A 57439-nucleotide genomic window follows, 5' to 3' on the forward strand; every position below is an offset into this window, starting at 1 on the left:
TTGCTTGAGCTTGTCGCTCTTCATGGCGGCGGCCAGCACCGCTCTGGCGCCCAGCACCAGCAGGCTGCGCAGGTAGGCGTCGCCCGCCTTGGTGATGCGCCCCAATCTCTGCTTGCCACCGGAGCTGTATTGCCCGGGCACCAGGCCCAGCCAGGCGCTGAAGCTGCGCCCGCAGGCGAAGTCGTGGCCATTGCCCACGGTGCTGACGAGAGCCATGGCGGTGGTCTGACCGATGCCGCCCAGGTGCATCAACCGTTGCGCCTGCGTGCTGTGGCGGGCCATGAGGGCGATGTGGCGGTCGTACTCGGCAGTTCATCGAGCCGGGTGACGTCACTCAGGAGGTCGCCGATGACGGTGTTGGCCCAGCCGGGCAGGTCTTCGAGGTGTGCCAGTGCTTCACGGCGCACGGTGGCAGCTTTGAGGGGCAGCACGATGCCCAGCTCTGAGAGCAGGCCACGGATGCGGTTGAGGGTGGCGGTGCGTTGCTCGACGAACCCTTGGCGAGCGCGGTGCACCATCAACTGGCCTTGCTGGTCGATGCTCTTGAGCGGCACGAAGCGCATCTGGGGTCGGCTGACGGCCTCGCAGATCGCTGCGGCATCGGCCGCATCGTTCTTGCCGCGCTTGCCCGAGAGGCGGTAGGGAGCGACGAACTTGGGGGCCATCAGGCGTACGGTGTGGCCGAGCTTTTCAAACTCCCGAGCCCAGTGGTGGGCGCCAGAGCAGGCTTCCATGCCGATGAGGCACGGGGGCAAGGCGGCGATGAGCTTCAGCAGTTTGTCTCGGGCTACGCTTGGGCGCACCAGTACTGGCTTGCCTGCGCCATCCACGCCGTGAACGGCGAAGACGTTCTTTGCAAGGTCGATGCCTACGGTTACGATGGTCATGGACTTCCCCTTTCGAGCGAGTTGATGAGGTTTCACACTTCCCATCGTGGCACTCGGTTGCCGTCTCCCGCAAGCGCGCGGGCCGCTCGGGACGGGGAAGTCCCTTTCATTCGTTAGGCGTCATGGGCGAGCGTGAGCACACCACCGCACAACAGCCCCAGGGCCATGATGAAGACGCCAAAAATCTGGAGAACCATGGTGCGTGTCTCCTGCGCGGTTTGACCGGGTGTGTGCGAATCGGGCGATTGTGCACTCCTTCGGGGGGGCCGGCCGATACCTGCTGGGCCGGCGTCCGCGGTGGGGTGTTACCGGCGCTCGTACCCTGGTGCGGCGGGATGGTCCGCCAGCGTGAGGGTCTCGACAATGATCTGGCGCGGGTGACGCCGCACCGGGGTGTCACGCGATTGGCTGGATTTTTTGTTCAGCGTTTGCGCTGGTGCGCCGTTGTTGGCACCGTTGTAGTAGCGCGAGAACGGCAGCACCAAGTTGTCCCAGTCGTTGAAATCGGTCAACAGCCTGGACGTCGGGCAGTCCGAGGGCGTGCGGTAATTGGCCGGGTTCAGGCACAGCGCGTAGGGCTGCAGGTCCTGGTAGCCGTTGTGGTTCCAGTCGGCGTAGGCCCCCCGGTCGCTGCCGCGGCCCATGTTCAGGCCTTCGTCCACCTCGGCCGGGTTCAGCGGCAGGCTGATGCCGTTCGAAAAATCAATCTTGAACTCGGCCGTGCAGGGCGAGTTGCTCATGGTGATGACGCCGGGCGGATTGCCGCCCGGGCGCTCGCACACGGCCACCTGTTGCGCCGAGCTGGCATCCTGGGTTTCGTGCAGATATCTGTCGTTGGCCCGCGTGTCGGTGAACGACGCACCCAGACCCTCCATCTGGTAGAGGTAGTTCATGATGCTCAGGTAATTGGGCTTGTAGTTGGTGAACAGGTCATCCCCGCCGTGGCCCAGCCCCAGGTTGTGGCCGAACTCGTGCATCAGGGTCGAGGCCTGGACGTTGACCAGGCGCTGGTATTCATGCGGCTCGTCGATGTTCGTGTTGGTGGTGCCGCCGTCCGTGCTCAGGCGGCCCAGCGTGACGACGAAATCATTGCCGTACAGCTCCGCGATGCCCGAGGAGCTGGGGCTGCCGTCCGGATGCTGGGAATTGGCGAAGATGGCGTAATGAAACACCAGGCGGCGGCGCTGATCGAAGCCCGCGCTTTTGTATTCCTGCAACGTGGCGCAGTTCTCCTGCTGCGGCCCCCATTGCCCGAAGAGGCGGGACGGCACGCCGATGCAGGGGTGAAACGCCACCTCCCGGCCGCCACCCAGGTTGAAATCCCTGGGACTGAAGTTGGCGGAATACAGAGGGCCGACGTCGATGTGCAGCGCGTAGGGTTTGCCGCTGGTGGAGCTGTTGGCGAACGCATCGACCACCTTTTGCAGCGCCTCCTTGCGCGGTTGCAGCCAGGGTTCGCTGCGGCCGTCGTCGGGGTCGGTCATGTGGTCGATCTGCAAGAAGATGTCGCGCTGACCGGCGCGCGCGCCCATGGCGTACAGATCAAGCCCGCCGTAGCTGCCACCGGGCTGCTTGGCGCTGTCGGGGATGCCGTCGCCGTCGGAATCCACCACGCCCGCGGCGATGTCGTTGGGGCCGGCGGGCGTGGCGAAGTTGACCTGCGCCCAGGCCTTGGCAGCGCGATCGAGCGCAGGCGCGCTGCCCTTGGGCATGGGCCGCACGATGGATTTGCCGTAAGCCGCGTCGCCCTCGGGCAGGGCGGGCAGATTGGGGCCGGACCAGGCATCGGGGCTCAGCGGCGCTGCAGTGCTGCTGCCAAAGCGCACGAAGTCCACGCTTTGATTGCCCGAGAGCAGCTCGACAAAGCCGCTGCTGCCCCAATAGGGACTGGTTGCGCCATCACGCACATAGACGATCTGCGCGTTGTTGCTGGACCAGCTCGTGATCTTCACCGCGGCGGCCACCACCAGCACGCCCCGCGGCGGCACCGTGGCCTCGGGCAGCGCAAAGACCTTGGGTTGCGCGGGATCGCCTGCCGCGCTGCCGTCGGTCGTGCCGGTGCGCAACTGGTAATCGGCCAGGTTGATGGGGTGCTCGTTGGGGTTGTATACCTCGACCCAGGCCGAGTCATCGGCCGCCGCGTTGGCCGACACCTCGGAGAGCATCAGCGGTGCGTCGTCGCTGCCGCCGCACGCCGCAAGCGCCAGCACGGCGGCCAAGAGCAGGGCAGGCCAGTGTGAAAAGCCGGATCGCGGATGGGACAGGGTGTTGGAGGGCATGCGTTGGTGTTCTTCAAAGTGCAATGAACGGCGCAGTCTGCCACAAGATGCCAATGAATGCGCTTTTTTCCATGGCAAAAAAGCACTGCAGCGCCCATGTGGCGTGCGCTATCAGCTTCTGTTTTTGGAGTGTCACCGATATCGACCACACTTGGGCCGTCGAAGGTGTTGGCACTCGCCGCGGTGCTCTGTCTGCGCGCGGGCTCTGCCCAGCAGACTCGGGCGGAAATCCCTACACTGCGAATGCCCTGTCGCCAGCGTGGACATTGTGGCGGGGATCAACCCATTCCAAAGGACCTATTCATGCCTGTCAACAACACTTCATCTCCCGATCTGCGTGCTTATGCGCTGATGGTGCTGCGCATCACGGCAGCCTACATGTTCCTGCTGCACGGCATCATGAAATTTCAGGGCGGCGTGCCGCTGGGATCGCTGCCGGGCGTGGCGATGGTGCTGGAGCTGGTGGGCGGGGTGTTGCTGATTCTTGGCTTGTTCGTGCGCCCCGTGGCCTTCATTTTGTCGGGTGAAATGGCGGTTGCCTATTTTCTGGCGCATGCCTCGATGGGGGACTTCTGGCTGCCGCTGAAGAACAAGGGCGAATCGGCGGCGCTGTTCTGCTTCATCTTTTTGTACCTCTCGACCGCCGGTGGCGGGGCCTGGGCGCTGGATCGCAAGCGGTCAGGGTCGGGTAGCTGACGATTTTTCCGCATCGCGCCGCCGCAGGCGGCTGCAGCATGCCTTGGGCTGCTAGCGAATGCCGCTGTCTGCCCGCAGCCCGGTGCCGGCCAGGCCTGGGTCGGCGACCCGGCGTGCGCCGTTGAAGCGCAAGCGCCAGTAGCGGCTTCCCATGTCTTCCACACGCACTCGCTGGCCGCTGCGTGGTGAATGGATGAATTTTCCATCGCCGATGTAAATGCCCACGTGGCTGAAGGCGTGGCGCATGGTGTTGAAGAACACCAGATCGCCCGGCTGCAGGTCTTTCTTGTCGATCCGGGTCGTGTGCGCGGCTTGTTCGACAGCGCGGCGCGGCAGCAGCAGGCCGCGCGTCTGCTCGAACATGCTGCGCACAAACCCGCTGCAGTCAAAGCCCGTCTCGGCGCTGTTGCCGCCACGGCGGTAGGGCACGCCAAGGAAACCCATGGCGGTGGCGACGAGGTCGGTGGTGTGGTCTGCCACTTCCTGCGCTTGACCTGCCATGCCCTGGCTCATGCTTGCCCAGTGGTCACGCAGTTGCGCGGTCCACGCGGCGGATTCCTGAGGTGTGGCGGAGACGGGGTCGGGGGCAGCGTAAGCGGCGGTGCTGCATGCCAGCACCAGGATTGCGAACCATCGGGACATGGGGCGCGAGGATAACGGATTTTCCGCGGCCGCCAGAGCGCAAAGATGTTTCAGGATGGGTTTTCATTAAAAAACGGCGCAAGTGCGCCGTTTGCAGCTATCAAAATAATGGGTGATGCAGCATCAAAAATCACCGCCGTCCGGCGGATTGCGCCGCATAGCCCGGGTGGGGCAAGCCTCCCCAACGCTTCTGGAGGACTTTGTCTCGCATTCGCACAACGTTAAAGCTAAACGGCCGTCTGCTTGCGGCCCCTGGGGCTGGCGCCCTTGCAGGCGGGGCCTGTGCCGTGGGCACTGTTTCCCCTGCTGTGCATCACCGGCTTCGTGTTGCTTGCAATGGTGGGCAAGGAGTCCAAGGTGCATGCCGTGACCTTCATCGTCTCCTGCCTCCTGTTGCTGCTGGCGCTCGCCGCGATCACGGGCATCGTGATGGGTATCGCCGGCACCGCCAGCGGGAGGCCAAAACGCGCCAACCCCGGGGCGTTTCAGTAAAAGCCTCCCGCCAGAGCGCAGGGCTTATCGCGTTCGGTCCTGCCCGGCGCCACTTGCGTGCAGGCAGATGGCAGCAGCGGCGGCGACGTTGAGTGACTCTTCCCCGCCCGGCTGCGCGATGCGGATGTGCCGCGCGGCACGTGCTTGAAGCGTGGGCGAGACGCCCTGTCCCTCATGCCCCAGCAGCCAGCCGCAGGGCCAGGGCAGCTCAGCACGGTGCAGCCAGTCGCCCTGGTGCGAGCTGGTGGCGAGCAAGGGCGGCTTGAGGGCATCGAGCGCCGCTTCATCCAGCCCTTCCACCAGCCGCAACGCGAAGTGCGCGCCCATGCCCGCACGCAGCACCTTGGGCGACCACAGCAGCGCCGTGCCCTTGATGGCGGCGATCTGCGTGAAGCCGAAGGCGGAGGCACTTCTGAGGATGGAGCCGACGTTGCCGGCATCCTGCACGCGGTCGAGTACCACCGTGGGGGCGTTGGGCTTCAGGCCTGGGGCCTCAGGCAGGATGAGGATGCAGCCCACGCCTTCGGGTGATTCGAGCGCGGTGAATTCGCGCCAAAGAGCATCGGCGATAACCACTGTTTTGATAGCAGCTTGCGCTTGGTGGGCGGGCGCTGGATGCCTATTTTGCTTGTGATATTTGTTTTGCATGCCCAGCGGCGGGCCCTCACCCCTGCCCTCTCCCAGAGGGAGAGGGAGAAAAACCGGGAGGCGCTCTCGACTCGGCAAGGCAGCGTCCGAAATCAGCGCGACCGATCGCCCTCGCCCCTTTGGGGAGAGGGAGGGGTGAGGGGCCTGCGCGCACCAAACCGACTCCGCGTAGACCACCACCTCGGGCTGCCAGCCGCGCAGCCGTGCCGCGCTGCACAAATGCTCGCCCTCAACCCACACCCGGCCCTGCTTGCGGTACGCACCGCTTTCCTGCGCCAGGCGCTTGAGCTGCTTGACCAGCGGGTTCTCGCGCGACTGGATCAGCGCCGGTTCATGCGTGTTCATCGCCCCTCCAGAACGCGGGCCACGGGCGCAAACGAGCGCCGGTGCTCGGCGCAGGCACCGTGCTCAGCCAGCGCAGCCAGGTGCTCCGCCGTGCCATAGCCCTTGTGCCGCTCGAACCCGTACTGCGGAAAGCGCGAGTGCAACTGCGCGCACCAGCGGTCGCGCGTGACCTTGGCCAGGATGGAGGCGGCGGAAATCGCCGCCACCTTGGCGTCGCCCTTTACGATCGCCTCGGAAGGGATGGCAAGCACCGGCAGGCGATTGCCATCGACCAGCACGCGCGCTGGCGTAGTAGTCAGGCCTTGCACCGCGCGCTGCATCGCCAGCAGCGTGGCCTGCAGGATGTTGAGGCGATCGATCTCCTCGCGGTTCGCTTGGGCAATGCAAAAGCACAGGGCCTGTGCCTGAATCTGCGCAAACAACACTTCACGCCTTGCAGCGGTCAGCGCCTTGGAATCCGCCAGCCCCGCGATGGGTCGGGCGGGGTCGAGGATGACCGCCGCCGCCACCACCGGGCCGGCCAGCGGCCCGCGGCCAGCCTCGTCCACGCCGGCGATCAGGCCTGGCACATGGTTCCAGTCGAACACGGCTTGTTCAGCCAAGCAGCGCTCCCACGGCATCGGCCGCCAGCCGCGCGGTATCGCGCTGCAGGCTCTGATGCAGGGTTTCAAAGCGTTGCGCCAGGGCGCGCGTGCGCCCGGGGTCATCCAGCCACTGCAGCACCGCATCGGCCAGCGTGCGCGGGGTGGCGGCGTCCTGCAGCAGTTCCGGCACGACAAAATCCTCGCAAAGAATGTTGGGCAAGCCCACCCAAGGTTGCAATTGCTTGCGCCGCATCAGGTGCCAGCTCCAGGGGTGCATGCGGTAGGCGATGACCATGGGCCGCTTGAACAGCGCCGCCTCCAGCGTGGCGGTACCGCTGGCGATCAGCGTCACGTCGCACGCCGCCAGCACCTCGTGCGAGCGGCCGGTCACGATGATGAGTTGCTCCGCCATGCCGCACGCCTGCACAAGCTGTTCCAGCTGCTGGCGCAACGCGGGCACCGCGGGAATCACTATTTTGATAGCTGTTCGCGCTTGTTTGACAAGCGCTGCCGCCTGAATGAATACCGAAGCAAGGTAGGCCACTTCGCTGCGGCGGCTACCGGGCAACAGCGCCAGCACCGGCACCTCCAGCGGCAGGCCCAGCGCCTCACGTGCCGCCGCCCGGTCGGGCTGCATCGGTATGACATTGGCCAGCGGGTGGCCCACGTAGGTGGCGGCAATGCGGTGTTCGGCCAACAGCGCAGGCTCAAAGGGAAAGAGGCAGAGCACGTGATCGGCCGCGGCACGTATCTTGTGCACGCGTTCGGGTCGCCAGGCCCAGATCGAGGGGCAGACGAAATGCACGGTTTTGATGCCTGCGCTGCGCAAGCCCAGCTCCAGGCCCAGGTTGAAATCCGGTGCATCGATACCGATGAACACATTCGGGCGCTGCACCAGCAGGCGCGAGCGCAGTTGCTGGCGTATGCGCCAGATACCCGCCAGGCGCCGCACGACCTCCAGGCTGTAGCCATGCACCGCCAGGTGCTCACTGTCCCACCAGGCGTCAAAACCCTGCTGCGCCATGCGCATGCCGCCGATACCCATGCTGGCAACGCCCGGCCAGCGTGTTTTGAGCCCGCCCAGCAGCAGGCTGGCCAGCAGATCGCCGGACGTCTCGCCCGCCACCATCGCCACACGCGGCGCCGACGCCATGGCCAGGGCTGCGGTCAACGCACGATGCCGCGCTGCGCGCGGCGCAGGAAGCCACCCAGCAACACGAGGTCTTCCTCCGAGTCCGGATGGCTTTCGGCCAGCTCATCGATCTGCGTGATGGCGGCCGCCAGCGTCAAGCCCTCGCGGTAGAGCACGCGGTAGGCCTGCTTGAGCGTGGCGATGCGCTCGGCGGAAAACCCGCGGCGGCGCAGGCCTTCGACGTTCAGGCCGTGCACCGCCAGCGGGTGACCATCGACCATCATGAAGGGCGGCACATCCTGCGCAATATGGCTGCCAAACCCGGCCATCGCATGCGCGCCGACATGCGTGAACTGGTGCACGCCGGTCAGCCCGCCGACGATCGCCCAGTCGCCCACATGCACATGCCCCGCGAGCGTGGCGTTGTTGGCCAGAATGGTCTGGTTGCCGACCACGCAGTCGTGCGCGATGTGCACATAGGCCATGATCCAGTTGTCGTCGCCCACGGTGGTTTCGCCACGGTCCTGCGCGGTGCCCAGATTGAAGGTGCAGAACTCGCGGATGGTGTTGCGATGGCCGATGCGCAGGCGCGTCGGCTCGCCGGCGTATTTCTTGTCCTGCGGCACCGCTCCGAGCGATGCAAACTGAAAGATGGCGCAGTCTTCGCCTATGCTGGTGTGGCCCTCGATCACGCAATGCGCGCCCACGCGGGTGCGTGCACCGATGGCAACCGTTGGCCCGATGACGGCATACGGCCCGACGCAGACGCCGGCACCCAGCTGCGCCTGCGGATCGATGATCGCCGTAGGGTGGATGAGGCTCACGCGCGTCCCACGCTCACTCGCCGACGTGGCGCATGGTGCACATGAGTTGCGCCTCCGCCGCCACGTTCTCGCCCACGCGACCAACGCCATTGAAGCGCCAGATGCCCCCGCGCACCCGGTCGATCGTGATATCGAGAATCAGCTGATCGCCGGGCACCACCGGATGCTTGAAGCGTGCACCGTCGATGCCGACAAAGTAGTAAATATTGTTCTCGTCCGGCACCTGGCCCATCGCATCAAACGCCAGCAGCCCGGCCGCCTGCGCCAGCGCTTCCAGGATCAGCACGCCAGGCATCACCGGCCGGCCCGGGAAGTGGCCGGTGAAAAACGGCTCGTTGAAGGTCACGTTCTTGATAGCACGGATGCGCTGGTTGCGCTCCAGTTCAAGCACCTTGTCCACCAGCAAGAAAGGATAGCGGTGGGGCAGCTGATTGAGGATGTATTGGATGTCCATCATGGTTTTGGGGCTCTGGCGGCGTCCTGCAATTGTTGTTCGAGAGCCTTCACGCGCTCGCGCAGCCGATACAGCTGGCGCAGCGTGGCAGCGTTCTTTTCCCAGTGCGCATTGTCGTCCATGGGAAAGACGCCGGTGTAATGCCCACCCGGCTGGGTGATAGAGCGCATGACGACGGTGTTGGTGGAAATGTGCGTTCGGTCCGCGATGCTGAGATGCCCGATGATGGACGCAGCGCCGGCAATCGTACAGTGCGCGCCGATGCGCGTGCTGCCGGCCACCGCCGTGCAGCCCGCCATGGCCGTGTGCTGCCCGATGTGCACGTTGTGCGCGATCTGGATCAGGTTGTCGAGCTTGACCCCGTCCTCGATCACCGTGTCGTCCAGCGCGCCGCGGTCAATGCAGGTATTGGCACCGATCTCCACATCGTCGCCGATGCGCACCGCGCCCAATTGCTCGATCTTGATCCACGCGCCACCCTCGGGCGCAAAGCCGAAGCCATCGGCCCCGATCACCACGCCCGGATGCAGGATGCAGCGTGCGCCGATGCGGCAGCGCGCGCCGACGCACACGCGCGACTTGAGCACCGTGTCCGCGCCGATCACCGCGCCGCGCTCGACCACGCACAGCGGACCTATGCTGGCCCTTGGGTCAACCCGTGCCTCGGGGTGAACCACGGCGCTCGGATGCACGCCGGCCACCGCACCCAGGCCAAGCTGGCGCACCCACAGCTGCGTTGCGCGTGCGAAGTAGGCATAGGGATCGTCGGTGACGATGCATGCGCCGCGCTCAAGCGCCTGTTCGCGCAGCGCTGGTGCGACGATCACGCACGCCGCGCGACTCGCAGCCAGCTGGGCTGCATAGCGCCGATTGTTCAGGAAGGAAAGATCGCCGCTGGTTGCCGTGTCCAGCGGCGCGATGCGCTCAATCGTCAGATCTCTGTCGCCACCCTCAAGGCTCCCGCCCAAGGCATCGACAATGGAACCCAGGCGCAAGCCCACGTCCCGTCCTCAGCAGCGCAGGGCGTTACTTGCCCGCAGCACCATTCATGGCCTTGATCACCTTGTCGGTGATGTCCAGCTTGGGATTCACGTAGACGGCCTCCTGCAGGATGACATCGTAGTTCTCCGTCTCGGCCATGGTCTTGATGATGCGGTTGGCCTTGTCCAGCACCTGCGCCAGCTCTTCGTTCTTGCGCGCGTTCAGGTCTTCCTGGAACTCACGGTTCTTGCGCTGCAGATCGCGGTCCTGGTCGGCCAGCTGGCGCTGGCGTGCCTGGCGCTGGCTCTCGGACATGGTCGGCGCATCGCGCTCGAACTTGTCGGACGCTGCCTTGAGGGCCTTGGAGAGGTCCTGCATTTCCTTGTCGCGCTTGGAAAACTCCTGTTCCAGTTTGGCCTGCGCCGCCTTGGCGGCATCGGCTTCGCGGAAGATCCGATCGGTGTTGACAAACCCGGCTTTCAAACTTTGCGCCTGGGCTGCTGCAGGCACAGCGGCTGCCATGCTTCCCACCAGGGCAATGACGGAAAGGCTGCGAAAAAAACGGTTCATGGAAAACATCAGAATGAAGTACCGATCTGGAATTGAAGGCGCTGGATTTTATCGCCAGCGAATTTGCGAATGGGCTGGCCCCAAGCCAGTCGCAGCGGCCCGAGCGGGGAAATCCAGCTCAGACCCAAACCTGCCGAGGCGCGCAGCTCCTTGAGTGACCACGGGTCATTGTCGCCGTAGACGTTGCCCACATCGACAAACACGAACCAGCGCAGGGTACGGTCATTGCCGGCGCCCGGGAACGGCGCCATGAATTCGGTGTTGAGCGTGATCTTCTTGGTGCCGCCCAGGATGGCTCCGGTGACATCGCGCGGGCCCAGCGTGCCCTGGTCAAAACCGCGCACCGAACCCAGGCCGCCCGAGTAGTAATTCTTGAACACCGGGAAGGGCCGTCCACCCAGCCCCTTTCCATAACCGACTTCACCATTGAAGGCCAGCGTGTAGCGCTTGGTCAATGGGATGTACTGCTGGTACTGATAGCCAAATTTGGCGTAGCGTGCATCGCCCGCCAAAGACAACTCGGTAGTGAATTTCTGCAAGCGCCCGGAATTGGGCGCCAGCGCGCTGTCACGGTTATCGCGCGACCAGCCTATAGTGAGCGGTATCGCAACGCTGGAAGCGCCGTATTTGTCGGCATAGGCCAGATACGCCGCCGGAATGTTGGTGCCCGACTTGATGCGCGTACGCTCCACACCAGCGCCGAAATAAACCGTGTCGAGCTCGCTGAACGGAATGCCAAAACGCACGCTGCCACCTTCGGTGACTAGCTTGTAGTCGCCGCCCTGGTACTGGTAGGGCCGTTGGGTGCGATAGAAGACGTCCAGCGTGCGCGAAATGCCGTCCTTGGTGAAATACGGGTCGGTCGTGGAGAGCACGATCGTGCGGTTGAACTTGCCCGTGTTGACGTCGATGCCCAGGGTATTGCCGGAACCGAAGACGTTTTCCTGCTTGATGCCGAAGGTGAGCGAAATCTTTTCCGCCGTCGAATAGCCGGCGCCGATCTGGATCATGCCCGTGGGCTTTTCCGTCACGTGCACCAGCAGATCCACCTGATCGGGCGCGCCTGGCACCTCTTGCGTCTCGACGCCCACTTCAGTGAAAAAACCCAGTCGATCGACGCGGTCGCGCGAGAGCCTGATCTTTTCGCCGTTGTACCAGGAGGCCTCGTACTGCCGGAACTCGCGACGCACGACTTCATCGCGCGTACGGTTGTTGCCGTCGATGTTGATGCGCCGCACATAGGCGCGCCGCGACGGGTCGGCACGCAGCTCCAGTTGCACGCGGTTGTTCTCGCGGTCTACCTCGGGTACCGCCTCGACCTTGGCAAAGGCATAGCCGAAATTGCCGAAATAGTCGGTCATCGCCTTGACAGTGTCGGTCACCGCATTGGCGTTGTAGGGCTCGCCCGGCTTGATCGTGATGAGCGATTTGAACTCATCGTCGCGATCCAGATAGTTGCCCGCCAGCGTCACGCCAGACACCACGTAGCGCGGGCCTTCGGTGATGTTGACGATGATGGAGATGGACTGCTTGTCCGGCGCGATCGCCACTTGCGTGGAATCGATGCGAAACTCCATGTAGCCGCGCGTCAGGTAATAAGAGCGCAGGGTTTCCAGATCGGCGTTGAGCTTGGGGCGCGAGTAGCGATCGCTCTTGGTGTACCAGCTCATCCAGCCGCCGGTATCGAGGTCGAACAGGTCGGTCAGCGTCGATTCGCTGAACGCCTTGGCGCCGACGATGCTGATGTCCTTGATCTTGGCCGGTTCGCCCTCGGTCACCGTGAAGGTCAGGTTCACGCGATTGCGATCCACCGGCGTGACGGTGGTGACCACCTCGGCCCCGTACAGGCTCTTGTTGATGTACTGGCGCTTGAGCTCCTGCTCGGCGCGATCGGCCAGCGCCTTGTCAAACGGACGGCCCTCGACGACACCGACATCGCGCATCGCCTTCTTGAGCTGGTCCTTGTCGAATTCCTTGATGCCGGCAAACTCGACTTCAGCCACCGTCGGCCGCTCTTCGACGACCACCACCAGCACATTGCCCTGCGCTTCCAGCTTCACGTCCTTGAACAGGCCCAGGGCAAACAGCGCCCGAATCGCGGCGGCGCCCTTTTCGTCAGTGTACTCATCGCCCACGCGCATGGGCAGCGATGCGAAGATGGTGCCCGGCTCCACGCGCTGCAGGCCTTCGACGCGGATGTCCTGCACCTTGAACGGTTGCAGGGCCCACGCGGCCTGCGCCGCCAATACCAGGGAAGCAGCAGCCAATGCGTGGCGCGCTCCCAGAGCAGGAAAGAAATTTTTCATGAATGAAGCGCCAGCCGTCGCACGATGGCGCCAGCATTGATCGTCAGCCAAACAACCGGGTGAAATCGTTGAACACGGCGATGGACATCATCACCAGGAGTAGCGCGACGCCACCGCGTTGCAATCGCTCCATCCACGCGTCAGACACGCCATGGCCGGTCACTCCCTCCCATAAATAATACATCAGGTGCCCACCGTCGAGGACGGGCAGCGGCAGCAGATTGAGCACGCCCAGACTCACGCTGATGAGCGCCAGGAACACCAGGTAGGCGGTCAAGCCCATATGCGCCGATTTGCCCGCGTAATCGGCGATCGTGAGCGGGCCGCTCAGGTTCTTCACCGAGGCCTCGCCAATCACCATGCGGCCGATCATGCGCAGCGTCAGCGCCGAAATCTCCCAGGTGCGCTGGGCGCCCCTCCAGAGGCCGTCCACGGGGCCGTAGCGCACCATCAGCATCTCGGGCGCGGCGCCGACATAGGCACCGACGCGCCCGATGGCGGCGCCCTCCTCCTCACGCAGCTGTGGCGTCACGGGAATTTCCAGCCGTCGGCCCGCGCGCTCCACCTGCCAGACTTGCGTGAGCGCTTTCCCGTCCTTGACGCTGGCACGAATCAGCGCCCGCAGCTGCTGGCCATCACCCACGGCCTGCGGGCCGATCGCCAGCACCACGTCTCCTTCATGCAGACCGGCGCGCTCGGCGGCACCGCCCGCCATCACCTCGCCCATCACGGGCCGCGTCCACGGGCCGGTGATGCCGATCTTGCGCAGCAGCTCGGCATCGGGCTCGCGCGTATTCAGCTGGTCCAGCCGCAGGGTGATCGAGCGCGGCGCGACATCCGTGCTGCCTTGCACGCGCAAGCGCACGTTTTCGCCATCCAGGGCGCTGCGCGCCAGCAGCCAGCGCAGGTCGTCGAAGGAGCGCAAGGGCTCGGGCTGCGCATCACCCATCGCGGCGGCCAGCACGCGATCACCGCCTTGCACCCCGGCCTGCGCGGCAATGGTGTCCGCCGCAGGCGTGGCCAGATAGGGCGCGGGTTCCATCACCCCCATCCAGTTCACCAGCGCATACAGCAGCACCGCCAACACCAGATTGGCGAGTGGACCGGCCGCAACGATGGCCGCGCGCTTGGCCAGGCGCTGGTTGTTGAACGCCAGGTGGCGTTCCGCGGGCGCCACCGGCGCCTCGCGCTCATCCAGCATGCGCACATAGCCACCCAACGGGAACATGCCGATCACGTATTCGGTGGGCGAGCCCTTGGGCTGCCAGCGCACCAGCGGCTTGCCAAAACCGACGGAAAAGCGCAGCACCTTGACACCGCAGGCCACCGCGACGCGGTAGTGGCCGTACTCGTGCACCGCGATCAGGAGGGCAAGTGCGACGATGAAGGCAACAACGGTAAGCACCATGGGAGTCCCCGAAAAAGTGAGCTGCTCGCGCGCTTCACAAGCCTGTTTCAGAGATATTAATATCTGAAACCCAATGTATATGGGCGTGCAACGCTCCGCTATTGAAAGCGTTTGACCTGCCGCGCCGCCGCGGCACGGCTTTGCTCATCGAGCGCCAGCAGCGCCTGCAGCGAATCCGGGTTGGAGGTCGTCACCGTATCCAAAGTTGCACGGTTGACCGCGTGGATCTGGTCGAAACGGATCTGGCGCGCCAGAAAGGCCGCGACCGCCACCTCGTTGGCGGCGTTGAGCACCGCCGTCGTCCCGGGCGCGGCGGCCAGCGCCTGCCACGACAGGTGCAGACCGGGGAAACGCCGCGCGTCGGCTTCCTCGAAGGTGAGCGCGGCCATCTGGCTGAAATCCAGCGGCGCGGCGCCACTGGCGATGCGTTCGGGCCAGGCAAGGCCCACGGCAATCGGCACGCGCATGTCGGGCGTGCCCAGTTGCGCGATGATGGAGGCATCCACGTACTGCACCATCGAATGGATGATCTGCTGCGGGTGGATCACCACCTTGATTTGCTCCGGGCGCAGATCAAACAGCCAGCGCGCCTCGATCACCTCCAGCGCCTTGTTCATCATCGTCGCCGAATCGACCGAAATCTTGCGGCCCATCACGAAGTTGGGATGCGCGCAGGCCTCCTCGGGCGTGACGTCGCGCAAGCTGGCCGGATCGCGCGTGCGAAACGGCCCGCCCGAGGCGGTGAGCAGCACGTGGTCGACCCGCCGCCCCCAGGTACTGCGGTCTTCGGGCAGGCTCTGAAAAATCGCCGAGTGCTCGCTGTCGATCGGCAGCAGCGTCGCCCCGCCCGCTTTCACCGCACGCAAAAACACCTCGCCGCCGACGACCAGCGCCTCCTTGTTGGCCAGCAGCAATCGCTTGCCCGCGTGTGCCGCGGCAATGCAGGGCGCCAGGCCTGCGGCGCCGACGATGGCCGCCATCACCGCATCCACCTCGGGGTGAGATGCTATTTGTTCAAGAGCATCTGGCGCTTGCAGCACCTGCGTTGGAAGTCCGTTCGCCTTGATTTTTTCAGCGAGCTGGGCGGCATGCGCCGGGCTGGCCATCACCGCGTAGCGCGGCCGGAATTGCGCACACTGCGCCAGCAGTTCATCGACCCGCGTGGCGGCGCTGAGCGCAAAGACTTCGACCTGGTCCGGATGGCGGGCCACGACGTCCAGGGTATTGGTGCCGATCGAACCGGTCGACCCCAGAATCGTGAGGCGTTGTTTCATGGGCGTGCGAAATTCGAAATCATGAGCGCCAGCGGCAGCGTGGGCAGCAGCGCATCCACACGGTCGAGCACACCGCCATGCCCGGGCAGCAGATTGCTGCTGTCCTTCATGCCGCTGCTGCGCTTGACCAGCGATTCGGTGAGGTCTCCGACCACACTCATCGCCGTCAGGAACAGCAGCGCCGGCAGCCACCAGAGCAGCCCCATGCCCAGCAAACGTGCATACAGGCTGGGCACCGCCGCCTGCCAATGCCCGTCGGCCCAGGCCCAGACCAGCGCCAGCAGCAGCACACCCGCCATGCCGCCCCAGACACCTTCCCAGCTCTTGCCCGGGCTGATCGCCGGTGCGAGTTTGCGTCTGCCCAGCGCCCGGCCCGCGAAATAGGCACAGATATCCGCCACCCAGACGAGGCAGAGGATGGAGAGCAGAAAATTGATGCCGATGGCCCGTGCCCGTGCCATCGCCAGCCACGCCAGCCACAGCGCCAGCACGCCGCCCGCCAGGCGCAACCAGCGCGCGGTCTGCGGCCAGCCCGCGACGCCGCGCGCCAGCAGCCAGCCGCCCAGCAGCACCCAGGCCGCACCCGCCACCTGCCACAGCCAGGGCAGCGGCAGTGCGATCCAGCCGACCCACCAGCTCGCCAGACACAGCACGCTGCCCACCGCCGCCAGCCCGAGGGACGCGGCCTGCGCCAGGCCGTTCAGCCGGCCCCATTCCCAGCAGCCGGTGGCAATCAGGATCAGCGTGACGACCGCCAGGGGCACAAACGAGGGATAGGCCAGCGCCGGCAGCAAAATCGCCAGCAGCACCAGCGCGGTAAGGATGCGCTGCTTCAGCATGCGGGTGGCTCCGCGCCCACCACCTGCTCGGAGGTGCGGCCAAAGCGGCGCTCGCGTGCGTTGAAGTCGGCAATCGCGGCGTCCAGCGCCGCCTCGTCAAAGTCCGGCCAGAGTGCGTCGGTGAAGTACAGCTCGGCATAGGCCGCCTGCCAGAGCAAAAAATTGCTGATGCGCAGCTCGCCGCCGGTGCGAATGAGCAGGTCAGGGTCAGGCACATGCCCCATGGCCATCGCACCGTGCAGGCTCTCCTCGGTGATCGCCTCGCCGCGGGCGGCCAGGCTCGCCGCCGCTTGGGCAATGTCCCAACGCCCGCCGTAGTTGAAGCAGACGTTGAGCAGCATGCGCGCGCCCTGTGCCGTCGCGGCCTCGGCCTGTGCGAGGGCCTCGCGCATGCCCGCGGAAAGGCCGCCGCGCTCGCCGACAAAGCGCAGGCGCACGCCGTCGTGCACCAGCTGCGGCACCTCGCGCAGCAGCGCCTTGCCCATGAGCTCCATCAGGCCGGAGACTTCATCGTGCGGCCGGTTCCAGTTTTCGGAGGAGAACGCAAACACCGTCAGCACCGCCACGCCGCGCGCGGCGCAGGCCTTGAGGCAGCGGCGCAGCGATTCGACGCCCTGTTTGTGCCCCGCCAGGCGCGGCAAGAATCGGCGCTTGGCCCAGCGGCCATTGCCGTCCATCACGATCGCGATGTGGCGCGGCGCCGGGGCGTTGAGCGTGGAGCGTTGGGGGTTGAGCGTCATCGTGGCTGGCAGGGCCGCTGAACGTCAAACGCTCAACGCCCAACCGGGCTTCAGACCGCCATGATGTCCTGTTCCTTGGCGGCCACCAAGGCGTCGATCTCGGCAATCTGCTTGTCGGTGAGCTTCTGCACTTCGGCTTCGGCGCGCTTGAGCTCGTCCTCGGACGCTTCCTTGTCCTTGACCATTTTCTTGGCGGCTTCATTGGCATCGCGGCGCAGGTTGCGGATCACCACCTTGGCGCTCTCGCCCTCGGCGCGCACGATCTTGGTCATCTCCTTGCGCCGCTCCTCGCTCATCGGCGGCATCGGCACGCGAATCAAATCGCCCATGGAGGCTGGATTCAGGCCGAGATCGCTCTCGCGGATGGCCTTCTCGACCTTGGCCGCCATGTTCTTTTCCCAGGGCTGAACGCTGATGGTGCGCGCATCGATCAGCGAGACATTGGCCACCTGCGACAGCGGCACCATGGAGCCGTAATACTCGACATGGATGGTATCGAGCAGCGCGGTGCTGGCGCGCCCGGTGCGGATCTTGGTGAGGTTGTGCTTGAACGCCTCGACGGAATGCTCCATCTTCGTTTTCGCGTTCTTCTGGATGTCGGCAATCGCCATGACGGACTCCTGTGCGGCCATCGATGCCGCAAACATTCAAGCGTATACCAGAGTGCCCTCGTCCTCGCCAAGGATGACGCGCTTGAACGCCCCCGGCTTGAAGATCGAGAACACGCGAATCGGCAGTTTCTGGTCGCGGCACAGCGCAAACGCGGTGGCGTCCATGATGCCCAGGTTCTTCACCATCGCCTCGTCGAACGTGAGGCTGGTGTAGCGCACCGCGTCGGGGTCCTTCTTCGGGTCGGCGGTATAGACGCCATCGACCTTGGTCGCCTTGAGCACCAGATCCGCACCAATCTCCGCCCCGCGCAATGCGGCCGCCGTATCGGTGGTGAAGAAGGGGTTGCCCGTGCCCGCAGCAAACACCACCACCTTGCCCTCTTCCAGGTACTGCAGCGCCTTGGGGCGCACATAGGGCTCGACCACCTCCTGGATGCCTATCGCAGACATCACGCGCGCTGTCAGGCCCTGCTTGTTCATCGTGTCGGCCAGCGCCAGCGCGTTCATCACCGTGGCCAGCATGCCCATGTAGTCGGCGGTGGCGCGGTCCATGCCCTCGGCGCCACCAGCCACGCCACGGAAGATGTTGCCACCGCCAATCACCACCGCCACCTCGACGCCGAGCTGCGTCACCTCGGCGATCTCCTGCACCATGCGCACGATGGTCGCGCGGTTGATGCCGAAGGCGTCGTCGCCCATCAGCGCCTCGCCCGACAGCTTGAGCAATACACGTTGGTGCGCGGCTTTTTCGGTCATGGCGGGCTCTCGGGCGGTGGTGGATGGAGTGAGCGATGGATCAATCAGGCAGCCGACTTGGCAGCGGCAACCTGCGCCGCCACTTCGGCCGCAAAGTCGTCTTGCTTCTTCTCGATGCCCTCGCCAACGATGTACAGCGTGAAGCCCTTCACCGCAGTCTTGTGGTCTTTGAGCATCTGCGCCACGGTCTGCTTGCCATCGGCCGCCTTGACGAAGACCTGATCGGCCAGCGAGACCTCCTTGAGGTACTTCTGGATGGAACCTTCGACCATCTTGGTAACGATCTCGGCCGGCTTGCCCGATTCGGCCGCCTTGGCAGCGGCAACGGAACGCTCGCGTTCGACGAACTCGGCCGGCACATCAGCGCCGGTCAGCGCCACCGGCTTCATGGCCGCCACGTGCATCGCCACATCCTTGGCCGCCGCCGCATCGCCGTCGTACTCGACCACGACGCCAATGCGCGTGCCGTGCAGGTAATGCGCCAGCGCGCCGCCGCCAAAGCGCTTGAAGCGGCGAAACGACATGTTCTCGCCGATCTTGCCGATCAGGCCCTTGCGCACGTCTTCCAGTGTCGGGCCGTAGCCGTCCTGCTCATAGGCCAGCGCCCCCAGCGCCTCAATGTCGGTCGGGTTTTTCTCGGCCACCAGTCTGGCTGCGGCGTTGGCCATGGCGATGAAGCTGTCGTTCTTGGAGACGAAATCGGTCTCGCTGTTGACCTCGACGATCGCACCCACGTCGCCCTGAATCCAGGCCGTGATCACGCCCTCGGCCGTCACGCGCGAAGCTGCCTTGCCGGCCTTGGTGCCCAGCTTGACGCGCAGGATTTCCTCGGCCTTGACCATGTCGCCGTCGGCCTCGGTGAGCGCACGCTTGCACTCCATCATCGGTGCATCGGTCTTGGCGCGCAGTTCGCCCACCATGCTTGCAGTAATAGCTGCCATCGTTCTTTCTCCAATTCAATGCGTACAAAAATGGGGCACCAGGCCCCACTTGCGTGTGTGTTGCCTCAGTCGGGCATGGCCTGGGTTCAGGCGGCCGACTCCTGCACTTCCACGAACTCGTCCGCGCCATCGTCCCCGGCGGCCGCCTTGGCGACTTCCTCCACCGCGCTGGCCTTGCCTTCCAGAATGGCATCGGCCATGCCGCGCGCATACAGCGCCACCGCCTTGGCCGAGTCATCGTTGCCCGGGATCACATAATCGATGCCTTCAGGGTTGTGGTTGGTATCGACCACGCCGATCAGCGGAATACCGAGCTTTTTCGCTTCGGCAATCGCGATCTTGTGGTAGCCGACGTCGATCACGAAGATCGCATCGGGCAGCGCCGTCATGTCCTGGATGCCGCCGATGTCCTTTTCGAGCTTGGCGAGTTCGCGCGTGAACATGAGCTGCTCCTTCTTGCTCATGCTCTCAAGGCCCGCCTCCTGCTGCGCCTTCATGTCCTTGAGGCGCTTGATCGAAGTCTTCACCGTCTTGAAGTTGGTCAGCATGCCACCCAGCCAGCGCTGATCTACCCAGGGCATGCCGGCGCGCTGCGCCTGCTCGGCAATGACTTCGCGCGCCTGGCGCTTGGTGCCCACCAGCAGGATGGTGCCGCGGTTGGACGCGAGCTGCTTGGCGAATTTCTGCGCTTCCTGAAACATCGGAAGCGTCTTTTCAAGATTGACGATATGAATCTTGTTGCGATGGCCGAAAATGAACGGGGCCATCTTGGGATTCCAGAAGCGCGTCTGGTGACCAAAGTGGACACCGGCTTCCAGCATTTCACGCATGGTGACGGACATTGAGATACTCCAAAGGTTGGGTCTTAAATCCGGCTCCACAATTGCGCTTGCACCAAACGGCAGGCGCAACACCTGGATGGGCCGGTTTGCGATTTGTCTTTTGCCACCGTGAACGCGGGTAAACCCTAGGTCTTCGATGACGAAAAAACCTGTGAATTATAGCGTGCATCCCCCCCCCCACGGCGCTTTCTCTTTCTACTCGGCACAAGGCGCCGTCCAGTCCGCGCCATGACGCAGCCGCCGGACGCGATGCGCATCGACAAATGGCTCTGGTGTGCCCGCTTTTACAAGACGCGCAGCCTGGCGGTTCAGGAGATCGACAAAGGCCGGGTGAAGGTCAACGGCGCCACGGTCAAGCCGGCGCGCGAGATCCATGCGGGCGACAGCATCGCTCTGCTGCAGGCCGGCACGGCGCGCACCGTGGTGGTACGAGCGCTGAGCAGCATGCGCGGCCCGGCGCCGGTGGCGCAACTGCTCTACGAAGAAACCGCCGAAAGCCTGCTCGCGCGTACCCAGGCGGCCGAAGCGCGGCGCCTGGCCCCCGAGCCCGCCGACGCGCTGCGCCAGGGCCGCCCCACCAAGCGCGACCGCCGCACATTGGACGACGCGCGCAAGCAGGGCTGGGGCGACCGCTGGAGTGCCTCGCTGCTCGATGAGTGAGCCTGCGGATCAAGGCGTCACCCAGCGCGGCGGCCCGTGCAGGCATAGACTCACCGGCTTCGCCCTGACGCAAGCGACGCAGGCAGTTGCCACCCGGCGCCTCGTCCATCCTGGACTCTCTTGATTTCCTCCCCCGCACCCGAGCACAACGAGCGCCCCGCCCCGCTGCTGCTGCTGACGATCGCGCTGGTCGGCGTGTTTGCCTTCCTGCAGGTGTATTCGGTGCAATCCATCCTGCCCGAGCTGCAACGCGACCTCAGCGCCAGCGTGGTCGAGATCGGCCGCGCGGTGGGCGCCACGGTGCTGGCCGTGGCGCTGGTCTCGCCGCTGATGGGCATGGTGTCGGACGCGCTCGGACGCAAGGCACTGATCGCGGCATCGGTGCTGGCGCTGGCCTTGCCCACCGCCGCCATGATTACCGTCGAGACAGTGCAAGGATTGACGCTGTGGCGCTTTGCACAAGGCTTGGCGGTGCCGGGCGTGACGGTGGTGGCAATCGCCTACATCGGCGAAGAGTTTCGCGGCGCTGCGATGGTGCGGATGATGACGCTGTACGTCACGGGCAGCGTGCTGGGGGGCTTTCTCGGGCGCTTCCTGCTGGGGCATCTGACGGAGCTGATGTCCTGGCGCTCGGCCTTTGGCGTGATGGCGCTGCTCAACGCCGCCGGCGCCGCTCTGGTCTGGCGCGTGCTGCCGCGCTCGCGCCACTTCGTCGCCGACCGCAACCTGGGCAGCGCCCTGTCCACCCTGGGCCATCTGCTGCGCCACCCCGCGCTGCAAGCCGCCGGGTTGCTGGGTTTCACCGCGCTGTTCGCGCAGGTGGGCATGTTCACCTTTATCAACCTGCACCTGGCGGCAGCGCCGTACCACTTCAGCCCGGCGGACCTGGCCAACGTGTTTGCCGTCTATCTGCTGGGCGTGGTGGTCACGCCACTGGCCGGTCGCTGGATCCCGCGAATCGGCGCGCGGCGCACCGTCTTGCTGTCGGTCGGTTTGTCGGCGCTGGGCGTGCTGCTGACGCTGTTGCCTTCGGTACCCGGTATCGTCACTGCGCTGGCGCTGGCATCCTGCGGCACCTTCATCACGCAATCGGCCACGATCAGCTTCATCGCCTATCGCATAGATCACGGGCGCTCGCTGGCCAGCGGGCTCTACTACACCGCCTACTACACCGGGGGCTTTTGCGGCGCCTGGCTGGGCGCCTTCGCCTACGCCTGGGGCGGCTGGCCAGGTACGGTGGCGCTGCTGGTGGCCACGCAGGCACTGGGCTGGTGGGTGGCCTGGCGCTTCATGGCGGGGCCGACGCGGACGTGACGCTGCTTGCAAAAGCCGCAAGAGACGATCAAGCCGCACATCACCCGAAGCTGCCCTCTCACGGGTTGCGGGGAGTCATGCACGATGCTCTTGGCCCAGGAAATCCTGCACCCAGCGGTACTGCTCAGGCACGTTGAGCGCCGGCGCATGGCCGCAATCGGGCACCTCGATCACCTGCAACAGGCCGCGCGTACCGGGGCCGCAGTGCTTCATCCGGGCTACGGTGGCGGGCAGGACGAGGTCGGACTCGACGCCGTGCAGGCACAGCACGGGAATCTCCAGGCGCTCGTACACCGGCCACAGGTCGTAGTCGTGCGGGTGCACGATGAACTGGCGCACCATCGCCGGATCGTAGTGCGGCGTCACGCGCCCGTCGGGCAGGCGGCGCGTGCTGCTTTCGGCCAGGCGCCGCCACTGCGCGTCCGACAGCCAGCCATACGGCGCATAGACCCGCCTGAAGAATGCCTCCAGCTCGGTCACGGTGTCGAAAGCAGGCGGGGCCCCAGCATAGGCGCAGATGCGCGCGATGGCGGCGGGGTTGAGCGCCGGCGCCATGTCGTTGAGTGCCAGATGCGTGATGCGCCCCGCCAGGCGAGTACCCGCCGCCGCCATGCCGATCGCGCCGCCCATCGAGGTGCCGATCCAGCGCACTTTTTCAAGGCCCAAATGGTCGAGCAACTCCTCGGCCAAGCGGGTGTAGACCGCCAGGCAGTACTCCTCATCCGGCGCACGGCTCCATTGACTGAGACCTCGGCCCAGCGTGTCCGGGCAGAGCACGCGAAAGCCGCGCTGGGCCAGATGAGCAGCCAGGTCGTCCATGTCGCGCCCGGTGCGCGCCAGGCCATGCCAGGCGATCACCGTCGGCGCGTCTTCGGCGCCCCAATCCATGTAATGAATTTCGTAGCCCGCCAGCCGGGCGTAGCGTGAAGCGGGAGTGATCATCGGTTTGCCTTGGCCAAAGAATGGGCCGAGCGCAAGCGCCCAACCACTCCGGTGGGAAAGTAATAGACGGACAGCACGAACAGCAGGCCCAGCCACAGCAGCCAGCGATCGGGCGAGAGCAGCGCGGCCAGCCACGGCAGGCCGCTCACCGCCTCGTTGCCCAGGCGCAGCAGATCCTGCAAATAGCTTTGCGCCACCATGAAGAGGACTGCGCCTATGGCCGAGCCGTAGATCGTGCCCATGCCGCCGATCACGACGATGAGCAGCACGTCCATCATGATTTCGAACGACAGCGACGTGTCCGGCCCGTTGTAGCGCAGCCAGAGCGCCAGCATGCAGCCCGCCAGCGTCGCGAACAACGCCGAGATGACGCTGGAGAGCGTGCGGTAGACCACCACGCGATAGCCTATGGCCTCTGCGCGGAATTCGTTCTCGCGGATCGCCTGCAGCACGCGCCCGAAGGGCGAATTGACCACCCGCAGCATCGCCAGGATCAGCCCTACCGCGCAGATGAAGAGCAGGTAGTAGCAGAAAATCTTGCCGTCGATGTCCACGCCCAAGAAAGGGTTGTCAAACGGCTCGAAGCTGGGCGAGAGCACTTCGGGAATCTTGAAGGTGAGGCCATCCTCGCCACCCGTCCACTCCGAAAGCTGCGAGGCCAGCGTCTGGAACGCCGCCGCCACCGCGAGCGTGATCATCGCGAAGAAGATCGCCCGCACGCGCAGCGAAAACAACCCGACGACGAGCGAGAGCACCAGCGAAACCGCCAGCGCGCCGAGCACGCCCACGGCCAGCGCGCTCCAGGTCGCGCCCATGCGCGTGGTGGCGATCGCGATGCCATAGGCACCGATGCCGAAGAACATGGTGTGCGCAAAGCTGACGATGCCGGTGTAGCCCAGCAGCAGGTCAAAACTCGCCACCAGCACGGCGAAGATCAGCACCTTGGCGGCGACGTTCAGGGCCTTGACACCCGGAAAGATGAAGGGCGCAAACAGGCAGCCCAGCAGCACCACGATGAGCACCACGGCGAGCACGCGGCTGCGCGGCAAATCCTTGGAAAGGAGGCGTTTGAACATGGCGTCGTCCCTTCAGCGGCCGGAGACTGCATACACGCCGCTCGGGCGCCACAGCAGGATCGCGACCATCAGCGCGATGTTGGAAAACAGCGCCACCTTGGGCACGAGAAAACCGGTGTAATTGGCCATCAGCCCCACCAGCAACGAGCCGATCAGCGCCCCGCCCGTGCTGCCCAGCCCGCCGATGATGATCACGATGAAGATCAGGATGTTGACCTGCGCGCCCATCTGCGGCACCACGCTTTGCTGGTACAGCCCCCACATCACGCCGCCCAGGCCGGCCAGCGCGCTGCCCGCGACGAACACGCCGACGAACAGGCGCCGGATGCGGTAGCCCAGGCTCTCGACCATCTCGCGGTCCTGCACCCCGGCGCGGATCAAGAGGCCCACCTTGGTGCGCGCCAGTACCCAGATCAGCGCGGCAAAGACGATCAGCCCCACGACCACGGCGATCAGGCGGTACTTCTCGATCGCCGCATCGCCCAGCAGGATGGAGCCACGCATCGCCACCGGCAGCGGCAGCGGGATTTGCGCCGGGCCCCAGATCACCTTGATCATCTCCTCGCCGATGATCATCCCGCCCATCGTGATGAGAATCTGCTTGAGGTGGTTGCCATACACCGGGCGCACCAGAAAGCGCTCGAAGGCGATGCCCACGGCCCCCGCCACCAGCATGGCCACGACCATTGCGGGCAGCACCGCCAGCAGGTTGCGCCAGAGCTCGCCCGAGCCGGTCCAGTCGCCCATCAGCCCGAGCACGCTGGTGGCCACGAAGGCCCCGAGCGCGATGAACACGCCGTGGCCGAAGTTGAGCACGTCCATCAGGCCGAAGATCAGCGTCAGGCCGGAGGCGATGATGAAGATGATCATCCCCATGGCCAGGCCCGCCACCGTGAGCGTCAGCCAGGTGGAAGGCGAGGCTATCAGCGGCAGCACCCCGAGCGCCAGCAGCGGCACCAGCGCGAGCGGCTTCCAGTCCAGGTCGCCCAGCTTCATGCGCGCACTCCTGTATTGATAGCTGTCAGCGCTTGCTGCACAAAGGCTGGAGCCGATTTTGGCTCATATTTCATAGCGACAGCCCCAGCAGTGAACGCTGCAGCGCCTCGTCCTGCGCGAGCTGGGCCATCGGCCCCGCATGCACCACGCGGCCGTTGTCCATCACCGCCACGCCGTCGCCCAGCCGCTGCGCGAAGCGGATGTTTTGCTCCACCAGCAGGATGGTCACGCCGCCGCGCTTGAGCTGCTCGAAGGCGGCGATCATGTTGTTGACGATGGCCGGCGCCAGACCCTTGCTGGGCTCGTCCACGATGAGCAGGTCGCGCGGCTCGACGATGGCGCGCGCCACCGCCACCATCTGCTTTTGCCCGCCCGAGAGCTTGCCCGCGGCCTGGTTCCAGAACTTTTGCACCGCAGGGAACAGGCCGAAGATCCACTGCAGGCGCTCGCCGTCCATCTGCGCCGCGTTCGCCGCGCCGCGCGCGGCCAGCAGCAGGTTTTCCTTCACCGTCAGGTCGGCGAAGATGCCCATGTTCTCGGGCACGTAGGCAATGTTCAATTGCGCGATCCGGGGCGTGTCCAGGGCCGTGATGTCGCACTCGCCAAAGCGGATGCTGCCTTGCGAGGCATGCCACAGACCCATGATGGTGCGCAAGCAGGTCGTCTTGCCCGCGCCATTGCGCCCCAGCAGCAGCGTGACCTGGCCCCTGGGCACGACCAGATCGACGCCGTGCAGGATGTGGTACGCCCCGATGTGCGTGTGCACGCCCGCCAGTTCCAGCAGGTTGTCGCTCATGGCCTTTGCTCCTCCCTCCCCCGCTGGGGGAGGGTTGGGGTGGGGGCCAGCGGCACCAGCATTGATGAGTGTGTGCTCCACCAAAAGCAAGCCCCCATCCCAGCCTTCCCCCAGCGGTGGAAGGAGTGCAATACCGCGCTCATGCCGCGGCCTCCTCGGTGCCCACGCCCAAGTAAGCTTGTTGCACCACGGGCGAGGCGATCACCTCTGCGGGTTCGCCATCGGCCACCAGCGTGCCGTTGGTCAGCACGATGATGCGATCGGCCAGCTCGCGCACCACATCCATCTTGTGCTCCACCAGCAGGATGACCTTGGTCTTGTCCTTCTTGAGCTCGCGGATCAGATCCAGGATCACCGGCGCCTCATCGTGGCTCATGCCGGCCGTGGGCTCATCGAACATGTAGACCTGCGGCTCCAGCGCCATCAAGAGCGCCACCTCCAGCTTGCGCTGGTCGCCATGCGGCAGGCTGGAGACCGCAGCATCGCGCCGCTCCCAGAGCGCGACGGTGCGCAAAATGTCCTCGGCGCGCTGGGTCAACTCGCCGTAGTCGCTCCAGATGCTCCACAGATTCAGGCCGCGGCGATGATGCCCGCCGCGCGTGGCCTGCACCGCCAGGCGCACGTTCTCCAGCACCGGCAGATTCGGGAACAGGTTGGTAAGCTGAAACGCCCGGCCCAACCCGGCGCGCGCGCGCTGCGAGGGCGCAAGCGCACTCAAATCGCGCCCATCCAGATGCACGTTGCCGCTGCTGGCCTTGAGTTGCCCCGAGATCAGGTTGAAGTAAGTCGTCTTGCCCGCGCCATTGGGCCCGACGATGGCCGTGAGCGTACCGGGCGCAAACGCGCAGCTCACCGCATTGACGGCCACGTGGCCGCCAAAGCGGATGGTGAGATCGCGGGTTTCGAGCATGAAGGTGCAGGGCAGTTTGACTCCTTCCCCCGCTGGGGGAAGGTTGGGATGGGGGCATCCGGTTTGTCGGCGCGCGGTGGCGTGGCTCCAGGGTGATGGCGCGGCTGCCCTCACCCCAGCCCTCTCCCAGAGGGAGAGGGAGAAAAACCGGCGTCAGCGCTTGTTGCGGATCAGCACCTGCATCTCTTCAGGCTTGATCTCGCGCACCAGCTCGGGCACGCCCCAGGCAAACGCCGGGTCGTCCTTGATGCGGAAGTGGTACATGCTCTGCATCGCCTGGTGGTCTTCGCGCCTGAAGGTCATCACCCCCTTGGGCGTGTCAAAACTCATGCCTTCCATGGTCTTGATGAGCTTGTTGGTGTTGGTGTCGCCACCGGTCTTCTTGAGCGCCGTGATAATGGCCATCGCGGCCGAGAAGCCGCCGGCGGTGAAGAAGTCCGGCGGCGTCTTGAATTCCTTGTAGTGCATGGCGACCAGCGCATCGTTCACCGGGTTCTTCGGGATGCCGAAGTAGTAGTAGGTGGCACCCTCCATGCCCGGAAAGTTCTTGTAGCTGGCCATGGCCGGCAGGATGTTGCCGCCGGTGAACACCTCGATGCCAAAGCGCTTCTTCAGATCCGCAGCCGCCAGCGCGTTGAAGGGCGGCGTGCCGCCGGCCCAGATCACCTCGATCGCCTTGCGCCCCGGCTTGTCCTTGAGCGCATCCACCAGGCGCTGGATGCCGGCGGTGAAATCCGTCGTGGTCTGCGGCAGGTATTCCTCGTGCACTATTTTTGCGTGCTTGAGCGCCACCTTGAAGGCCTTCACGCCATCACGGCCAAAGGCATAGTCCTGCGCCAGCGTGGCCACAGCCACGCCGTCCTTGTCCATCGCCACCGCGTTGGCGATCGCATCCTGGCTGGAGTTGCGGCCGGTACGGAAAATGTACTTGTTCCACTTGTCACCGGTGATCGCGTCGGCCACCGCCGGCTCGACCAGCAAAATCTTCTTGTATTCCTCGGCCACCGGCAGCATGGCCAGCGCCACGCCCGAGCTCGTCGGCCCCACGGCCAGATCAGCCTTGTCGTCGGCGTAGGCCGCCGCCAGCAGGCTCTTGCCCAGGTCTGGCTTGCCCTGGTCGTCTTTCTCGATCACGACGATCTTCTTGCCGTCCAGCACCATGGTGCCGCCCGTGGCATAGGCCAGGCCCATCAGCAGGCCGGTTTGCGTCTGTTTGCCATAGGCCTCCAGCAGCCCCGTCTTGCTGTAGACGTGGGCGATGCGGATTTCCTTGGACTGGCTGAATACCGGCAGACTGACGGCGGTGGCAAGTGCGGCCAGGGCGACCAGGGTACGACGTTGCATGAGGGAGCCTCCTGTATGGAATGCCCATGTGCATGCACAAGCCATGCCAATGCCCGAAGCGCCGCAATGACGACAGCTTCAGCACAGAATGTCCAAAAATCAGGCGTTTTATTGACCAATAATGAGACAATTGTCTACAAAATGTCGGCCCTCCGTATCCAACCCCGGCATGACAAGACCATCATCCCGCCTCCCTGTTTTCAAGTGTGTGGCGCATGCTTTTGCCCGGCCCATTGCAATGGGGACGAGGTGCCGGGACGTCATGAACACAGTCGGGACGCTGCGCCAAAAGAGCGGCCAGACGCAAGCGCTACCCTGCCTATACTGATCGGCGTACCATAAGAAAGAACCGGCGTACCACAAGAACAGGAGCTTCCCATGGGCACCAACGCACTACCCCACCTGCTGGAGCGCCGCCAGCTGCTGAAATACGGCGCGGCGGCACTGGGCACCCATTTGCTGGCTGGCTGCGGCGGTGGCGACGACCCTTTGCCCGATTGCCAGCCCATTTACGACGAGGCCGGCCAATGGATCACCGATACCTGCTCGCACGGCAGTGGCGAACCGACACAAGGGTATTTTTCGGTGGATGGTCGGCAAATCCTCAAGGATGGCGTGCCCTTCTTCGCGCAGGGCGTGTGCTACGCACCGCAACCGGTGGGTGCGAGTTTCGATTTCGAGCCCTGGGGCGATTTTTTTACCGATTTCTGGGACAAGGTCTTCATGCGCGACCTGCCCATGATGAAAAAAATGGGCATCAACACCATCAGGCTCTATTCGACGCTGCCATTCCGCGGCATCGAAGCTGTGGCGGGCGCGGCGCAAAGCCACAAGAAATTTCTCGACGCCTGCCTGGACAACGGAATTTTCGCCTGGGTTGGCTACCCCATCGATGGCGGGGTTTTTCTCAACCCGAAGACCAAGGCCAGAGTGGAAACAGGGGTGAAGGAGATTGCGCGGCAGATTGGGTCGCACCCCGCGGTGATGGGGTTCATCATGGGCAACGAGGCCAATTTGTCCAGCGGCTTTTCAGCCGCCGAGAACCGGCAAGTTCCCATCAAGAGCGCACCCGATTTCTGGGCATGGATAGACAAGCTTGGAGAAGTGACGAAACAACAGGCGCCCATGAAGTTGACCATGACCTGCCTGATTGACGATTCCATGGAAAGCGTGGACTACGCGATGCAATTCGGCGGGCTTCCCAACATCGACGTCATCGGCATCAATTCTTACCGCGGCAATGTCACCAATGGGTTCGACAACCTGTTTTCCCGCTTCGAAGAATTGACCCGCGCCCACCCGCATGCCTTGCTGATCACCGAATTCGGATGCCCCGCTTCCACGCGCAGTGGCACGGCCGCGACAGAGCTGCCAAACAATGCCAAGGAGCAGGCAGATTACATCAGCGTGCACTGGCAGGACATCGTGAAGAACAAGGCAGTGGCATCGGGCGGTTATGTTTTTGCATGGTCCGATGAATGGTGGAAGGCCGGGGATCCGCCAGTGCACAACGTCAAGCCCGAAACGAGCAGAATAGATCAATTCCCAGGGCATTATTGGGATGAGGAATGGTTCGGCATTTACTCCATCCAGCCAGACCCGCGCCGCAAACCTTCGGATCCGGTCAACTCGGACGGGAGCTATTACCCGGACATCCTGACGCCTCGCGCCGCCGTGGCGGAATTGACCAAGCTGTGGACGGCGGCGCAGTAGGGACCAAGGGCGCGAAGTCGCCCGATTTCGCCCCAACCCGAAGGGCAGTGCTGTTTTCAGGCGAACCGCGAGACACAAAGCGCAGACATGGCGAGCCTTTGCAACGACGCTGTCCGCCCAAGCCAGGAATGCGCCGCGCGCGGGATTTGCTTGGCGTCGCCCTAAGTGGCGCCCTCGCTCATCCGCTTTTCCAGCTCGTGGCGCATGATCTTGCCGGTGGTGCTGCGCGGCAGGAATTCATCCGGCACGAAGTGCACTTCCTTGGGCACCTTGTAGCCCGCGATGTGGGCGCGGCACAGCTCGATGAGGGTCTGTTCCGTCAGCGACGCATCCTTGCGCACCACCCAGGCCACCGGCACCTCGCCCCACTTGGCATCGGGGCGGCGCGTCACCACCGCGTCGGCCACGCGCGGCTCGGCCAGCAGCACGCGCTCGATCTCGGCCGGGTAGATGTTCTCGCCGCCGGACTTGATCAGGTACTTGCGCCGGTCGACGAAGGAGAGCGTGCCGTCCGGGTTGCGCACGAACACGTCGCCCATGTGAAACCAGCCGCCGCGAAAATCCTCGGCATTGGCTTCAGGGTTGTTCCAATAGCCTGAAAACAGCGTCGGCCCGCGCATCGCCAGCTCACCCGGCTCGCCATCGGCCACCTCGTGGTCGTCGGCGTCCACCAGCTTGATGCGGCAAAAGCTGCTCTGGATCTTGTTCAGGCTGGCGGGCACCTGGCCTACCGTGATGGTGTGGCGCGTGGCCGGCGGCAGCCCGGTTTCGGTCGAGCCAAAGGTGTTCAGATAAGGCGCGCCCACGAGACGCGTGACCTCGGCAATCTGCTCACGCGGCACCAGATCGGCCATCACGCCCACCCAGCGCATGCCGGCCACGGGTTTGCCAGTGGCGCGCAGGGCGTCCAGAAAGGGCGTGATCATGCCGGGCATGAGCGTGAAGCGCGCCAGGCGCTCGCGCACCGCGATCCGCGCCAGCGCGGGCGCGTCAAAACCGTCGGTGACGATCACCTTCGCGCCCTGGATCAGCGTCATGAACACCGTGTCGGTCGAGACCATGTGAAACAGCGGCGCCCAGGCAACAAAGTGCTCCTCCTGCGTACTGGGCAGATCGATCATCTGGTTCTGCGCCCGCGCGATTTCGGCGCGCTGGCTGATCAGCGCCCCCTTGGGCATGCCGGTGGTGCCGCTGGTGTAGAGGATGACCACGCCATCCTCGGGCTCGCACGCATCGGGCACCGCGGCGGCGCTCTGCCCGGCCAGCGCGGCCTCGTAGTCAGCGCCGAAGCTCAAGCCGGGCGCCAGCCCGGCGTAGCGCGCGGCAATGTCGGCGTGGCGCGCCGAGGCGTGGATCAATTTGGGCGTCACCAGGCTCAGGCAGTGGTGCAGCTCGCGCTCGGCCAGGCGCCAGTTCTGGCAGGCGGCAATCACCCCGAGCTTGGCCGCCGCCACCAGCACCTCCACGTACTCCATGCCGTTTTCCGCCAGCACCGCCACGCGGTCGCCCCGCCCTATGCCGCGCGACATCCAGTAGCGGCACAGGCGGTTGCTGCGCTCGTCCAGCTCGGCATAGCTCAGCTGGCGATCACCCTGCTGCAGCGCGATGCGCCCGGGGCCCATGCGCACGCTCAGGGCAAAGAGCGCACCCAGGGTCAGGCCCGAGGCCTGGCGCGCAAGTTCAAAATCCACTGCTGCTGCGGCGTGCTCGCTGTGCATGTCTTCCTCGTGCAAAAAGTCTCGACGCCCCGCATCATGCGGCAAAAGCGTCGCGCACCTTGCACGGCATGCAGACCCCGTCAGCTTTCGCGCCTATCGGCCATGCGGTCATAGAGCGTGGCGCGCGAGATGCCCAAGAGGCGTGCGACTGCCACCTTGTTGCCGCGCTCGGTCTTGATCGCCGCGGCAATCGCGCGCTGCTCCAGCTCGGCCACCTGCTCGGCCAATGGTCGCAGCAGGCCGGCATCGTGCTCGCGCGCTCCCTGGAGGGCTACCAAGGAGCCGGGCGCTTGCGGCTCCATCCCCGATTCGCGCAACACGGCCGCCAGCTGCGCGGCATCGATGGTCGGCGAATCGCTGCGCAAAACGGCCTGCTCCAGCACGTTGCGCAGCTCCCGGATATTGCCGCGCCAGGTCTGGGCGGCCAGCAGCGCCATCGCGTCGGCCAGCAGTTCCGGCTGCACCGTGCCGCTGCGTTGCGCCAGGTCTTCACCCAATACCTCGACCAGCGCGGCGATATCGTCGCGCCGCTCGCGCAGCGGCGGCACGCGGATGGGCAGCACGTTGAGGCGGTAGTACAGGTCCTCGCGAAACTGCCCCTCGCGCACCAGCGCCGCCAGGTCGCGGCTGGTGGCCGCGATGATGCGCACGTTCACCGGGATCAGCCGGTTGCTGCCCAGCGGCTCGATCTCGCCCTCCTGCAGCACGCGCAGCAGCTTGGATTGCAGCGCCAGCGGCATGTCGCCGATTTCGTCGAGAAACAGCGTGCCGCCATCGGCCAGCTTGAACTTCCCCTCACGGCCCTTGCGATCGGCGCCGGTGAAGGCACCGGGCGCAAAGCCGAAGAACTCCGCCTCCAGCAGCGTATCGGGCACGGCAGCGATGTTCACGCTGACCAGGGCCTCACCGGCACGCGGCGAGGCGGCATGGATGCCGTGCGCCAGCAACTCCTTGCCCGTGCCCGTCTCGCCCAGCAGCAGCACCGGGCTGCTGGAGAGCGCCGCCCGGCGCGCGCGGCGCTTGACCTCCACCGCCGCGGCGCTGCTGCCGACAAAGCTGGCTAAGGTGTACTTGGCGCGCCGCCCGCCGCCCACCTGCGCGCTGCGCTGCGCCGCCAATTCACGCTGCGCGTCCGCCAGGTCCTGCTGCATCCGGGCGAACTTGGCAATCAAGGGCTGCAAGGTGGTCTCGGGCTGGTCGAACAGCACCATGCCGATGGCGCCTATCACCGCGCCGCCCTCATCGAGCAAGGGCAGCCGGCTCACCACGAAAGTGCCCGCCCGGTTGGTGAGCAGGTCGATCAGCACCGGCTTGCCGGTCTCCAGTACGCGGCGCATCTGGGTGTTGGGAATCACGTCCTCGACCTTGTGGCCGACAAAATCCTCCACGGATTCGAGCCCCAGCGCCGGCAGAAAGCGCCGATAGCCCTCGTTCACCCAGACGATGGTGCCGCGCTCGTCCATGATGAACATGCCCTGGCTCAGGCTGGAAAACAGCTGGAACATCGAGCGCACCGCCAAGTCCAGAATGCCCTGGGGGTCCTGCGGCAGCGCGGTGGCGTCGGGTGCAATGGTCGGCATGGCGCAATGGTAGTGGCTGCAAGTCGCACAATGGCTGCACCTTCACTCTGCCTTGTCGCCCGTGCTCTACCCCGCCCTCAAGCTCGCCCACCTGCTCTCCATCATCGCCTGGGTCGGTGGCATGGCCTTCGCCCATTTCTTCCTGCGCCCCGCGGTGCAGGCGCTGGAGCCACCGCAGCGCCTGACCCTGATGCGCGATGTGCTGCAGCGCTTCCTGGCCGCGATGGCGCTGGCTGTCACCGTCGTGCTGCTCAGTGGCCTGGCGCTGATCGGCCTGGCGCACATGGCTGGCGCGCAAGCGCTGGCCATGCCGCCGGCGTGGACCTTCATGGCCATCCTCGGGCTGGTGATGGTGGCGATCTTTGTTGGCATCTGGCTGCGTCTGCTCCCACGCCTGAACCAGGCGGTGAACGCGCGCCAATGGCCGCAAGCCGCAGCGGCGCTGGCGCCGATACGCCACTGGGTAGGCGTGAACCTCACGCTCGGCGTGGTGATCGTGGCGGTGGTGATGCTCTGGTAGCGCCAGCGGCTCACGCGCGCTGCGTGCCGGCGAAATTCAGGGCCGCCAGCGCCGCCGCAATCAACCCGATACCCAACCACTCGACGTCGGAGGGGCTCTCGCCCAGCAGCGCCCAGGCAAACAGCACGCCGCCGACAGGCACCGCCAGGCTGGTCAGCCCCGCCACGCTGGCGGCCACGCGCTGCACCACCACGGCCCAGGCCACCCAGGCGATGCTGGAGGCCAGAAAGCCCGCATACAGCAGCGCGCCGACATAGCTGGCCGTCCAGTGGATGCCGCGCTCGGGCACCAGAGCGGCCACGACGACCAGCGCCAGCGTGCCATACAGCATCTGCCAGGCGGTGAGCCTGAGTGGCGTGACATCCGGGTAGCGCTGGAACATGCGTTTGGCGAGCACCGCCGAGACCGCCCATGTCAGACCCGAGGCCAGCGCCAGCGCGACGCTGTGCGCCTCGCCCATGGCCTGCCATGGCTGCACCACCAGCACAAAACCGACGGCCGCCGCTGCAATGCACAGCCAGCGCGCACGGCCCGGGCGCTCGCCCAGCCACCACCAGGCCAGCGGCACGATCCAGAACGGCATCGAATACGCCAGGATCGCCATCTTTCCGGCACCGCCAGACACCAGCGACAACTGCACCAGCAGCTGGAACCCCGCGGTCTGCGTCAGCCCCACGCCCAGCGTCGGCAGCCACGGCGTCGGGCGCAGCGGCCGGCGCAGCAGCGCCAGCAAGGCAAACAGACCGGCCGTGCCCAGCAAATAACGCAACGCGCTGAAGGCAAACGGCCCGCCGTCGCGCAGGGCCAGCTTCATCACCACCCAGTTAAGGCTCCAGATGGCGGTGAGCACGAAAATGCCCAGCAGGGCAATTTTGTCGGTCGATGGTTTTTGCATGGCAGGGCCAATGTAGAACTTTCGCCACCTGCCTGCCGGCCTGCATTTTCTATGCTATTGATAGCTATCAGCGCTTGCTGGAAAAGCGCTAAAGCCCTAAATGGCTTCAAATTCTGGCAGCAGTGCTCGCCAGCGCTGCACATCCTCCAGCGTGCGAAAGCGGCCGAACGCGCGCTCGTCCTGCTCGCGCACGATGGGGAAGGTGGAAAGCACGTAGTCCACGTCCGCGGCATCCAGGCCATAGAGCCAGAAGAACAGCGCATCCAGAGCGGCCAGGCGCTCGCGGCGCTCTTCGTCGTTCCACACGATGGGCGGCAGTACGGCGCCCTGCGAATCCACATAGCCCAGATCACGCGCCAACGGCGCCAGGTCGTGCGCGGTGTAGGACAGCGCCAGCACCTGCGGGATGACGAAGTCGGCCACCGACGGCTGGGCGTGGTGGCCGTTCATCAGCTGCGCCTTGCGCGCGGCTGCGGTGAAGGCGGCGGGCAGGGGTTGGTTGAAGTGCGCCGGGGGGATGACGGGGAGTTGTTCGAGGATGAACAGGTTGATCGTCTGTCCTTGCAGCTTCTGGCGCAGTACGAAATCCAGCGCAAAGGCGTTGAGGTTGGCCGACAGCAGGCTGACGATACGCGCCGCTTCCGCACATGTCTCGGTTTGCGGCAAGAGCAGGGGCACCTTGTTTCCGAAACCCACACCTGGCAGCAGGGCTGCAATCATCGTCCGGACGTTGGTGGGGGCGGTGATTTCCTTGTAGCCCAGCGCCCACGGATATGGATTGGCTACGGCATCTGATGCCCGAACATAAAACTGCGGGGCGGGGAGACGTTCAGCACTCTCTTTTTCAGAGCTGGCAACGCTTACCTGCTGGGCGGCGCGCTTCAAATTGGCTGCATTCACCACCACATCCGCCGCGCGGTGGTCAAACATCTGCACCATCTTGCCCTCGTACAGCGGCAGCGCCTCTTCCTTCCCCTTGCGCCAGCGGTTCAGCGGCGCGCGTTGCCAGCCGCCCTGCTCCAGCTCCTCAGGCTTGAGGAACTTGCAACATGGTGGCGTACTTCACCGGCCACACGCGCTCATCGCCCTGCGGCGCGTGGCGCACCAGCACCGGGTGGCTGCGGTAGATGCGGGTGGTGATCTGCGCGTCGCGCCGGGTGCGGAAGATGGGCGCGGCGCCGGTGTTGGGGTTCACCAGCGCAAAGTCATCGGCGCCCAGCACCAGCACCTCGCCCGCCGCCTCGCGCGCTTCCAGCTCATCGAGGCTGTGCAGAAAGAAGGCGCACAGGGTCTGGTCAAAGCGCCGCTCGGGGCCGCCGAAAACCAGGGTGCAGAACTTGAAGCGTGAATCCACGTCCGGGAAGAACGCCTTGCGGTTCTCGAAGTCATACAGCGCGCCCAGCCGCCCGCTGGTGGCAATGCCGCTGAAGAATTCCGCCGCGCCCTTGTCCGCCGCAATGCCGCTGGGCGTGAGCAGTGCCACCAGCCCGCCGGGTTTGGCCAGGGTCTGCGCGCGCTCCACGAACAGGCTGTAGAGGTTGACATCGCCGCCGCCCAGCAGCGGGTAGTCGCCCGCCTTGGCAAGCACGCGGGCGTTGGCCTCGGCGCGCTGCACTGCGTCGGCATATTCGGCGGCCAGCGGCGCGCCTTTTTGCTGCAGCCCGGCAACCAGGCGCTTGCGGTCGGCAGCGCGCGGCTGGGTGGCGATGGCGGCGTCGCGCTCGGCAAACCATTCCACCTCCTGCAGCTTGATGCGGTCCCACGGGGGGTTGCCCAGCACCACGTCAAAGCCGCCGTTGCCATCCACGTCGAACACCGTGGGGAAGGCCGTCCACCAATGAAAGAAGCGCTCGCGCCGCGCCAGATCGGCGCAGGCGCGCATCAGCTCGGCCGCCTCGTCCGCGCCGGGTTCATGCGTTTCCAGTTGCCCGGCGGTCAAGGTCTCCACCAGGTTGCGCCCCGGCGCCAGCAACACGGCCAGCGCGGCGTGTGTGGCTTCATCGCCCAGTTTGGCCAGCTTGGCGGGCTTGTCTACTGGCCAGCCGGGCAGCAGCCAGCGCAGCGCGCGCCAGAAATCGAGCAGGCGGTGCAGCGGCGCGGTGCGCGCCTCGGCCTCCTCGGCGAGCGCGGCGGACTGGCGCGCCTCGGCAATGTCCACGTCGGTCAGGTCGGCCACCTGCGCCAGGCTTTGCGCGGCCAGCGCCAGGCGGTCGATGGCGCCGGCATCAAACAGCGTGCCGAGCTGCGCCAGGGTCTTGCGCACCGGTGCCAGCCGTTCCCCGTGCAGGCTGTCGCCCCATTTGATGTGGTGATCCAGAAAGGACAGCGGCGCGCCGACGGTGAAGGTGTGCAGCCACAGCGAGGTCTTGGCCAGCTCCACCGCCATGGCGTTCTTGTCCACGCCGAAGACGCACTTTTTGAGCACCATGCGGCGCACGATGTGGCGGTCGTCCAGCTGCTCGTCCGTCACCGCCCAGCCGTGCGCGCTGGCCTGGGCCCGGATCTCGCGCCGGATGGCGGCGATGCGCGCGACGATGGGGCTTTCCCACGCGCGCCCGCGCTCGGCCAGGTGCGCGGCCCAGGGCTGGGCGTTGACGAGGTCGCTGGCGCGGCTGGCAGCTTCCAGCACGCGGTCGGCCAGATCATCGACCAGCGTCACCAGAAAATGCCCGCTGCCCATGGCCGGGTCGCAGATGCTGAGCTCCAGGATCTGCGTGGCCGGGTCGATCGCATCGCGCTGGCCCGCGTCCGGCGTGCCGTCCAGCCTGTCCCACAGCGGCGGGGTCAGGCTGGCGCGGCTCTTCCAGCCGTCCAGCGTCTTTTCAAACGCCGCCATGCGCTCGGCCGCCAGCCGCCCGACCGATTCGCGCAGCACCAGCCGCACCAGATCGTGGTGGGTGTAGTAGCTGCCGCTGACCTTGCGCGCAAAGCTCGCCGGCACGGCAGCGATGCGGTCGATCTCGGGCTTGTCGCGGTAGTCGTCGCGCGCCTGCACCTCGTGCACCAGCTTGTATTCGAGCAGGCGCTCGTAGATGCCGCCCAGGTGGCTCACCGACAGGTCGCGGTAGTTGATCCAGCCCTTGATGACCTCTTCGGTGCGGCGTGAGAGCGCATCGATGATGGGGGCCATGATCTTGTCGGGCACGGTGGAGCGTTCCAGCAGCGGTGCGCGGGAGCGTTTGAACAGGCCGCCGTTGTAGGCGGGCATGCCTATACCGTCATCTCCCTGGTCAATCAACTCGAAAGCGCCGCGCAATGCCAGCCAGATGCGACCCACCGTGCTGGACCACTTGGCGCCCGCATCCATCTTGTCGCGCACCTCTTCACGAATGCGGCGCACGCTGTAATCCTGGTAGCGCGCATCGTGCACCGGCAGCAGGCGCCGGTCTTCGGCGTAGAACAGGAACAGCAGACGGTAGAGCAGCACCAGCGTGGCCTCGCGCACCTCGTCCAGATAGACCTCGTCGAACTGCGTGCGCGTGTAAACGCCGTAGCCCACGGTATGCGTGCGCTGCTGCAGGTCGCCACGCGCCAGCGCATCGGCCAGCTGCGGAAACACCTCGCCAAACACGCGCGCACCCAGGTCTTGCGAGACACGCTCTTCATACAAGCGCGCCTCATTCAGCGCATGGGCATGCAGCGTGCGCCCTGCCGCATCCCAGGCCTGCGGCACAAAGGCGGCGCGGCCAAAGAACAGCGCGAACAGGCGCAGCAGGTGCGCGGGCGGCGGGTCGTCCAGCTCGGGCTGAAAGCCGGGCAGGCCGAGCGCGCGGGCCAGCGGGATTTCAAAAAATTCCTCGGAGCGCGAGCGCGCATCCTGCCAGTACAGGCGCCAGACGCTGCCGTTGGTGAGCACGCCCCACTTCACCCGGCGCTCGCTTACCACATCGGCGCGGCTGAGATAACGCAGCATCTGCGAGCTGGGCGTATCCGGGTCGGCCAGGTCGGTGGCGTCGCCGCGGTCGAGCAGGCGCGTCCAGCGCTTGGCTTCGAGCAGCGCCAGACCGTGGCGGTAGCGTCTGTCGTCCTTGCTCTCCTGCAGCGCATCGGCCTTGCGCGCGGCATCGGCAAACAGCAGCCAGTCGGGCACGTCCTCGCGCCGCCTCACGGACAGGTTGACCTGCGGCAGACTGGTATCGCCCCAGCCCAGCAGCGCGAGCACGGGGGCGATGATTTCGGCCTCGGTCTGCGCCTCGTTGAGCACCGAGCCCACATCCCGCCCGTCGAAGATGGCGCGCAAGCCCTGCTCGAACGCCGCCAGCCAGGCATCGTCCAGCGCCTGCCAGGCGGGCGTTTCCAGCACGCCACGGTGCAGAAAATCCTGGGTGAAAAGCTGGCCTTGCATGTTCGTATCCTGGGAGCCTGTCGGACTTGGAGCGTCGATAGCGAAAATCGGCCCCAGCGAGACCAGTTTTTGCCGGATTTGCAGCCCAATAGCCGAGCTATTGGGCAAAAAAAGCGGCTGCACCGCCGTGACGGGGAACACGACGCGGAACGGCACCAGCGCAAAAAAAGCGGATGAACGGCAACCGTCCATCCGCTTGTGTCCACTCGCACTGGTGCGGGCTGGCCCCCATCCCCACCTTCCCCCAGAGGGGGAAGGGGTTTGAGGCGCTACGCGCCGGCGGTCACGCGGGTGCCGTGGTGCGAATCAAATGGTCAAAAGCACTCAAAGCCGCTGTGGAGCCTGCGCCAGCCGCTATCACAATCTGCTTGAACGGCACCGTGGTGCAGTCCCCCGCGGCGAACACGCCCGGCACGCTGGTCTGGCCACGCGCATCGATCACGATTTCGCCCGTCTTGGACAGCTCCACCGTGCCCTTGAGCCAGTCGGTGTTGGGCAGCAGACCGATCTGCACGAAGATGCCTTCGCCCTCCAGGCGCTTGTCTTCGCCCGTGGCGCGGTCCTTGAAGGCCAGAGCATTGACCTTGCTGCCGTCGCCCAGCACCTCGGTGGTCTGCGCATTGAGGATGACCTCGGCATTGGGCAGGCTCTTGAGCTTTTTTTGCAGCACCGCATCGGCCTTGAGCTCGGGCATGAATTCCAGCACCGTCACATGCTCCACGACACCGGCCAGGTCGATCGCCGCCTCGATGCCGGAATTGCCGCCGCCGATCACCGCCACGCGCTTGCCCTTGAAGAGCGGACCGTCGCAGCTCGGGCAATAGGCCACGCCCTTGGTGCGGTACTGCTCCTCGCCAGGCACGTTCATGCTGCGCCAGCGTGCACCGGTGGCCAGCACCACGGTCCTGGCCTTGAGCACGCCGCCGTTCTCCAGCGCGACCTCGATCAGGCCCCCGGCCGTCGCCGCAGGCGTGAGCGCCCTGACGCGCTGCAGATTCATCACGTCGACCTCGTAGTCGTTCACATGCTGCAGCAGCGCGCTGGCGAACTTCGGGCCATCGGTATGCGGCACGGAGGGGTAGTTGTCGATGTCCAGCGTGTCGTTCACCTGCCCGCCAAAGCGCTCGGCCACCACGCCGGTGCGTATGCCCTTGCGCGCGGCGTACACCGCAGCCGCCGCACCCGCGGGGCCGCCACCGATGATGAGCATGTCAAACGCCGGCTTGGCCGAGAGCTTCTCGGCATCGCGCCGGGCGGCGCCGCTATCGAGCTTGGCGATGAACTGCTTGAGCTCCATGTGGCCGGCGTGAAACATCTCGCCGTTCAGATACACCGCAGGCACGGCCATGATTTCGCGCGCCTCGACCTCACTCTGGAACGCACCGCCCTCGATGACCGTGGTCTTGACCTTGGGATTGAGGATGGCCATGAGCGAGAGCGCCTGCACCACGTCCGGGCAGTTGTGGCAGGTCAGGCTCATATAGACCTCGAAATTGAAGTCGCTCCCATCCGCAGCTGACAGCGCCTTGACCTGCTCAATCACCTCGGCCTCTTCCTTGGGCGGGTGGCCGCCGGTCCACAGCAGCGCCAGCACCAAAGAGGTGAATTCATGCCCCAGAGGAAGACCAGCAAAGCGCAGGCTGCTATCAGAACCATTGCGTTGCAGCGTGAACGAGGGCTTGCGTGCATCCTCGCCATCGAGCGCCAGCGTGATCATGTCGGCGCGCATGCCCTGGATGGTAGTGAGCAGCTCGCGCATCTCGCCCGAAGTCTCGCTGTCGTCCAGAGAGGCCACGATGGTGAACGGCTGCACCACGCGCTCCAGATAGGCGGCAAGCTGGGCTTTCAATTGGTCATCAAACATGGTTTTCTCCTCTTTTCTACAGACAGCGGGCATGAAAAAGCCGGACGGCAAGGCGCGCTCACGCACCTTGCGCCAGTCCGGCTGCAGGATGGCGGCGGCTTAGATCTTGCCGACGAGGTCCAGCGACGGGGTCAGCGTCTTGGCGCCTTCCTTCCACTTGGCCGGGCAGACCTGGTCCGGGTGGGCGGCGGTGAATTGCGCGGCCTTGAGCTTGCGCAGGGTCTCCGACACGTCACGCGCGATTTCGTTGGAGTGCACTTCCATGGTCTTGATCACACCATCGGGGTTGATCACGAAGGTGCCGCGCAGCGCCAGGCCTTCTTCGGGGATGTGCACGCCAAAGGCGTTGGTCAGCTGGTGCGTCGGGTCGCCAACCAGGGGGAACTTGGCCTTGCCCACGGCGTCCGACGTTTCGTGCCAGACCTTGTGCGAGAAATGCGTGTCGGTGGTGACGGCGTAGACCTCGGCACCGGCCTTCTGAAACTGGCTGTAGTACTCGGCCGCGTCCTCGATCTCGGTCGGGCAGTTGAAGGTGAAGGCCGCCGGCATGAAGATCAGCACCGACCACTTGCCCTTGAGCGACTGCTCGGTCACTTCGATGAATTCGCCCTTGCCGCCGCGGTTGACGTAGGCAGTGGTCTTGAAGGGTTGCACTTGGGTATTGATGAGCGACATGTTTACTCCTTTGGTGGTTGAACTAAGTACAAACCCTAGTATAGTGCTTAATACTTATTTGTCTAGTTTGTATAATTTATCAACATAATAGGAAATATAAATAATACCCCGGCGGGCCAGACAAACGGTTTTTGATACCCCTTGGCTTGCGAGCGGCCGCTCGCACGCCCACAATCGCCCCATCCACAGCACCCACACAAGGAGCACCCATGAAAGGTGACGCACAAGTCATTGCCTACCTGCAAGCCCAGCTCAAGAACGAGCTGACGGCCATCAACCAATACTTTCTGCATTACCGCGTGCTCAAGCACTGGGGCTTTGATCGCCTGGCCAAGAAGGAGCATGAGGAATCCATTGGCGAGATGAAGCACGCCGACCTGCTGATGGACCGCATCCTGATGCTGGACGGCCTGCCCAATCTGCAGGACCTGGGCAAGCTGCAGGTGGGCGAGGACGTGCCCGAAATCCTGCAATGCGATCTGCGCCTGGAGCGCGCCGCGCAGGAGACCGTCAAGGAAGGCATGGCGCACTGCGAAAGCGTGCGCGATTTCGTCTCGCGCGACCTGCTGGGCGTCATCCTGGAAGATACCGAGGAGCACATCGATTTCCTCGAAACGCAGATCGAGGTGCTGGCCAAGGTCGGCGTGCAAAATTACCTGCAGTCGCAAATGGGCGAACTCTCCTGACAGGCGGTTGACGGGACAAACAGGCGGGCTCAGGCCCGCTTTTTTGTGCTTGCACGGACACGCGTGTAAGGCAATTTCCTACACGGCCAGCCGGCCAATCCGACAGCAACTACCGACACGCGCCGACTTATTTTTCGAATGGGCGACTTTCACAATGCATTTCATCGGATCACGCAGATCCTGCACTGAAAGGCACGCACCATGACGAACGAACAGATGCTCTCGGAAATCCGCGAAGCCAACCTGACCTATCTGATGCTGGCGCAAAACCTGATCCGCCAGGACAAGGCCGAAGCGGTGTTCCGTCTGGGCCTGAACGAGGAAGCCGCTGACATCCTGGCGGCCCTCTCCACCGCGCAGGTGCTCAAGCTCGCCTCGCGCAACACCCTGCTGTGCAGCTTCCGCGTCGATGATGAACTGGTCTGGAGCCTGCTGACCAGCCACAAGGCGCCGACCAAGGCCGGCAACGAAGCCACCAACACGCTGCACGCCAACATCCTGATGGCCAGCCGCATCGCCGAAGTGATCTGAAGGGACAGCGCCATGGCCACCGCACAGAAAAGCGTCCTGAACGAATCGCGCCAGATCGAGCGCGCCGCCATGCTCATCGAGATGGGCGCGCGCATGCAGGTGCTGGAATCGGAAACCACGCTGTCGTATGAGCGCCTGATCCGCCTGTACAAGGAAGTGGCCGGGCGCTCACCCTCCAAGGGCCAACTGCCGTTCTCCACCGACTGGTTCCTCACCTGGCAGGAGAACATCCACAGCTCGCTGTTCCTCAATATCTACGAATACCTCTCCAAAGGCGTGGACCTGGACGCGGTGGAGCTGCTCACCAAGGCCTATCGCCTGTACAACGAGCAGGTGGAGGTCGCCGAGATCGAGCCGCTGCTGTCGTTTACCCGCGCCTGGCGGCTGGTGAAGTTCATCGACGCCGGCATGCTCACGCGCACCAAATGCAGCCAATGCAAGGGCCAGTTCGTCAGCGAGCTGTATGAAAACCGCCACTACACCTGCGGCCTGTGCAACCCGCCGGCGCGCGCGGGCAAGAGCAAGAGCAAGGCGGCGCTCAAGCTGCATTGATGTCGAAAATTTGAACCAAATACGCTGCCAGCGCATGTCCATCGTGCGCTGGCAGCTATCGTTTAAATAGTCAAAAAACACCCAGACGACGCACCAGCGTGGTTTTCTGGCGTCAAACATGACTTTCGGCACTGGCACCGCGCCCGGGGGCGTGATCGGCGGCTTCACCGCACCCGTCAATGCCATGGGTGCCTGCACGGGCTGTGGGAACGATTTGAGGCGCCGCAGCCTGCGGCTTCAGCCGCGCAGCAGCGCACGCACGTTCGCATCCATGGCCAGCGCGTAGTCCTGGGCGGCCAGCACCACGCTGCCCTCCGGGTGCACGAGTTTCAGGCTGATGAAAACCTGCACGGCCGATGCCGCATAGGTACCGACCAGCGCGGCACGCGCCGCATGCAACTGACCCACGTCGCGCAATTCGCGCGAGAGCAGCAATTCACCCTGTACGGGCTGCAGCGCCAGGTGCTCGCGCAGGCGCACCTCCACCACCGGCACACCGCGCTGCACCAGGCGCCCGGCGATCTGCTCCGAGCAGATGCGCCCCAGGCGTGACGATTCCTGCAGCCGATCGACGTTGACCAGCGTGGCCACCAGCACCCTCTCACCCGCCGCGAGCGGGGCCGCCTGCAACAAGCGATCGACCGCCCGCTGGTTGGCCGCCAGCAGGTCGGACGATGCGTGCACAAACAACGCGCCGCCCTGCCCCGCGGCATCGCCGTAGTAATACGAGGCGCAACCCGAGACGAGCGCGCCGGCAAGCGCCGACGCTCCCGCAAGCAGTGATCGGCGCCTCATGGGGTAACGACCTTCCATACCTTGGCCGCTGGCGCAGGCGGCGGGGGCGGCGGGGGCGGCAGGTAGAGCGCGGCATCCGCGCGTTCGATGTAGTACAGATCGGCCGAGCCTGCGAGATAGCGGTCGCCATTTTGCAGCGTCGTGGTCACAAGCACTTCGGTGCGCGTCGGCCCACCGGCCGCTGCCCCCTGCGTGTGGTAGCGCGCAAGATCGGCCACCAACCCCAGCCCCACCCCGATGCCGGTCGCGGCGCCCGGCAGCAGGGTGCGGCTGGCGTAGTGCGTCTGCCAGTCGTAAATCACACCAACGCCAGCACCCAGCGTCGTCACCGGCAGGGCCAATGGAGAGTTCACGAAATCCTGAGCCTCGTGCTGAACCACCTGGGTTTCCACGCGCAGTTGCACCTGCGTCGCAACCGCGGAGAGGGTCACCCCATGATCGAGCAAGTGCACGCGCAGCAGCTTGACGAAGCCCTGATTGAAACTTGACGGATCGTCCGCCACCAGTTGGATCGGGTATTCGCCTGCGGGCCAGTCGGCAATCTTGTGCGCCACGCGCGCCGCTACGTCCTCGGCCAGCACCTCCCAGTGGTGCACCGCCCGGGCCTTCTTCTGGCCGGTGGCGGGGTAGTTGTCAGCGCGTGGCACGTCGAGCGTGGAGCAGCCACCCAGCAGCACCCCCGCCATCAAGGCCACGACAGTTGCTGAGTGCGCACGGCGGAACATGCCCAACATGATAGGAGCGCCGCTCACGCACAATCGTCCCAATACCGCCGGATTTCCCGCCCTGAACAGACATTTGCCGGGTTGGCTTGGCACGCACTTGCCGCCAGAATCCGCACTCACTCCCAACCTGCCATCACACCATGCATCCGACATCTTCAACCTGCCGTATCGCCTCCCTGCTTGCCTTGAGCGCTGCGCTGGTCGGGTGCAGCGGGAGCACGACGGACAATCCGCCGGCGCCCGGCCCCGCTCCGGCACCGCCGCCGGCGGGCGTCGTCAGTCTGCACTTTCTGAACAACGCCAGCGCCAACGTGTACGACCAAGGCTCGAACACCAACCCGCTGTCGGTGCAAGTCAGCAAGGATGGCAGGATCGCCGACGATGTCACCATCACGTTCTCCGCCAGCCCGGGAACAGTCAGCCCGGTATCCACGCTGCCCCGCGGCGGCGTGGCTTCGACCACGCTGAGCGTGCCCGCCGCGGCACCGACAGGCGCAATGTCCATCACGGCCAGCGCCAGCGCCACCAACACCGTGTTCGTCCCGTTTCCCGCCTACGTACGCCCGCGCCCCGAACCGCTGCAGGTGCTGGTGCCCGCCTACTTCAGCGCGAGCACCGATACGGCGACCTGGACAGCGCTCACCAACAGCGCCCAGAGCTATCCAGACGTGCACATCAACGTCGTCGTGAAACCCGACAATGCCACCAACGGCATCATTCCAACGGGCGCTTACACGCCGGATACCGGACTGGTTTCGGCCATCGATGCGCTCAAGGCCGCGAATGCCCATGTCAAGGTGTTGGGCTACGTCGCGACGGCCGGCGGCTCCAGCGGCGCCATCTCGCTGGCCGATGTGCAGACGACGATCAGTCAGTACGCCACGGGCTACGGCGCAAAGCTGGACGGTTTCTACCTGGATGGCATGGCCACCGACCTCGGCCACATGACCTCGTTTTACCAACCCTTGGTCACGCACATCGCAGCCACCACGGGCATGGGCACCACACCGCCGTTGGTCGTAGGCAATCCAGCCAGCTACCCCGTCAAGGACTACGCCGCCATTGCCGGCGTGCTCGTGACCTTCAACGGCTCGGCCGCCGATTACCAGAATGCAGACCCGCAGAACGCCAATGCGGCGTGGATCTATGGCGGCAAGAACACCGCCCAGGCCACGCAGGTGCATACCGCAGCCACCTGCTCCGCCATGCAGGCAGCCGTTGCCCGCGCGAACTCGCCGCGCATGAACACCGGCTGGATCTTCGTCACCGATCAGACCGTCGGCGCCCCATGGACCACGCTGCCTGACACCGTCTACTGGAAGTCCTTCCTGGGAACCGTGGACGCGATCAACAAGGGCAACCCGCTGCCAGCCTGCTGATGCATGGTGCCAACGCCACGTCCTCCAGCGGCTTGGCCGGCGCCTTGACAATTCAGAGACACACCATGCCGGCTCTGCTGCAACAATGCGCGCTGCTGTGCCGCGGTGGCGCAGCGCACCAAAAAAGGAAAGCGCATGGCTGGCAAATTCGAACTCAAGAAATCCAAGAACGACAAATTCCACTTCAACCTGCTCGCGGGCAACGGTCAGATCATTCTGACCAGCGAGATGTACGAGGCCAAGGCCAGCGCGCTCAATGGCATTGAATCGGTGAAGAAGAACGGCGGTGACGCCGCACGCTACGAAAAGCTCACGGGCAAGGACGGTTCGCCCTATTTCGTGCTCAAGGCCACCAACGGCCAGGTGATAGGGCAAAGCCAGATGTATTCGGGCGAGGCCGCGCGCGACAACGGCATTCAGTCGTGCATCACCAACGCACCCGGCGCCAGCACCACCGACTTGAGCGCCGCCTGACAGCGGCAGGCGCGGCCCGTCCGCGCCTCAACCGGTATTGCGCAAGCCCGCCGCGATGCCGTTGATGCACAGCTGAATGCCGATACGCACCCGGTCATTGCCGGGCTCGGCGCGCCAGCGGCGAATGAGCTCGACCTGCAAATGGTGCAACGGGTCGATATAGGGAAAGCGGTGCTGGATCGAGCGTGCCAGCGCGCTGTTGTGCGCCAGGCGTGCCTTGTCGCCGGTGATGCGGCTGAGCGCATCCATGGTGCGCTGCCATTCCTGCTCGATGGCGGCAAACACCTGTTTTCTCAGGCGCGCATCGACCACCAGCTCGCTGTAGCGCTTGGCCAGCGCCAGATCGCTCTTGGCCAGCACCATGTCCATGTTGGACAGCAACGTGGAAAAGAACGGCCACTGCCTGTGCATCCTGCGCAGCAATGCCCAGCGCGCCTTTTCGTCCTTGCCGGGCATGGACACGAACGCCTGCACTGCGGAGCCAAAGCCGTACCAGCCCGGCAGCGTGAGCCGGCACTGACCCCAGCTGAAGCCCCAGGGGATGGCGCGCAGATCCTCGATGCGCTGGCCGGCCTTGCGCGAGGCCGGGCGCGAGCCGATGTTGAGCTCGGCGATCTCGCGGATCGGCGTGGCACTGAAAAAATAATCGCTAAAGCCCGGCGTGTCGTAGACCAGCGCACGGTAGGCAGCCATGCTGGCGTTCGACAATTCCTGCGCGGCAGCAAGAAACACCGCGGTGGCGGGCTTGGTGGGCTGCAGCAGCGTGGCCTCCAGCGTGGCGGCGACCAGGGTTTCCAGGTTGCGCCGGCCGATCTCGGGGTTGGCATATTTGGAGGCAATGACCTCGCCCTGCTCCGTCAGCCGGATCTGCCCGCGCACCGTGCCCGGCGGCTGCGCCAGGATGGCCTGGTAGCTCGGGCCGCCGCCGCGCCCCACAGTACCGCCACGCCCGTGGAACATGCGCATGCGGATGGTGGCGCCCGGCAGTTGCGCGTTGAGCTCGTCAAACAGCTCCACCAGCGCGATTTCGGCGCGGTACAGCTCCCAGTTGCTGGTGAAGATGCCGCCGTCCTTGTTGCTGTCGCTGTAGCCGAGCATGATGTCCTGCTCGCCGCCAGTCGCCTGCATCAGGCGTGCAATCCCGGGGATGGCGTAATACGCCCGCATGATGGGGGCGGCGTTGCGCAGATCGGTGATGGTCTCGAACAGCGGGGAGACGATGAGGTCGGCGCGGCACTCGGCATCCAGCGTGCCGCGCATCAGCCCGGTTTCCTTTTGCAGCAGCAGCACTTCAAGCAGGTCGCTGACGGTTTCGGTGTGGCTGATGATGTAGTGGCGAATCGCCTGCAGGCCATAGCGGCGGCGCAGTTCGAGCGCCGCCTCGAAGATCGCCAGCTCGCCCTGCGCATGCGTGCTGTAGCTGGCGCCGACCACGCGCAGCGGCCGCGCATCGCACAGCAGACGCACCAGCAGCTGCTGGCGCTGCGCCTCGCCCAGGGCGGTGTAATCGGGCTCGATGCGCGCCACGGCCAGCAGTTCGGCAATCACGCGCTCATGCTGGTCCGAGCTTTGGCGCAGATCGACGGTGGCCAGGTGAAAACCGAACACCTCGACCGCACGGATCAGCGGATGCAGGCGCTGCGCGGTTTGCGTGGCGCCCTTGTGCGAAGCGAGCGAGGCCTGCACGGCGCGCAGGTCCGCCAGCAAGGCATCGGCACTGGCGTAGGCATCAAGCCGCGCCACGGGGCGTGGTGCCGCGGCCGCACCAGTGAGGTCCTCGCAGGTGGCGGCCAGCCGCGCATAGATGCCGCTGAGCGCCCGGCGATAGGGTTCATCACTGCGGTGAACGCTATTGTCCTGGGAGCAATCAGCGAGCGCTGCGACGGCGCTGGAGACCTCTACCAGTCCTGAAGAAAGCGACAACTCCCGGCCCAGCGCATGCACCTCGCCCAGATGGTGGCGCAGCGCCACCTCGGCCTGGCGGCGCAGCGCCAGCCTGAGTGTCTCGGCGGTCACGTTGGGGTTGCCGTCGCGGTCACCCCCTATCCACTGGCCCATGCGCAGAAAGCTGGCGATGGGCTCGCCACCGGCCAGCGCCAGTTCCAGATCGACGTAGATCTTGGGAATCTCGGCGAGAAAGGTGGATTCGTAATAGGAGAGCGCGTTCTCTATCTCATCGGCCACCGTGAGCCGCGAAACGCGCAGCAGCCGCGTCTGCCAGACTTGGGCGATGCGTGCGCGTAGCCCCGCCTCGTTGGCCGCCAGCTCGCGCGGGCTGAGCAGATCGCGCGCGCTGTTGAACATGCGGGCGCGTGACTGGATGGCGTCGCGCTCGGTCAGCAGCCGCGCGATTTCACGCTCGGCATCCAGGATGCTCTTGCGTTGTACCTCGGTCGGGTGTGCCGTGAGCACCGGCACCACGTAGCTGGCGGCCAGCGTCTGCGCCACCGCCCCCGGCGCGATGCCGGCCCAGCGCAGGCGCGAGAGCGCGACATCGATGCTGCCCTCCTGGCTGCTGCCGGCACGCTCGTGCACCTCGCGGCGGCGGATGTGGTGGCGGTCTTCCGCCAGATTGGCCAGGTGGCTGAAATAGGTGAAGGCACGGATCACGCGCACCGTCTGGTCGCCAGTGAGCGACTTCAGTAGCTTCTTGAGCGCGCGATCCGCTCCTTGGTCATCATCACGGCGAAACGCGACCGAGAGCTGGCGGATCTGCTCGACCAGCGCAAAGGTCTGCTCGCCCTCCTGCTCGCGGATCACGTCGCCGAGGATGCGACCAAGCAGACGGATGTCCTGCATCAACGGTGCATCCTTGTCGCTGCGCCGCGCAAGCGATGAATGGGCAGGGGCGGAAGGGCTGGCGTTATCGGTCATGCTCGGCTCGCAAAAAAGTCATGCGGATGTTGCATCGCAACATGCGCCGCAGTGTAGCGCCCGCTTGCGCCACAATCGCCCCATGAGCACTGCACGCGTCAACCCACCCTCGATCACCATCGCCACGCGCGAGAGCCAGCTTGCGCTGTGGCAGGCCAGACATGTGCAATCCATTCTGCAGGCGCGCGGCCACCAGGTGCAGCTGCTGGGCATGACCACACGCGGTGACCAGATTCTCGATCGCGCGCTCTCCAAGGTCGGCGGCAAGGGCTTGTTCATCAAGGAGCTGGAGGTGGCGCTGAAGGAAGGCCGCGCCGATATCGCCGTGCATTCGCTCAAGGATGTGCCGATGCAATTGCCCGAGGACTTTGCGCTCGCCTGCGTGATGCAGCGCGAAGACCCGCGCGATGCCTTCGTCTCGCCGCACTACGCGCGGCTGGAGGATTTGCCGCAGGGCGCGGTGGTCGGCACCTCCAGCCTGCGCCGCCAGGTGCTGCTGCATGCGCTGCGCCCTGATTTGACAATCGAGCCGCTGCGCGGCAACGTCAACACGCGGCTGCGCAAGCTCGACGAAGGGCAGTACGCCGCCATAGTGCTGGCGGCGGCCGGCCTCAAGCGCCTGGGGCTGGCCGAGCGCATCCGCACCACCTTCGAGCCAGCGCAGATGCTGCCCGCCGCCGGGCAAGGCGCGCTGGCGATCGAGGTGCGCAGCGACCGGCAGGATTTGCTGGCGGCGCTCGCCCCGCTGGCCGATCACTCCACCTGGCTCACGGTGACTGCTGAACGCGCCGTAAGCCGCGCGATGGGCGGCAGCTGCTCGATGCCGCTGGCGGCGCATGGCCAGTGGCAGGGAGGCCACCTGCAGCTGGCGGCCGTCTGGGGCGATCTGGAGGGCGGCACGCCGCTGGTGCGCGCGCAGGGTGAAGCCACGATCAGCACACTGGAGCAGGCCGACGCGATCGGCCTGCGCGTGGCAGCCGCGCTGCGGGCCGCCGGCGCGCGTGCCGAGCCACACGCCTGACATGGCCGCACCGCGCCGCGTCATCGTCACCCGCGCCGCCGAGGCCGCCGGGCCTTGGGTCGGCGCACTGCAGCAGACCGGCCTGGCGGCCACCGCCCTGCCCTTGATCGAAATCGCCCCCGTCACCAGCGCCCCCCTGCAGGACGCACTGCAGCAGGCGCGGGAGCACTGGGACGAGTACCGCGCGGTGATGTATGTCAGTGGCAATGCTGTCATTCATTTTTTTGATGAAAATTCGACTTTTGCGCTTGCTGGAAAAGCGCAGACAGCTATCACAATAAGAGCATGGGCACCCGGCCCGAACACGGTGCGTGCGCTGCTCGCCTGTGGGCTGGCGCCCGATCGCGTGGATGGGCCTGCACCGAACGCCGCGCAACTGGATTCCGAAGCACTGTGGGATCAGGTGGCGGCGCAGATCCGTCCGGGCGACCGCGTGCTGATCGTGCGCGGCAGCGACGCCCCGGCCGCACCCGAGGGCCACGGGCGCCACTGGCTGGCCGAGCGCATCGTCGCGGCCGGCGCGGCGGTGCAGTTCGTTGCCGCCTACGAGCGCCGTGCGCCACGCTGGAGTGCCGAGCAGGAAACGCTCGCCCGCAGCGCGGCCACCGATGGCTCGCTGTGGCTGTTTGCCAGCAGCCAGGCCGTGCGCCACCTGCGCCAATGGCTGCCGGATCAGGATTGGCGGCAGGCCCGGGCGTTGGCTACCCACCCGCGCATCGCCAAGGCCGCGCAGGCGGCCGGCTTTGGCCGGGTGGACACCTGCCTGCCCACGCTGGCCTCGGTGCTGGCGTCGATAGAATCCCTCCATGAGCACTGAAGCTGTTCCACCACCGGCCCAGGCGGCAGTTGCGCCCGCGGCGGCCACCGGCGCCAGCCATCTGCTGACTTGGGTGCTGGCCATCGTCGCACTCGCAGCGCTGGTCTCCTCGGCCATGCTGTGGCAGCGCCTGTCCAACATCCAGGAGCAGCTCGCGCGCCAAAGCGCCGATGCCGGCAGCCAGGCCACCGAGGCGCGCACGCTGGCGCGCGAGGCGCAGGACGTAGCGCGCGACACCAGCGCGCGCATGAGCGTGATGGAAAGCCGCGTCGCCGAAGTCGCGCTGCAGCGCAGCCAGCTGGAGGAGCTCACCCAAAGCCTGTCGCGCTCGCGCGACGAAAACCTGATTGCCGATGTCGAGGCCAGCATCCGCCTGGCCCAACAGCAGGCCCAGCTCACCGGCAGCCTGCAGCCGCTGACCATGGCCTTGCAAAACGCCCACCAGCGCATGGAACGCGCCGCCCAACCGCGCCTGGCCCCGGTGCTCGGCGCGCTGGAGCAAGATCAGGAAAAGCTTCAGCGCTCCAGCGTGACGGATACCGCCGGCCTGCTTGGCCGCCTCGATGATCTGGCCGCCCAGGTCGACGAACTGCCGCTGGCCAATGCGGTGGCGCAGGCGCCGGACATGCGCGCGCCGCGCCACAACGCCGGCCAGCCGGTCAGCGACACCGCCAACGAGCCCGCCTGGCAAGCCGCGCTGCACCGGGTCTGGGAGGGCGTGCGCGACCAGGCACTCGGACTGCTGCGTGTGAGCCGCATCGACCGGCCCGACGCCGTGCTGCTGGCGCCGGATCAGGCGTACTTCCTGCGCCAGAACCTCAAACTGCAGCTGGCCAACGCGCGCCTGAGCGTGCTCGCGCGGCGCATGGAGACGGCGCGCAGCGAGCTGGCGGCGGCACAACGCTCTTTTTTGCGCTATTTCAATACGGAATCGCGCCGCACGCAGGCCGCGCTGGCGGCGCTGCAACAACTGCAAGGCAGCCTGCGCCAGACGGAAATTCCGCCACTGACGGCGACTTTTTCCGCGCTCGCGACTGCTGCGGCCGGGCGCTGAGCCGCAAAGAAGCACACCCGCATGCGCGCCGCCCTCTGGTTCCTGGCCCTCTTTGGCGCTGCCGTGGCAATCGCCCTGTTCGCGGGCAACAACCAGGGCACGATCACCGTGTTCTGGCCGCCGTGGCGCATCGATCTTGCGCTCAACCTGGTGCTGGTGCTGCTGTTTGCCGGCGCGGTGCTGCTGTACGCGGCGCTGCACGGCCTGTCCGCGCTGCGCGAGCTGCCGCGCCAGGCGCAGCGATGGCGCCTGCAGCAAAAGGAACGTGCCATGCACGGCGCCATGCTGGACGCCACCGCGCAGCTGCTCGGCGGCCGCTTTCTGCGCGCGCGCAAGGCCGCGCTGACAGCGATCGAACAGGAGCAGGCCTTGTCCGGCAATGGCAAAGGCCTGCCGCATGGCAGCCAGCTGCGCACCCTCGCGCATGTGGTCGCGGCCGAAAGTTCGCACGCGCTGCAGGACCGCAGCGGCCGAACGGAGCATCTGGCGCTGGCGCTGGAAACCCTGGACAAGGACGGCGGTAGCGGCGCCGCGGAACTGCGCGAAGGCGTGCAGTTGCGCGCGGCCAGCTGGGCACTGGAAGAGCGCGATGCCACCGGCGCACTCGAGCGCCTGGCCGCACTGCCGCAAGGCGCAGCGCGCAGAACGCTGGCGCTGCGCACCCGCCTGAAGGCGGCTCGCCTGGCCGGGCGCTCGCGCGAATCGCTGGAGACCGCGCGCCTGCTGGCCAAGCACCGTGCCTTCTCGCCAGCCGTGGCGAGCACGCTGGTGCGCACCCTCGCCATCGCGCTGCTCGATGAAACGCGCGATGAAGCCCAGGCAAAGGCCGCCTGGCAGGCACTGGAGCCAGCCGAACGCGCGATGCCGGACGTGGCCGCCCACGCGGCGCAGCACCTGATGCGCATGGGCGGCAGCAGCGCACAGGCCCGCCAGTGGCTGCTCCCGGCCTGGGAACAGCACGAAGAACTGGAACCGGCCCAGCTGCGCCATCTGGCCCTGGCGCTGGAAAGCTGCATGGAGGGCATAGACACCGAATGGCTGGCCCGCATCGAAGCCGCCCAGCGCGCCCGCCCGCAGGAACCCCACCTGGCCTACATCGCGGCCGTCGCCTGCATGCGCCTGTCCCTGTGGGGCAAGGCCGAGCAACTGCTGCAAAGCGCCACCCAAGCCCTGGGCGACGACCCGCAGCTGCTGGCACGCGCCTGGCGCCACCTGGGCGAGCTGGCAGAGCAGCGCGGTGATGCCACGGCCGCCAGCGCTGCCTGGAAGCGCGCGGCGCTGACCTGAATACCCCTGACGGGCTTACCCATTGGGCGCTTGTGGCTTGCGCGCCACGCCCTAAAATTGACGCATTGAACCGCTATTTCCTGCCTGAGCTGCCATGACCCACGTCGTTTCCGACAACTGCATCAAGTGCAAATACACCGATTGCGTGGACGTCTGTCCCGTTGACTGCTTTGTCGAAGGCCCGAACATGCTGGTCATCAACCCGGACGAATGCATCGATTGCGCCGTCTGCGTGCCCGAATGCCCGGCCAACGCCATCTTTGCCGAAGAAGACGTGCCCGCCGACGAGCAGCACTTCATTGCGCTCAATGCCGAGCTCTGGCATGCACCCGGCTGGAAGACCCTGACCAAGCGCAAGGGCGCGTTGCCCGACGCCGATCAATGGAACGGCGTGCCCAACAAGCTGGAACACCTCAAGCGCTGAAGGCGTTCAGCCGCGCCAGCGCAGGCGCAGCCAGAACGTCGGTGGTTCACGGCCATCGAGCGGCCCTTGCACCGAGCCGATCAGCGACCAGTGCCGATCGCTGAAATCCATGGAGTGAGCCAAGCCGAGCGTCCAGCCGGCCGGCTGCACTGTCAGGTTGGACGCGCGCGTGAAACGCGTACTGCGGTAGACCAGCGACATCAGCGTGTAATCGCGCCCGCCATGCTTCCAGACATTGACCAGCACCCCGGTATGGCGCGGAAAGCCCGGCAAGGCATTGCCGCGGAAAAATTCACCGGTATTGCGTGACTGGCTCCAGGTGTAGCCGGCGAGCATGCTCCACCAGGGCGTGAGCACCCGGTTGTAGGCCGCTGCCACCTGCCTGAGCGTGCCGCGGTCGAACTGCGGGTCGCCGTTGTAGGCATCGGTGGCGGTTTCCGCCCCCTGGATGAGCGGCCCGAGCGAACCCACCTTGTCGCCAATCAGCACACCCATCGGGTACAGCAGGCTGCCATCGCCAAACAGCGGATTGGCAATGCGCTGGCGCGAAATGCTCAGCCAGGCAAAGCTGCGCGCATCGATCTCCCAGTCCAGCTGCACAGCCAGTTTGCGCACCAGGCTGCCCGGCATCTGGTATTGGTAATCGATGGGGATGGCGCCCACGGCTACCGGCGCCAACGTGTGCGATGCCGGCGAGTACATGCTTTCAATATAGGCCGCATGCACTGCGCGCCCAGGCGCGAAGCGGTAAGAAACACCCACGCGCGGGCGCAGGCGGCGTCGGTGGCTGCCCGCATCGTCGTAGGGATCGGTCAAGTCTTCGCCGGTGCTGCCAAGAAACTGGCGATAGCGGTAATCCATGTCCAGCCGTGGCCACGATGCCATGACCGAACCACTCCACGGCCCTTCATGGATCTCCCAGGCGAGCCAGGGCATGTCGTAGCGCAGCCGGGTGCGCTCGCTGGCGGTCACCAGGCTGTAGCTGCGGGACGCACCCAGGTCCACGCTGGCCCATTCCCAGCCGCCCGACCAGCGCATGGCGCCCTGCTGCACCGTGTGGCGCAGCATCCACGCCTGGTGGCCATCGGCCTGGCGGTAGTTGTAGGAGCGCACCGGTCCATCGTCGGCAAAAAAGCGGTTGCCAAGGCGCGCCCGGCTCCATTGCAGCCAGGTCTGCGCATCGGCCGACCAGCGCCAGGAGCCGCCGACATCCGTACGGCTGAACGGCTGGCGGTTCACGCCCATCACCTCGCCGTTGTCCAGCACCGCACCGCCGGGAATCCAGTCGCGCGTGCGCTCCTCGTCGTGCATTAACAAAAGGCTGAGCCGATCGGTGGGCTTGATGCCCAGCCCGATGCGGCCCGCACCCGAATTCATGCGCGTGGTGCCAAAGTCGCCACGCGGGTGAAAATCCAGCGCCTCCACCCCCACGCGCCAGGCCAGCGGCACGGGCGTTGTCGTCAAGCCGCGATGGCCGACATCGAGCGCGCCGGTGTCGCGCCGCGGCTGGTGTTCGGCGCTCGCCCCGGCAATCCACTCGCTACCCTCCTGCGGCAGCACGGGTACCCAGCGCTCGCTGGCTCCAAAGGCCAGCGGATCCGCCAGATAGCCCTGGTGCAATTCGGAATCGCGCGCGTAGCTGCTCTCGTAGCGGTTGGCCATGAAGAAATGGCTGCCGGCCCACAGCGGGTAGTAGGACTGCTGGGCGTAGGCCCTGGCCCAGTGCTCCAGCCCGAAATCCGCCAGTGCCTTGCCCAGGTTGGCCGAGCCGCGGCTGTCGCTCACGAGCGGATCGAGCGATTTGAGGTAGGGCAGGCGCAGCAGTGCCTGGCGCGCGGCGGCAATCGCCTCTTCGGCCTGACCGGCGTCGTTGCGCAAAATGGATTCGATCTGCCAGGGCATGGGGTCGTTGGGATCCGCCTGGCGCGCCCGTGCCAGTGCGTCAAACGCGGCCCCCGGGTTGCCCAACCGGTACTCCGCCACCGCCAGCCAGACCTGTGCCTGCGCGTAGCGCGGCTCTATCACCAGGGCCTTGAGCAGCTGTTCACGCGCCTGCTGCGGCTGCCCGCGCTGCAGCAGCAGCAAGCCGTCCCCCGCCAGCGCGACGAAATCATCGCCCGACTGCGCCAGCGCTGCAGCAAAGCCTTGCTGCGCCTGTGCAAGGTGCAGTGCCTGGGTATCCGCCGTGGCGGCACGGGCGCGGATTTCAGCATCCTGCGGAGCATCCTCGACCGCCTGCTCCAGCGCGCTGCGGGCCTGCGCCATGTCGCCTCGCTCCAATAGCACACGGCCCAGCCCGGCCAGGGCGTCCGCGTGCTGATGAACGCCCTGAGCATGGGCCAGTGCCTGCCGGTACAGCGCCAGCGCCTGGGCGCCATCACCCGCCAGGCGCCGCGCGTCGGCGTCTGCCATCAGCAACGCGAAGGCCTCGGGGACCTGTGCACGCGCCTGGGCAATGAAACGCTCAGCGTCATCCGTGCGATCTTGCGCCTGCAGCAACTGCGCGCGCCGCGCGGCTGCTTCGGCGTCCTGCTGCGTCTGCCACAGGGCCATCAGGCGCTGCTGCGCTGCCTCAAGCTCACCGCTCTGCACTTCGGTCTCGGCCAGAAGACGCTGCGCCAGCGCATCTGCCGGTGCCTTGCGCACCTGCGCCGCGGCAAGCTGCTGCAGCTCCTGCAGCCGCCCCTCGCGCAGAGCCGCACCGGCCTGGGCGACCCAGCCAGCGGCATCCGGCGACATCAACTGCGGCCAGCGGCTGGCCACCAGGCCCGGCGCCATCACCCACTGCACGCGTTCACGCGGATTCACCAGCACGCGTTTGACCGGTGCCTGGCCAGGCACGACGGTGGCCTGCTCCGCCGGACCGACGTCGACCCGACCATGTACGTTGGACACCTCGATCAGACCGGAGAGCACCGTCAGCGTGGTGCGCCCCTGGGCATCCACTTCAACGTCCCAATCGGTGCCGCGCACCGCCGCCAGTGCCGCCGGGGTCTGCAGCTGCAGCCCTGCGGGTTGCCCTTTGGTGCGCGCCCAGAGCCGCCCGGCTGCCAACTCCAGCCGCGTCTGGCCCGGCCGGGCATCGCACAAGCGCACCAGGGCATTGGCCGCCATGCGGATCTGCGTGTGGTCCGCCAAGAGCAGCGCTGCCGAAGACAAGGCAAGTGTGCGCAGGTCGGCACCCGGGTTCAATGACTGGGCAAGCCGTGCGGCACTCCAGG

General features: G+C 65.8%; 51 protein-coding genes and 1 pseudogene (1 of these 52 cut by a window edge). 16 read left to right on the plus strand and 36 right to left on the minus strand.

The window, feature by feature from the left end:
• Positions 1 to 887, minus strand: a pseudogene (locus tag ABS45_RS11805) (IS110 family transposase); the annotation flags it as partial.
• A gap of 305 nt (positions 888 to 1192) precedes the next feature.
• Complete coding sequence (locus ABS45_RS11810; RefSeq protein WP_291555726.1) at positions 1193 to 3166, minus strand: lamin tail domain-containing protein; 1974 nt, start codon at positions 3164 to 3166, stop codon at positions 1193 to 1195.
• A gap of 303 nt (positions 3167 to 3469) precedes the next feature.
• Here ABS45_RS11810 and ABS45_RS11815 point away from each other — a divergent pair, with 303 nt between their 5' ends.
• A complete protein-coding gene (locus tag ABS45_RS11815) occupies positions 3470 to 3862 on the plus strand; it encodes a DoxX family protein (RefSeq protein ID WP_291555727.1) in 393 nt (130 codons plus the stop codon).
• A 51-nt stretch (positions 3863 to 3913) separates the two neighbouring features.
• Here the strand turns inward: ABS45_RS11815 and ABS45_RS11820 are convergent, their stop codons facing one another.
• On the minus strand, positions 3914 to 4504 hold the full coding sequence (locus ABS45_RS11820; protein ID WP_291555728.1) for a C40 family peptidase: 591 nt from the start codon (positions 4502 to 4504) through the stop codon (positions 3914 to 3916).
• A gap of 282 nt (positions 4505 to 4786) precedes the next feature.
• Here ABS45_RS11820 and ABS45_RS11825 point away from each other — a divergent pair, with 282 nt between their 5' ends.
• On the plus strand, positions 4787 to 4996 hold the full coding sequence (locus tag ABS45_RS11825; RefSeq protein WP_291555729.1) for a hypothetical protein: 210 nt from the start codon (positions 4787 to 4789) through the stop codon (positions 4994 to 4996).
• A 24-nt stretch (positions 4997 to 5020) separates the two neighbouring features.
• On the opposite strand, the gene ABS45_RS11830 is transcribed toward ABS45_RS11825, so the two are convergent.
• From ABS45_RS11830 to rpsB, 16 genes are all read right to left on the minus strand, one after another.
• Complete coding sequence (locus ABS45_RS11830) at positions 5021 to 5989, minus strand: RNA methyltransferase (protein WP_291555730.1); 969 nt, start codon at positions 5987 to 5989, stop codon at positions 5021 to 5023.
• Positions 5986 to 6609 (minus strand): ribonuclease HII, encoded by a 624-nt coding sequence (gene rnhB / locus ABS45_RS11835; protein WP_291555731.1) that lies wholly within the window; start codon positions 6607 to 6609, stop codon positions 5986 to 5988. Before rnhB ends, ABS45_RS11830 begins: the two co-directional genes overlap by 4 nt.
• Positions 6584 to 7726, minus strand: coding sequence for a lipid-A-disaccharide synthase (gene lpxB, locus ABS45_RS11840; protein WP_291555782.1), 1143 nt, complete (start codon positions 7724 to 7726; stop codon positions 6584 to 6586). Before lpxB ends, rnhB begins: the two co-directional genes overlap by 26 nt.
• Before the next feature lie 14 nt (positions 7727 to 7740).
• On the minus strand, positions 7741 to 8529 hold the full coding sequence (gene lpxA, locus ABS45_RS11845; protein WP_291555732.1) for an acyl-ACP--UDP-N-acetylglucosamine O-acyltransferase: 789 nt from the start codon (positions 8527 to 8529) through the stop codon (positions 7741 to 7743).
• Positions 8530 to 8542: 13 nt separating this feature from the next.
• A complete protein-coding gene (fabZ, locus tag ABS45_RS11850; RefSeq protein WP_291555733.1) occupies positions 8543 to 8986 on the minus strand; it encodes a 3-hydroxyacyl-ACP dehydratase FabZ in 444 nt (147 codons plus the stop codon).
• A complete protein-coding gene (gene lpxD / locus ABS45_RS11855) occupies positions 8983 to 9984 on the minus strand; it encodes a UDP-3-O-(3-hydroxymyristoyl)glucosamine N-acyltransferase (RefSeq protein WP_291555734.1) in 1002 nt (333 codons plus the stop codon). Before lpxD ends, fabZ begins: the two co-directional genes overlap by 4 nt.
• A 25-nt stretch (positions 9985 to 10009) precedes the next feature.
• Entirely contained in the window at positions 10010 to 10534 is a 525-nt protein-coding gene (locus ABS45_RS11860; RefSeq protein ID WP_291555735.1) for an OmpH family outer membrane protein, read from the minus strand.
• Between the two features lie 8 nt (positions 10535 to 10542).
• Complete coding sequence (gene bamA / locus ABS45_RS11865; protein WP_291555736.1) at positions 10543 to 12840, minus strand: outer membrane protein assembly factor BamA; 2298 nt, start codon at positions 12838 to 12840, stop codon at positions 10543 to 10545.
• A 43-nt stretch (positions 12841 to 12883) separates the two neighbouring features.
• Entirely contained in the window at positions 12884 to 14248 is a 1365-nt protein-coding gene (rseP, locus tag ABS45_RS11870; protein ID WP_291555737.1) for an RIP metalloprotease RseP, read from the minus strand.
• A 98-nt stretch (positions 14249 to 14346) separates the two neighbouring features.
• Positions 14347 to 15522, minus strand: coding sequence for a 1-deoxy-D-xylulose-5-phosphate reductoisomerase (ispC, locus tag ABS45_RS11875; protein WP_291555738.1), 1176 nt, complete (start codon positions 15520 to 15522; stop codon positions 14347 to 14349).
• Positions 15519 to 16361 (minus strand): phosphatidate cytidylyltransferase, encoded by an 843-nt coding sequence (locus tag ABS45_RS11880; protein WP_291555739.1) that lies wholly within the window; start codon positions 16359 to 16361, stop codon positions 15519 to 15521. The genes ispC and ABS45_RS11880 overlap by 4 nt, the downstream gene beginning before the upstream one ends.
• A complete protein-coding gene (uppS, locus tag ABS45_RS11885; RefSeq protein ID WP_291555740.1) occupies positions 16355 to 17101 on the minus strand; it encodes a polyprenyl diphosphate synthase in 747 nt (248 codons plus the stop codon). Before uppS ends, ABS45_RS11880 begins: the two co-directional genes overlap by 7 nt.
• 50 nt (positions 17102 to 17151) lie before the next feature.
• Positions 17152 to 17712, minus strand: a complete 561-nt coding sequence (gene frr, locus ABS45_RS11890; protein ID WP_291555741.1) for a ribosome recycling factor — start codon at positions 17710 to 17712, stop codon at positions 17152 to 17154.
• Positions 17713 to 17748: 36 nt separating this feature from the next.
• Positions 17749 to 18468: a UMP kinase gene (gene pyrH, locus ABS45_RS11895; protein ID WP_291555742.1), complete on the minus strand. Its 720-nt coding sequence runs from the start codon at positions 18466 to 18468 to the stop codon at positions 17749 to 17751.
• A gap of 44 nt (positions 18469 to 18512) precedes the next feature.
• On the minus strand, positions 18513 to 19409 hold the full coding sequence (gene tsf / locus ABS45_RS11900; protein ID WP_291555743.1) for a translation elongation factor Ts: 897 nt from the start codon (positions 19407 to 19409) through the stop codon (positions 18513 to 18515).
• 86 nt (positions 19410 to 19495) lie between these two features.
• The gene (gene rpsB, locus ABS45_RS11905; protein WP_291555744.1) at positions 19496 to 20251 is read right to left on the minus strand and encodes a 30S ribosomal protein S2; all 756 of its coding nucleotides are present in this window, start codon (positions 20249 to 20251) and stop codon (positions 19496 to 19498) included.
• Positions 20252 to 20479: 228 nt separating this feature from the next.
• Here rpsB and ABS45_RS11910 point away from each other — a divergent pair, with 228 nt between their 5' ends.
• Positions 20480 to 20911, plus strand: a complete 432-nt coding sequence (locus ABS45_RS11910; RefSeq protein WP_291555745.1) for a S4 domain-containing protein — start codon at positions 20480 to 20482, stop codon at positions 20909 to 20911.
• 120 nt (positions 20912 to 21031) lie between these two features.
• Positions 21032 to 22225, plus strand: a complete 1194-nt coding sequence (locus ABS45_RS11915; protein ID WP_291555746.1) for an MFS transporter — start codon at positions 21032 to 21034, stop codon at positions 22223 to 22225.
• Positions 22226 to 22300: 75 nt separating this feature from the next.
• Here ABS45_RS11915 and ABS45_RS11920 read toward each other — a convergent pair whose 3' ends face one another.
• From ABS45_RS11920 to ABS45_RS11945, 6 genes are all read right to left on the minus strand, one after another.
• Positions 22301 to 23164: an alpha/beta hydrolase gene (locus tag ABS45_RS11920; protein WP_291555783.1), complete on the minus strand. Its 864-nt coding sequence runs from the start codon at positions 23162 to 23164 to the stop codon at positions 22301 to 22303.
• Positions 23164 to 24243, minus strand: a complete 1080-nt coding sequence (locus ABS45_RS11925) for a branched-chain amino acid ABC transporter permease (protein WP_291555747.1) — start codon at positions 24241 to 24243, stop codon at positions 23164 to 23166. The genes ABS45_RS11920 and ABS45_RS11925 overlap by 1 nt, the downstream gene beginning before the upstream one ends.
• A 12-nt stretch (positions 24244 to 24255) precedes the next feature.
• The gene (locus ABS45_RS11930; protein WP_291555748.1) at positions 24256 to 25239 is read right to left on the minus strand and encodes a branched-chain amino acid ABC transporter permease; all 984 of its coding nucleotides are present in this window, start codon (positions 25237 to 25239) and stop codon (positions 24256 to 24258) included.
• A 70-nt stretch (positions 25240 to 25309) separates the two neighbouring features.
• Positions 25310 to 26035 (minus strand): ABC transporter ATP-binding protein, encoded by a 726-nt coding sequence (locus ABS45_RS11935; protein ID WP_291555749.1) that lies wholly within the window; start codon positions 26033 to 26035, stop codon positions 25310 to 25312.
• Positions 26036 to 26174: 139 nt separating this feature from the next.
• Positions 26175 to 26945, minus strand: a complete 771-nt coding sequence (locus tag ABS45_RS11940; protein WP_291555750.1) for an ABC transporter ATP-binding protein — start codon at positions 26943 to 26945, stop codon at positions 26175 to 26177.
• Positions 26946 to 27098: 153 nt separating this feature from the next.
• Positions 27099 to 28289: a substrate-binding domain-containing protein gene (locus ABS45_RS11945; protein WP_291555751.1), complete on the minus strand. Its 1191-nt coding sequence runs from the start codon at positions 28287 to 28289 to the stop codon at positions 27099 to 27101.
• Between the two features lie 615 nt (positions 28290 to 28904).
• Here ABS45_RS11945 and ABS45_RS11950 point away from each other — a divergent pair.
• A complete protein-coding gene (locus ABS45_RS11950; RefSeq protein ID WP_291555752.1) occupies positions 28905 to 30002 on the plus strand; it encodes a hypothetical protein in 1098 nt (365 codons plus the stop codon).
• A 161-nt stretch (positions 30003 to 30163) separates the two neighbouring features.
• Here the strand turns inward: ABS45_RS11950 and ABS45_RS11955 are convergent, their stop codons facing one another.
• Positions 30164 to 31720: an AMP-binding protein gene (locus ABS45_RS11955; RefSeq protein ID WP_291555753.1), complete on the minus strand. Its 1557-nt coding sequence runs from the start codon at positions 31718 to 31720 to the stop codon at positions 30164 to 30166.
• 80 nt (positions 31721 to 31800) lie between these two features.
• Positions 31801 to 33300 carry a sigma 54-interacting transcriptional regulator gene (locus tag ABS45_RS11960; RefSeq protein ID WP_291555754.1) on the minus strand — a complete coding sequence of 500 codons (1500 nt, stop codon included), beginning with the start codon at positions 33298 to 33300 and terminating at the stop codon, positions 31801 to 31803.
• Between the two features lie 61 nt (positions 33301 to 33361).
• On the opposite strand from ABS45_RS11960, the gene ABS45_RS11965 reads away from it, so the two are divergent.
• Positions 33362 to 33820 carry a CopD family protein gene (locus ABS45_RS11965; RefSeq protein WP_291555755.1) on the plus strand — a complete coding sequence of 153 codons (459 nt, stop codon included), beginning with the start codon at positions 33362 to 33364 and terminating at the stop codon, positions 33818 to 33820.
• A gap of 10 nt (positions 33821 to 33830) precedes the next feature.
• On the opposite strand, the gene ABS45_RS11970 is transcribed toward ABS45_RS11965, so the two are convergent.
• From ABS45_RS11970 to ahpC, 5 genes are all read right to left on the minus strand, one after another.
• A complete protein-coding gene (locus tag ABS45_RS11970) occupies positions 33831 to 34715 on the minus strand; it encodes a DMT family transporter (RefSeq protein WP_291555756.1) in 885 nt (294 codons plus the stop codon).
• Positions 34716 to 34811: 96 nt separating this feature from the next.
• Entirely contained in the window at positions 34812 to 35645 is an 834-nt protein-coding gene (locus tag ABS45_RS11975; RefSeq protein WP_291555757.1) for a hypothetical protein, read from the minus strand.
• A gap of 97 nt (positions 35646 to 35742) precedes the next feature.
• Positions 35743 to 39060: a hypothetical protein gene (locus ABS45_RS11980; protein ID WP_291555758.1), complete on the minus strand. Its 3318-nt coding sequence runs from the start codon at positions 39058 to 39060 to the stop codon at positions 35743 to 35745.
• Between the two features lie 283 nt (positions 39061 to 39343).
• A complete protein-coding gene (gene ahpF, locus ABS45_RS11985) occupies positions 39344 to 40924 on the minus strand; it encodes an alkyl hydroperoxide reductase subunit F (RefSeq protein WP_291555759.1) in 1581 nt (526 codons plus the stop codon).
• Positions 40925 to 41023: 99 nt separating this feature from the next.
• The gene (gene ahpC, locus ABS45_RS11990) at positions 41024 to 41599 is read right to left on the minus strand and encodes an alkyl hydroperoxide reductase subunit C (protein WP_291555760.1); all 576 of its coding nucleotides are present in this window, start codon (positions 41597 to 41599) and stop codon (positions 41024 to 41026) included.
• A 209-nt stretch (positions 41600 to 41808) separates the two neighbouring features.
• Here ahpC and bfr point away from each other — a divergent pair, with 209 nt between their 5' ends.
• The 3 genes from bfr to flhC all read left to right on the plus strand — a co-directional run bounded on the left by bfr (position 41809) and on the right by flhC (position 43368).
• Positions 41809 to 42285: a bacterioferritin gene (gene bfr, locus ABS45_RS11995; protein WP_291555761.1), complete on the plus strand. Its 477-nt coding sequence runs from the start codon at positions 41809 to 41811 to the stop codon at positions 42283 to 42285.
• Positions 42286 to 42486: 201 nt separating this feature from the next.
• Positions 42487 to 42816: a flagellar transcriptional regulator FlhD gene (flhD, locus tag ABS45_RS12000; protein WP_291555762.1), complete on the plus strand. Its 330-nt coding sequence runs from the start codon at positions 42487 to 42489 to the stop codon at positions 42814 to 42816.
• 12 nt (positions 42817 to 42828) lie between these two features.
• Positions 42829 to 43368 carry a flagellar transcriptional regulator FlhC gene (gene flhC, locus ABS45_RS12005; protein ID WP_291555763.1) on the plus strand — a complete coding sequence of 180 codons (540 nt, stop codon included), beginning with the start codon at positions 42829 to 42831 and terminating at the stop codon, positions 43366 to 43368.
• Between the two features lie 237 nt (positions 43369 to 43605).
• Here the strand turns inward: flhC and ABS45_RS12010 are convergent, their stop codons facing one another.
• Both ABS45_RS12010 and ABS45_RS12015 read right to left on the minus strand, forming a co-directional pair.
• The gene (locus tag ABS45_RS12010; RefSeq protein WP_291555764.1) at positions 43606 to 44163 is read right to left on the minus strand and encodes a FlgO family outer membrane protein; all 558 of its coding nucleotides are present in this window, start codon (positions 44161 to 44163) and stop codon (positions 43606 to 43608) included.
• The gene (locus ABS45_RS12015) at positions 44160 to 44888 is read right to left on the minus strand and encodes a hypothetical protein (protein WP_291555765.1); all 729 of its coding nucleotides are present in this window, start codon (positions 44886 to 44888) and stop codon (positions 44160 to 44162) included. The genes ABS45_RS12010 and ABS45_RS12015 overlap by 4 nt, the downstream gene beginning before the upstream one ends.
• A gap of 185 nt (positions 44889 to 45073) precedes the next feature.
• Here ABS45_RS12015 and ABS45_RS12020 point away from each other — a divergent pair, with 185 nt between their 5' ends.
• Both ABS45_RS12020 and ABS45_RS12025 read left to right on the plus strand, forming a co-directional pair.
• Entirely contained in the window at positions 45074 to 46267 is a 1194-nt protein-coding gene (locus tag ABS45_RS12020; RefSeq protein WP_291555766.1) for a spherulation-specific family 4 protein, read from the plus strand.
• 135 nt (positions 46268 to 46402) lie between these two features.
• Entirely contained in the window at positions 46403 to 46741 is a 339-nt protein-coding gene (locus tag ABS45_RS12025; protein ID WP_291555767.1) for a YegP family protein, read from the plus strand.
• 27 nt (positions 46742 to 46768) lie between these two features.
• On the opposite strand, the gene ppc is transcribed toward ABS45_RS12025, so the two are convergent.
• Complete coding sequence (gene ppc / locus ABS45_RS12030) at positions 46769 to 49615, minus strand: phosphoenolpyruvate carboxylase (RefSeq protein WP_291555768.1); 2847 nt, start codon at positions 49613 to 49615, stop codon at positions 46769 to 46771.
• 82 nt (positions 49616 to 49697) lie between these two features.
• Between ppc and hemC the strand changes: the two genes are divergently transcribed.
• The 5 genes from hemC to fdxA all read left to right on the plus strand — a co-directional run bounded on the left by hemC (position 49698) and on the right by fdxA (position 54218).
• Positions 49698 to 50636 (plus strand): hydroxymethylbilane synthase, encoded by a 939-nt coding sequence (gene hemC, locus ABS45_RS12035; protein ID WP_291555769.1) that lies wholly within the window; start codon positions 49698 to 49700, stop codon positions 50634 to 50636.
• A 1-nt stretch (position 50637) separates the two neighbouring features.
• Positions 50638 to 51453 carry a uroporphyrinogen-III synthase gene (locus ABS45_RS12040; protein WP_291555770.1) on the plus strand — a complete coding sequence of 272 codons (816 nt, stop codon included), beginning with the start codon at positions 50638 to 50640 and terminating at the stop codon, positions 51451 to 51453.
• Positions 51443 to 52507 (plus strand): uroporphyrinogen-III C-methyltransferase, encoded by a 1065-nt coding sequence (locus tag ABS45_RS12045; protein WP_291555771.1) that lies wholly within the window; start codon positions 51443 to 51445, stop codon positions 52505 to 52507. Before ABS45_RS12040 ends, ABS45_RS12045 begins: the two co-directional genes overlap by 11 nt.
• A 21-nt stretch (positions 52508 to 52528) precedes the next feature.
• Complete coding sequence (locus ABS45_RS12050) at positions 52529 to 53794, plus strand: heme biosynthesis HemY N-terminal domain-containing protein (protein ID WP_291555772.1); 1266 nt, start codon at positions 52529 to 52531, stop codon at positions 53792 to 53794.
• 94 nt (positions 53795 to 53888) lie between these two features.
• Positions 53889 to 54218: a ferredoxin FdxA gene (gene fdxA, locus ABS45_RS12055; protein WP_291555773.1), complete on the plus strand. Its 330-nt coding sequence runs from the start codon at positions 53889 to 53891 to the stop codon at positions 54216 to 54218.
• Positions 54219 to 54224: 6 nt separating this feature from the next.
• Here the strand turns inward: fdxA and ABS45_RS12060 are convergent, their stop codons facing one another.
• Positions 54225 to 57439 carry the 3' portion of a tetratricopeptide repeat protein gene (locus ABS45_RS12060; protein ID WP_291555774.1) on the minus strand. It continues 163 nt past the right edge of the window, so only the last 3215 of its 3378 coding nucleotides appear in the window; its start codon lies off the right edge, out of view — the gene reads right to left on this strand; the stop codon is at positions 54225 to 54227.

This window comes from Comamonas sp. SCN 65-56, from assembly GCF_001724135.1.
Taxonomy (GTDB): Bacteria; Pseudomonadota; Gammaproteobacteria; order Burkholderiales; family Burkholderiaceae_C; genus Comamonas_C.

Coding starts and splice junctions, on each gene's coding strand:
- ABS45_RS11880 (WP_291555739.1), bottom strand. CDS start 16,361: ATGCTGAAGCAGCGCATCCTTACCGCGCTGGTGCTGCTGGCGATTTTG.
- pyrH (WP_291555742.1), bottom strand. CDS start 18,468: ATGACCGAAAAAGCCGCGCACCAACGTGTATTGCTCAAGCTGTCGGGC.
- ABS45_RS11860 (WP_291555735.1), bottom strand. CDS start 10,534: ATGAACCGTTTTTTTCGCAGCCTTTCCGTCATTGCCCTGGTGGGAAGC.
- ABS45_RS11960 (WP_291555754.1), bottom strand. CDS start 33,300: ATGCCGACCATTGCACCCGACGCCACCGCGCTGCCGCAGGACCCCCAG.
- fdxA (WP_291555773.1), top strand. CDS start 53,889: ATGACCCACGTCGTTTCCGACAACTGCATCAAGTGCAAATACACCGAT.
- ABS45_RS11815 (WP_291555727.1), top strand. CDS start 3,470: ATGCCTGTCAACAACACTTCATCTCCCGATCTGCGTGCTTATGCGCTG.
- ABS45_RS11935 (WP_291555749.1), bottom strand. CDS start 26,035: ATGAGCGACAACCTGCTGGAACTGGCGGGCGTGCACACGCACATCGGG.
- rnhB (WP_291555731.1), bottom strand. CDS start 6,609: ATGCCGTGGGAGCGCTGCTTGGCTGAACAAGCCGTGTTCGACTGGAAC.
- ABS45_RS11910 (WP_291555745.1), top strand. CDS start 20,480: ATGACGCAGCCGCCGGACGCGATGCGCATCGACAAATGGCTCTGGTGT.
- ABS45_RS11930 (WP_291555748.1), bottom strand. CDS start 25,239: ATGAAGCTGGGCGACCTGGACTGGAAGCCGCTCGCGCTGGTGCCGCTG.
- hemC (WP_291555769.1), top strand. CDS start 49,698: ATGAGCACTGCACGCGTCAACCCACCCTCGATCACCATCGCCACGCGC.
- ABS45_RS11975 (WP_291555757.1), bottom strand. CDS start 35,645: ATGTTTGACCACCGCGCGGCGGATGTGGTGGTGAATGCAGCCAATTTG.
- ABS45_RS11810 (WP_291555726.1), bottom strand. CDS start 3,166: ATGCCCTCCAACACCCTGTCCCATCCGCGATCCGGCTTTTCACACTGG.
- rpsB (WP_291555744.1), bottom strand. CDS start 20,251: ATGTCCGTCACCATGCGTGAAATGCTGGAAGCCGGTGTCCACTTTGGT.
- ABS45_RS11925 (WP_291555747.1), bottom strand. CDS start 24,243: ATGTTCAAACGCCTCCTTTCCAAGGATTTGCCGCGCAGCCGCGTGCTC.
- bfr (WP_291555761.1), top strand. CDS start 41,809: ATGAAAGGTGACGCACAAGTCATTGCCTACCTGCAAGCCCAGCTCAAG.
- ABS45_RS12040 (WP_291555770.1), top strand. CDS start 50,638: ATGGCCGCACCGCGCCGCGTCATCGTCACCCGCGCCGCCGAGGCCGCC.
- ahpC (WP_291555760.1), bottom strand. CDS start 41,599: ATGTCGCTCATCAATACCCAAGTGCAACCCTTCAAGACCACTGCCTAC.
- frr (WP_291555741.1), bottom strand. CDS start 17,712: ATGGCGATTGCCGACATCCAGAAGAACGCGAAAACGAAGATGGAGCAT.
- ABS45_RS11955 (WP_291555753.1), bottom strand. CDS start 31,720: ATGCACAGCGAGCACGCCGCAGCAGCAGTGGATTTTGAACTTGCGCGC.
- ABS45_RS11820 (WP_291555728.1), bottom strand. CDS start 4,504: ATGTCCCGATGGTTCGCAATCCTGGTGCTGGCATGCAGCACCGCCGCT.
- bamA (WP_291555736.1), bottom strand. CDS start 12,840: ATGAAAAATTTCTTTCCTGCTCTGGGAGCGCGCCACGCATTGGCTGCT.
- ahpF (WP_291555759.1), bottom strand. CDS start 40,924: ATGTTTGATGACCAATTGAAAGCCCAGCTTGCCGCCTATCTGGAGCGC.
- ispC (WP_291555738.1), bottom strand. CDS start 15,522: ATGAAACAACGCCTCACGATTCTGGGGTCGACCGGTTCGATCGGCACC.
- flhD (WP_291555762.1), top strand. CDS start 42,487: ATGACGAACGAACAGATGCTCTCGGAAATCCGCGAAGCCAACCTGACC.
- ABS45_RS12015 (WP_291555765.1), bottom strand. CDS start 44,888: ATGTTCCGCCGTGCGCACTCAGCAACTGTCGTGGCCTTGATGGCGGGG.
- ABS45_RS11970 (WP_291555756.1), bottom strand. CDS start 34,715: ATGCAAAAACCATCGACCGACAAAATTGCCCTGCTGGGCATTTTCGTG.
- ABS45_RS12010 (WP_291555764.1), bottom strand. CDS start 44,163: ATGAGGCGCCGATCACTGCTTGCGGGAGCGTCGGCGCTTGCCGGCGCG.
- lpxB (WP_291555782.1), bottom strand. CDS start 7,726: ATGGCGTCGGCGCCGCGTGTGGCGATGGTGGCGGGCGAGACGTCCGGC.
- ABS45_RS11830 (WP_291555730.1), bottom strand. CDS start 5,989: ATGAACACGCATGAACCGGCGCTGATCCAGTCGCGCGAGAACCCGCTG.
- uppS (WP_291555740.1), bottom strand. CDS start 17,101: ATGACGCTCAACCCCCAACGCTCCACGCTCAACGCCCCGGCGCCGCGC.
- ppc (WP_291555768.1), bottom strand. CDS start 49,615: ATGACCGATAACGCCAGCCCTTCCGCCCCTGCCCATTCATCGCTTGCG.
- ABS45_RS12050 (WP_291555772.1), top strand. CDS start 52,529: ATGCGCGCCGCCCTCTGGTTCCTGGCCCTCTTTGGCGCTGCCGTGGCA.
- tsf (WP_291555743.1), bottom strand. CDS start 19,409: ATGGCAGCTATTACTGCAAGCATGGTGGGCGAACTGCGCGCCAAGACC.
- ABS45_RS11940 (WP_291555750.1), bottom strand. CDS start 26,945: ATGCTCGAAACCCGCGATCTCACCATCCGCTTTGGCGGCCACGTGGCC.
- rseP (WP_291555737.1), bottom strand. CDS start 14,248: ATGGTGCTTACCGTTGTTGCCTTCATCGTCGCACTTGCCCTCCTGATC.
- ABS45_RS11980 (WP_291555758.1), bottom strand. CDS start 39,060: ATGCAAGGCCAGCTTTTCACCCAGGATTTTCTGCACCGTGGCGTGCTG.
- ABS45_RS11945 (WP_291555751.1), bottom strand. CDS start 28,289: ATGCAACGTCGTACCCTGGTCGCCCTGGCCGCACTTGCCACCGCCGTC.
- ABS45_RS12045 (WP_291555771.1), top strand. CDS start 51,443: ATGAGCACTGAAGCTGTTCCACCACCGGCCCAGGCGGCAGTTGCGCCC.
- ABS45_RS12025 (WP_291555767.1), top strand. CDS start 46,403: ATGGCTGGCAAATTCGAACTCAAGAAATCCAAGAACGACAAATTCCAC.
- fabZ (WP_291555733.1), bottom strand. CDS start 8,986: ATGATGGACATCCAATACATCCTCAATCAGCTGCCCCACCGCTATCCT.
- flhC (WP_291555763.1), top strand. CDS start 42,829: ATGGCCACCGCACAGAAAAGCGTCCTGAACGAATCGCGCCAGATCGAG.